The organism is Micromonospora sp. NPDC002717 (assembly GCF_040295705.1).
Lineage (GTDB): Bacteria > Actinomycetota > Actinomycetes > Mycobacteriales > Micromonosporaceae > Micromonospora.
In genome coordinates, this window is the sequence record NZ_JBEOVW010000026.1 from 1 (window position 1) to 57,671 (window position 57,671).

The 57,671-nt window shown below is 71.4% G+C and carries 49 protein-coding genes and 4 pseudogenes (1 of these 53 running past the window's edge); 37 read left to right on the forward strand and 16 right to left on the reverse strand.

What is annotated here, in order from left to right; genetic code table 11:
* Positions 1–132 precede the first annotated feature (132 nt).
* Entirely contained in the window at positions 133–1,002 is an 870-nt protein-coding gene (locus ABT006_RS28075; protein WP_350711221.1) for a F510_1955 family glycosylhydrolase, read from the reverse strand.
* Positions 1,003–1,272: 270 nt separating this feature from the next.
* Between ABT006_RS28075 and ABT006_RS28080 the strand changes: the two genes are divergently transcribed.
* The 3 genes from ABT006_RS28080 to ABT006_RS28090 are packed head-to-tail and all read left to right on the forward strand — an operon-like array spanning position 1,273 to position 2,974.
* Positions 1,273–1,635, forward strand: coding sequence for a DUF2752 domain-containing protein (locus ABT006_RS28080; protein ID WP_350711223.1), 363 nt, complete (start codon positions 1,273–1,275; stop codon positions 1,633–1,635).
* A 56-nt stretch (positions 1,636–1,691) separates the two neighbouring features.
* A complete protein-coding gene (locus ABT006_RS28085) occupies positions 1,692–2,057 on the forward strand; it encodes a BlaI/MecI/CopY family transcriptional regulator (protein ID WP_350711225.1) in 366 nt (121 codons plus the stop codon).
* Positions 2,054–2,974: a M56 family metallopeptidase gene (locus tag ABT006_RS28090; RefSeq protein ID WP_350711227.1), complete on the forward strand. Its 921-nt coding sequence runs from the start codon at positions 2,054–2,056 to the stop codon at positions 2,972–2,974. Before ABT006_RS28085 ends, ABT006_RS28090 begins: the two co-directional genes overlap by 4 nt.
* 231 nt (positions 2,975–3,205) lie before the next feature.
* Here the strand turns inward: ABT006_RS28090 and ABT006_RS28095 are convergent, their stop codons facing one another.
* The gene (locus ABT006_RS28095; protein ID WP_350711229.1) at positions 3,206–3,487 is read right to left on the reverse strand and encodes a heavy-metal-associated domain-containing protein; all 282 of its coding nucleotides are present in this window, start codon (positions 3,485–3,487) and stop codon (positions 3,206–3,208) included.
* Between the two features lie 370 nt (positions 3,488–3,857).
* Here ABT006_RS28095 and ABT006_RS28100 point away from each other — a divergent pair, with 370 nt between their 5' ends.
* Positions 3,858–5,285 carry an MFS transporter gene (locus ABT006_RS28100; protein WP_350711231.1) on the forward strand — a complete coding sequence of 476 codons (1,428 nt, stop codon included), beginning with the start codon at positions 3,858–3,860 and terminating at the stop codon, positions 5,283–5,285.
* A gap of 55 nt (positions 5,286–5,340) precedes the next feature.
* Complete coding sequence (locus ABT006_RS28105; RefSeq protein WP_350711233.1) at positions 5,341–5,589, forward strand: hypothetical protein; 249 nt, start codon at positions 5,341–5,343, stop codon at positions 5,587–5,589.
* A 190-nt stretch (positions 5,590–5,779) separates the two neighbouring features.
* Here ABT006_RS28105 and ABT006_RS28110 read toward each other — a convergent pair whose 3' ends face one another.
* Genes ABT006_RS28110 through ABT006_RS28125 form a run of 4 tightly spaced genes read right to left on the reverse strand, consistent with a single transcriptional unit; the run spans position 5,780 to position 8,476 of the window.
* Positions 5,780–6,577: an ABC transporter permease gene (locus ABT006_RS28110; RefSeq protein WP_350711234.1), complete on the reverse strand. Its 798-nt coding sequence runs from the start codon at positions 6,575–6,577 to the stop codon at positions 5,780–5,782.
* A complete protein-coding gene (locus ABT006_RS28115) occupies positions 6,574–7,497 on the reverse strand; it encodes an ATP-binding cassette domain-containing protein (protein ID WP_350711236.1) in 924 nt (307 codons plus the stop codon). Before ABT006_RS28115 ends, ABT006_RS28110 begins: the two co-directional genes overlap by 4 nt.
* Positions 7,494–7,865, reverse strand: coding sequence for a hypothetical protein (locus tag ABT006_RS28120; protein WP_350711238.1), 372 nt, complete (start codon positions 7,863–7,865; stop codon positions 7,494–7,496). The genes ABT006_RS28115 and ABT006_RS28120 overlap by 4 nt, the downstream gene beginning before the upstream one ends.
* A complete protein-coding gene (locus ABT006_RS28125) occupies positions 7,865–8,476 on the reverse strand; it encodes a helix-turn-helix domain-containing protein (protein WP_350711240.1) in 612 nt (203 codons plus the stop codon). The genes ABT006_RS28120 and ABT006_RS28125 overlap by 1 nt, the downstream gene beginning before the upstream one ends.
* A gap of 151 nt (positions 8,477–8,627) precedes the next feature.
* On the opposite strand from ABT006_RS28125, the gene ABT006_RS28130 reads away from it, so the two are divergent.
* Entirely contained in the window at positions 8,628–9,119 is a 492-nt protein-coding gene (locus tag ABT006_RS28130; RefSeq protein WP_350711242.1) for a VOC family protein, read from the forward strand.
* Between the two features lie 108 nt (positions 9,120–9,227).
* Here the strand turns inward: ABT006_RS28130 and ABT006_RS28135 are convergent, their stop codons facing one another.
* Complete coding sequence (locus tag ABT006_RS28135; RefSeq protein ID WP_350711243.1) at positions 9,228–10,145, reverse strand: AEC family transporter; 918 nt, start codon at positions 10,143–10,145, stop codon at positions 9,228–9,230.
* A gap of 47 nt (positions 10,146–10,192) precedes the next feature.
* Between ABT006_RS28135 and ABT006_RS28140 the strand changes: the two genes are divergently transcribed.
* From ABT006_RS28140 to ABT006_RS28150, 3 genes are all read left to right on the forward strand, one after another.
* Positions 10,193–10,720 carry a CGNR zinc finger domain-containing protein gene (locus tag ABT006_RS28140; protein WP_350711245.1) on the forward strand — a complete coding sequence of 176 codons (528 nt, stop codon included), beginning with the start codon at positions 10,193–10,195 and terminating at the stop codon, positions 10,718–10,720.
* A gap of 205 nt (positions 10,721–10,925) precedes the next feature.
* Positions 10,926–12,173 carry a M14 family zinc carboxypeptidase gene (locus ABT006_RS28145; RefSeq protein WP_350711246.1) on the forward strand — a complete coding sequence of 416 codons (1,248 nt, stop codon included), beginning with the start codon at positions 10,926–10,928 and terminating at the stop codon, positions 12,171–12,173.
* A 260-nt stretch (positions 12,174–12,433) separates the two neighbouring features.
* The gene (locus tag ABT006_RS28150; RefSeq protein ID WP_350711318.1) at positions 12,434–13,786 is read left to right on the forward strand and encodes an RNA-guided endonuclease InsQ/TnpB family protein; all 1,353 of its coding nucleotides are present in this window, start codon (positions 12,434–12,436) and stop codon (positions 13,784–13,786) included.
* 11 nt (positions 13,787–13,797) lie between these two features.
* Here the strand turns inward: ABT006_RS28150 and ABT006_RS28155 are convergent, their stop codons facing one another.
* Entirely contained in the window at positions 13,798–14,799 is a 1,002-nt protein-coding gene (locus tag ABT006_RS28155) for a glycoside hydrolase family protein (RefSeq protein ID WP_350711248.1), read from the reverse strand.
* A gap of 446 nt (positions 14,800–15,245) precedes the next feature.
* Between ABT006_RS28155 and ABT006_RS28160 the strand changes: the two are divergent.
* The 10 genes and pseudogenes from ABT006_RS28160 to ABT006_RS28205 form a co-directional block, all read left to right on the forward strand.
* Positions 15,246–15,365 (forward strand): annotated as a pseudogene (locus ABT006_RS28160) (IS5/IS1182 family transposase); the annotation flags it as partial.
* A gap of 706 nt (positions 15,366–16,071) precedes the next feature.
* Positions 16,072–16,317, forward strand: a pseudogene (locus tag ABT006_RS28165) (nitric oxide synthase oxygenase); the annotation flags it as partial.
* 120 nt (positions 16,318–16,437) lie between these two features.
* Positions 16,438–17,673, forward strand: coding sequence for a globin domain-containing protein (locus tag ABT006_RS28170; RefSeq protein WP_350711250.1), 1,236 nt, complete (start codon positions 16,438–16,440; stop codon positions 17,671–17,673).
* Complete coding sequence (locus ABT006_RS28175) at positions 17,670–18,311, forward strand: hypothetical protein (RefSeq protein WP_350711252.1); 642 nt, start codon at positions 17,670–17,672, stop codon at positions 18,309–18,311. The genes ABT006_RS28170 and ABT006_RS28175 overlap by 4 nt, the downstream gene beginning before the upstream one ends.
* A gap of 4 nt (positions 18,312–18,315) precedes the next feature.
* Entirely contained in the window at positions 18,316–18,717 is a 402-nt protein-coding gene (locus ABT006_RS28180; protein ID WP_350711254.1) for a hypothetical protein, read from the forward strand.
* Between the two features lie 83 nt (positions 18,718–18,800).
* Positions 18,801–19,187, forward strand: a complete 387-nt coding sequence (locus ABT006_RS28185) for a hypothetical protein (RefSeq protein WP_350711256.1) — start codon at positions 18,801–18,803, stop codon at positions 19,185–19,187.
* Positions 19,188–19,198: 11 nt separating this feature from the next.
* Entirely contained in the window at positions 19,199–20,644 is a 1,446-nt protein-coding gene (locus ABT006_RS28190; RefSeq protein WP_350711320.1) for an APC family permease, read from the forward strand.
* A 166-nt stretch (positions 20,645–20,810) separates the two neighbouring features.
* The gene (locus ABT006_RS28195; RefSeq protein ID WP_350711258.1) at positions 20,811–21,635 is read left to right on the forward strand and encodes a hypothetical protein; all 825 of its coding nucleotides are present in this window, start codon (positions 20,811–20,813) and stop codon (positions 21,633–21,635) included.
* The gene (locus ABT006_RS28200) at positions 21,632–22,792 is read left to right on the forward strand and encodes a histidine decarboxylase (protein ID WP_350711259.1); all 1,161 of its coding nucleotides are present in this window, start codon (positions 21,632–21,634) and stop codon (positions 22,790–22,792) included. Before ABT006_RS28195 ends, ABT006_RS28200 begins: the two co-directional genes overlap by 4 nt.
* A gap of 719 nt (positions 22,793–23,511) precedes the next feature.
* Positions 23,512–23,643 carry a hypothetical protein gene (locus tag ABT006_RS28205; protein ID WP_350711261.1) on the forward strand — a complete coding sequence of 44 codons (132 nt, stop codon included), beginning with the start codon at positions 23,512–23,514 and terminating at the stop codon, positions 23,641–23,643.
* A 91-nt stretch (positions 23,644–23,734) separates the two neighbouring features.
* On the opposite strand, the gene ABT006_RS28210 is transcribed toward ABT006_RS28205, so the two are convergent.
* Together ABT006_RS28210 and ABT006_RS28215 are read right to left on the reverse strand one after the other, a co-directional pair.
* Positions 23,735–24,286: a sigma-70 family RNA polymerase sigma factor gene (locus ABT006_RS28210; RefSeq protein WP_350711263.1), complete on the reverse strand. Its 552-nt coding sequence runs from the start codon at positions 24,284–24,286 to the stop codon at positions 23,735–23,737.
* Between the two features lie 120 nt (positions 24,287–24,406).
* Positions 24,407–24,571, reverse strand: coding sequence for a hypothetical protein (locus ABT006_RS28215; protein WP_350711265.1), 165 nt, complete (start codon positions 24,569–24,571; stop codon positions 24,407–24,409).
* 380 nt (positions 24,572–24,951) lie between these two features.
* Between ABT006_RS28215 and ABT006_RS28220 the strand changes: the two genes are divergently transcribed.
* Positions 24,952–25,161: a zf-HC2 domain-containing protein gene (locus tag ABT006_RS28220; RefSeq protein ID WP_350711267.1), complete on the forward strand. Its 210-nt coding sequence runs from the start codon at positions 24,952–24,954 to the stop codon at positions 25,159–25,161.
* Positions 25,162–25,399: 238 nt separating this feature from the next.
* Here the strand turns inward: ABT006_RS28220 and ABT006_RS28225 are convergent, their stop codons facing one another.
* Together ABT006_RS28225 and ABT006_RS28230 are read right to left on the reverse strand one after the other, a co-directional pair.
* Positions 25,400–25,774 carry a hypothetical protein gene (locus ABT006_RS28225; protein WP_350711322.1) on the reverse strand — a complete coding sequence of 125 codons (375 nt, stop codon included), beginning with the start codon at positions 25,772–25,774 and terminating at the stop codon, positions 25,400–25,402.
* 37 nt (positions 25,775–25,811) lie between these two features.
* Positions 25,812–26,243 (reverse strand): annotated as a pseudogene (locus tag ABT006_RS28230) (class I SAM-dependent methyltransferase); the annotation flags it as partial.
* A gap of 413 nt (positions 26,244–26,656) precedes the next feature.
* Here ABT006_RS28230 and ABT006_RS28235 point away from each other — a divergent pair.
* The gene (locus tag ABT006_RS28235) at positions 26,657–29,485 is read left to right on the forward strand and encodes an AAA family ATPase (protein WP_350711269.1); all 2,829 of its coding nucleotides are present in this window, start codon (positions 26,657–26,659) and stop codon (positions 29,483–29,485) included.
* Positions 29,486–29,611: 126 nt separating this feature from the next.
* Here ABT006_RS28235 and ABT006_RS28240 read toward each other — a convergent pair whose 3' ends face one another.
* Together ABT006_RS28240 and ABT006_RS28245 are read right to left on the reverse strand one after the other, a co-directional pair.
* Positions 29,612–29,749: a hypothetical protein gene (locus ABT006_RS28240; RefSeq protein ID WP_350711271.1), complete on the reverse strand. Its 138-nt coding sequence runs from the start codon at positions 29,747–29,749 to the stop codon at positions 29,612–29,614.
* A 248-nt stretch (positions 29,750–29,997) separates the two neighbouring features.
* The gene (locus ABT006_RS28245; RefSeq protein ID WP_350711273.1) at positions 29,998–32,103 is read right to left on the reverse strand and encodes an Hsp70 family protein; all 2,106 of its coding nucleotides are present in this window, start codon (positions 32,101–32,103) and stop codon (positions 29,998–30,000) included.
* 155 nt (positions 32,104–32,258) lie between these two features.
* Between ABT006_RS28245 and ABT006_RS28250 the strand changes: the two genes are divergently transcribed.
* Together ABT006_RS28250 and ABT006_RS28255 are read left to right on the forward strand one after the other, a co-directional pair.
* Positions 32,259–32,924: a response regulator gene (locus ABT006_RS28250; protein WP_350711274.1), complete on the forward strand. Its 666-nt coding sequence runs from the start codon at positions 32,259–32,261 to the stop codon at positions 32,922–32,924.
* Between the two features lie 5 nt (positions 32,925–32,929).
* Positions 32,930–35,287: a hypothetical protein gene (locus tag ABT006_RS28255; RefSeq protein ID WP_350711276.1), complete on the forward strand. Its 2,358-nt coding sequence runs from the start codon at positions 32,930–32,932 to the stop codon at positions 35,285–35,287.
* A 39-nt stretch (positions 35,288–35,326) separates the two neighbouring features.
* Here the strand turns inward: ABT006_RS28255 and ABT006_RS28260 are convergent, their stop codons facing one another.
* A complete protein-coding gene (locus ABT006_RS28260) occupies positions 35,327–36,421 on the reverse strand; it encodes a sensor histidine kinase (protein ID WP_350711278.1) in 1,095 nt (364 codons plus the stop codon).
* Between the two features lie 86 nt (positions 36,422–36,507).
* Complete coding sequence (locus ABT006_RS28265; RefSeq protein WP_350711280.1) at positions 36,508–37,056, reverse strand: sigma-70 family RNA polymerase sigma factor; 549 nt, start codon at positions 37,054–37,056, stop codon at positions 36,508–36,510.
* 313 nt (positions 37,057–37,369) lie between these two features.
* Between ABT006_RS28265 and ABT006_RS28270 the strand changes: the two genes are divergently transcribed.
* The 14 genes and pseudogenes from ABT006_RS28270 to ABT006_RS28330 form a co-directional block, all read left to right on the forward strand.
* Complete coding sequence (locus ABT006_RS28270; RefSeq protein ID WP_350711282.1) at positions 37,370–38,785, forward strand: glycosyltransferase family 2 protein; 1,416 nt, start codon at positions 37,370–37,372, stop codon at positions 38,783–38,785.
* A gap of 87 nt (positions 38,786–38,872) precedes the next feature.
* Positions 38,873–40,141: a hypothetical protein gene (locus ABT006_RS28275; RefSeq protein ID WP_350711284.1), complete on the forward strand. Its 1,269-nt coding sequence runs from the start codon at positions 38,873–38,875 to the stop codon at positions 40,139–40,141.
* Positions 40,138–41,994, forward strand: coding sequence for a hypothetical protein (locus ABT006_RS28280; protein WP_350711286.1), 1,857 nt, complete (start codon positions 40,138–40,140; stop codon positions 41,992–41,994). The genes ABT006_RS28275 and ABT006_RS28280 overlap by 4 nt, the downstream gene beginning before the upstream one ends.
* 115 nt (positions 41,995–42,109) lie before the next feature.
* Entirely contained in the window at positions 42,110–45,574 is a 3,465-nt protein-coding gene (locus ABT006_RS28285; RefSeq protein WP_350711288.1) for a right-handed parallel beta-helix repeat-containing protein, read from the forward strand.
* 30 nt (positions 45,575–45,604) lie between these two features.
* Positions 45,605–46,114, forward strand: coding sequence for a hypothetical protein (locus ABT006_RS28290; RefSeq protein WP_350711290.1), 510 nt, complete (start codon positions 45,605–45,607; stop codon positions 46,112–46,114).
* Positions 46,115–46,231: 117 nt separating this feature from the next.
* Positions 46,232–50,200, forward strand: a complete 3,969-nt coding sequence (gene eccCa / locus ABT006_RS28295; RefSeq protein WP_350711292.1) for a type VII secretion protein EccCa — start codon at positions 46,232–46,234, stop codon at positions 50,198–50,200.
* Positions 50,200–52,272 (forward strand): hypothetical protein, encoded by a 2,073-nt coding sequence (locus ABT006_RS28300; RefSeq protein WP_350711294.1) that lies wholly within the window; start codon positions 50,200–50,202, stop codon positions 52,270–52,272. The genes eccCa and ABT006_RS28300 overlap by 1 nt, the downstream gene beginning before the upstream one ends.
* Before the next feature lie 18 nt (positions 52,273–52,290).
* Positions 52,291–52,668, forward strand: a complete 378-nt coding sequence (locus tag ABT006_RS28305) for a WXG100 family type VII secretion target (protein WP_350711296.1) — start codon at positions 52,291–52,293, stop codon at positions 52,666–52,668.
* 116 nt (positions 52,669–52,784) lie between these two features.
* The gene (locus ABT006_RS28310; protein WP_350711298.1) at positions 52,785–53,198 is read left to right on the forward strand and encodes a hypothetical protein; all 414 of its coding nucleotides are present in this window, start codon (positions 52,785–52,787) and stop codon (positions 53,196–53,198) included.
* A gap of 63 nt (positions 53,199–53,261) precedes the next feature.
* Positions 53,262–53,390 (forward strand): annotated as a pseudogene (locus tag ABT006_RS35175) (IS5 family transposase); the annotation flags it as partial.
* A gap of 203 nt (positions 53,391–53,593) precedes the next feature.
* Positions 53,594–54,364 (forward strand): SDR family NAD(P)-dependent oxidoreductase, encoded by a 771-nt coding sequence (locus ABT006_RS28315; RefSeq protein ID WP_350711300.1) that lies wholly within the window; start codon positions 53,594–53,596, stop codon positions 54,362–54,364.
* A 274-nt stretch (positions 54,365–54,638) separates the two neighbouring features.
* Positions 54,639–56,018 carry a type VII secretion integral membrane protein EccD gene (eccD, locus tag ABT006_RS28320; protein ID WP_350711302.1) on the forward strand — a complete coding sequence of 460 codons (1,380 nt, stop codon included), beginning with the start codon at positions 54,639–54,641 and terminating at the stop codon, positions 56,016–56,018.
* A 1-nt stretch (position 56,019) separates the two neighbouring features.
* On the forward strand, positions 56,020–57,351 hold the full coding sequence (gene eccB, locus ABT006_RS28325; RefSeq protein WP_350711303.1) for a type VII secretion protein EccB: 1,332 nt from the start codon (positions 56,020–56,022) through the stop codon (positions 57,349–57,351).
* A gap of 118 nt (positions 57,352–57,469) precedes the next feature.
* On the forward strand, positions 57,470–57,671 hold the 5' portion of the coding sequence (locus ABT006_RS28330; RefSeq protein WP_350711305.1) for a WXG100 family type VII secretion target. The gene runs 116 nt beyond the window's last position; 202 of the gene's 318 nt are visible here — the first part of the coding sequence; the start codon lies at positions 57,470–57,472; its stop codon lies beyond the right edge, outside the window.

The window sequence follows — 57,671 nt, forward strand, 5'->3', positions numbered from 1 at the left end:
CGCCCAGCTGCTGCGCCGGGTCAAGCTCACCCCCGGACAGCACTGACACACGCACGAACGGCGGCCCGGTCGGGATGATCCGACCGGGCCGCCGCCCGCCTGGACAGGCGCAGGCGATTCGGGTACGTCGGTTCAGGGCGTCATCGGCTGCCACGTCGCGCCCGAGTCGGCGCTGCGCAACACCCGGCCGTCCTCGGTGGCCAGGTAGATGAGGTTCTCGTGCACGGTGAGCGCGACCGGGGCGCCCGCTGCGCGCCCGGCGGTGGGCGACCAGGTCGCCGCACCGTCGACGGAACGCACCAGTGCGCCATCCGCCGTGACCGCCACCAGCTCCCGCGCGGACCAGTGCAGCAGCACCGCTGGTGGACCGCCGGCCGGCGCCCAGGTGCGGCCACCGTCAGTGGAGCGGCGCGTGCCCTGTTCCGTGGTTGCCAGGAGGGTGTTCGGACGGTGCGGGTCGACGGCCAGGTCGTAGGCCTCGATCGTGGAACGGGTCTGCCACGCGACCCGGTCGGTGCTGGCCATCAGGGCGCCGCTGGTCGAATCGAGGCCGTACACGACGCCGCCGGAAGAGCGCAGCAGGTGGAAGTCGGCCTGCCCGGCCAGGGACAGGGTCCGCCAGGAAAGGCCGGCATCGGTGCTGTGGATCAGCCCCAGGTGCCTCGGCCCGTCCTCGCCGGGGGCCGGGTGCCCGGAGGCGAGGAACTCGTCGGGGCCGGTCACCGTGAAGCCCATCGTGTCCTGTCGGCCGTTCCCCACCCGGGTCGCCTCGGCACCGGAGAACCGGACCACTCCGTGGTGGGTGGCCACATACAGCTGTCCGTCGGCGGGGTTCACGCCCAGGCCGTGCACGTGGCCCAGCCCGCCGCTGCCCAACGCCGACGAGCCGGTGGAGGTGGCGTCGCCACGCCGGCCGACGGCGGTGGCCGCGGCGGTGACCAGCAGGAGGACGCCGACCGCGACGCCGATCCATGCCAACCGATTCTGCCCCTTGTGGGCCACACCAAGCTCCCTTGCCTCGCCCTGCGACCTGCGCTGGCGGCCCGGGATCATCCCGCGCCGTCCCCCGGATCGTATGCCATCTACTATGGCTGGATAGTAGTAGTGTCGTCAGGCGTCACGGTGCGGACATGACGCGCCAGCGAGTGTGCGCCCAGCGTCGGCGCAGCGAGGAGGTTGTCGGTGCGTCAGGTCATGGCGGCGCCCAACCGGGCGTTGCGACGCGCGGTATCGGTTGCCGGAGCCGCGGTACTGGCTGCAGCGGTGGGATTCGTGCTGCGATTCGATCCCACCGACCGGGTCGCCGACCCGACCGGCCCCTGCCTGTGGCACTCCCTCACCGGCGTCAACGGGCCGGGCTGCGGTGGCACCCGCATGTTCTACTACTTGCTGCACGGCGACCTCGTCGAGGCCGCTCGCCACCACCTGGCCGCGCTGATCGCGGTGCCATTCGTGGCGTACCTCGGCGTGCGATTCCTCGCCTCGGCCTGGCTCGACCGCGAACTACCCGCGCTGCGCCTGCCCGCCTGGGCCTACGGGGCGTACGCCGCCGTCTTCCTGCTCCACAGCACGGTGCTGCGTAACCTGCCGTGGGCGCCGTTCTCCTGGTTCGACATCCCCAACCTGACGCCGTAGCACCGAGGAACGGCGCTGCGAGGTCAGCGTAGGCTGACGTGGATGTGGGAGGCGGTGTGCCGTTGAACGGCCTGGGTGAGTTGGAAGCCGCCGTCATGGACGTGCTGTGGCAGGCGGGTGAGCCCCTGCGGGTGCGTGAGGTGCTCAACAGACTGACCGGACGCACCCTGGCCTACACCACCGTCATGACTGTGCTGGACAACCTGCACCGCAAGCAGTGGGTGCTGCGCGACAAGAGCGGCAAGGCGTACCACTATCGGCCCGCCGGCAGCCGGGAGGAACTCGTGGCTCGAACCTTGCGGCGCATGCTGGAGACAAGTCTCCAACCCGACGTGGTGCTTCTGCACTTCGCCCGTTCGGCCTCTGACCGGGAACTGGCGGTGCTGCGGCAGGTGCTCGGCGAGCAGTCGGATCGCCGGTGAGCCCGGGCATCGCCCTCATCGTCGGTGCGTTCGTCGTAGCCTGGCTGGCCCCGGCCCCGCTGGAGCGCGCCGTGGGCGGGGTTCGTGACCCGGTCGCCGTGTTGCTCGCCTGGTGGGGCAGTCTGGCCGCAGTGCTGCTGACCTTCACCGCCGGGGTGGTACTGCTGCTCACGCCCGCCGATAGCGTCGAGGACTGGGCAGAGTATCTCGCGCACCACTGTTGGCTTGCGGTGCGCCACGGCCGGCTGCCGGCGCAGGACGAGGTCCTTGGCGTGACCGGCGTGGTGGCGGTCGCCGCGCTGGCCGCGCGAGGCGTGGTCGTTGCTGCCCGACAGCGGCGTTCGCACCGCGACTCCCGACAAGCACACCAGGACCTGGTGACCCTGGTCGGCGAAACCCTCACGCCGGAGCGTGAACCGGTGCTGCGGGTTCCGCATCGCGCGCCACTGGCCTACAGCGTTGGTGGCGGCCGGGGCCTGCTGGTCGTCAGCGCTGGCGTCCTGGGCCTGCCCGCTGCGCAACGCGCAGCGGTGCTGTGTCACGAGCGGGCCCACCTGCGCGGCCGCCACCATCTGATCGTCGCCCTCGCGGAGGTCCTGGCGGCGGCCGCACCGTGGGTGCCGCTGACCCGCCGCGCCCCGCGCGCCATGCGCCTTCTGGTCGAGCTGTCCGCCGACGCGGCCGCCGTGCGCGCCTGCGGCGCGCCCGCAGTTCGCGCGGCGCTGATCGCCCTCAACGGTGCTCCACACCCCGCGCACGCCCTGCCGATGGCCGGAGCGGACGTGCCTATGCGGCTGCACCGCCTGCAGGCCGGGGAACCGGGCTCCCGGGCGTCGACCCGTGTCGCACTTCCGCTGGCCGCGGTGCTCGCGCCGGCACTGGTCAGTGTCGCCACCACCATCCTCTTCTGCGCCTGAGCATCCTGCGGCCCCCGTGGCGAACCAGGTTCGCTGAAGAGGCGCGATTCCGTCACGCCACGAACCGAACGTCAGCGTTCCTTCAGGCAAGCCAAGCGGTGCACCTCGGAGGGGCCATGACGCCGGACGGCAGCCGTTCAAGCCCAGATGTCGACTCCTGTGACCGTGTTGATGCGGCAGGGGCGCGGCCGGTCGTGCCCGTGTCCGGGACGGACACGACCGGCCAGGTGGTCAGCCGACGAGCTGGTAGCCGGCCTGTTCGACTGCGGTGCGTACGTCGGCGGTCTCCAGGGCGGCGTCGCTGGTGACGGTGACCAGGCCGTCGGTCACATCGACCTCGACGCCCGTGACGCCAGCGACGGTGCTGAGGTGCTTGCGTACGGAGTTGGCGCAGCCCCCGCAGGTCATTCCGGACACGGTGTAGGTGGTCCGGACGCCGTCCTGGGTGGCGGTGGCCGGCGGGGCGGTGTCAACGGCAGTGGCGCAGCCGCAACTGGATTCGCTGTTGCACATGGACATCTCCTCTGGTGGGTGTGGGTAGGCACGGCGGATCAGGACTGGACGGCTCTCCACCACCGACCGCTTCGCAGCGACGGTGCGTGGGATGCCGGTGCAACAAGGACCCTCGTCTGACCCTCTGGTCACCCGGAGCCCCTCCCTCAGCCCGGAGGAGCTGCGGTGTGGGCGTCCTCTGCCTGGGTGCCGGTGTCCCCGTCACGATCCGCCTTTCTGGATAAGTGGACGCTACCCCAGGGGGGTATATGGCGCAAGGGGTTCGTGTGTTCGGGTGTCGTTGGCGTGGATCACTTGACGTCAGATACCCCTAGGGGGTAAACATTCTCCACTTACCCGTACCCCCTAGGGGCATAAAGGAGTGGTTGTGATGTCACCCAGGACCAAGCGGTGGTGGGCGCTCGGCCTCATCGCGCTCGCCCAGTTCATGGTCATCATGGACACCTCGATCATCGGCGTCGCTCTACCTCGGATGCAGACGGACCTCGGCTTCTCGCCAGAGAACCTGTCCTGGGTGTTCAACGCCTACGTCGTCGCCTTCGGCGGCCTGCTGCTGCTCGGCGGCCGGTTGTCCGACCTGTTCGGCGCCCGCCGCATGTTCACCGCCGGCTGGCTGATCCTCCTGGCCGGGTCGGCCGCCGCCGGCCTGGCCGACAGCGTCGCCGTCGAGCTGGCCGCCCGCGCCGTCCAGGGCGCCGGCGCCGCCCTGATCGCGCCCTCGGCGTTGACCCTGCTGATGATGCTCTTCGGCGCCGAGCCGCGGGAACTCACCAGAGCCCTTGCTCTCTACGGAGCCGCGGCACCCGCCGGCGGCACCGCCGGCGTCTTCCTCGGCGGCGTCATCACCGAGTACGTCAGCTGGCCCTGGGTCTTCTACATCAACATCCCGATCGCGCTGGTCGCCGTCCTCGCCGCCCCGGCGCTGATGCCGGCCGGCGGCGCCCGCCGAGGCTCCCTCGACGTCGCCGGAGCGCTCACCGTGACCCTCGGTCTCGGGGCCGCCGTCTACGCCATCGTCCGCGCCCCCGAGGTCGGCTGGTCCTCCGGGCAGACCTGGTTGGTCCTGGCCGGCGCCGTCGCCGCCCTGGCGGCGTTCCTCGCCATCCAGGCCGCCCGCCGGGAGCCGCTGATGCGCCTGTCCATCTTCCGCGCCACGAACCTCGCCGCCGCGAACATCGCCCAACTGCTGCTCGGCGCGGCCTGGATCCCGATGTGGTTCTACCTCAACCTGTACCTGCAGCAGGTCCTCGGCTACAGCGCCTTCCCCAGCGGTGCCGCGCTGCTGCCCATGACCGTCCTCATCATGGTCGGGATGATCGCCCTCGCACCGCGGGCCATCAACCGATTCGGCCCCAAGCCCATGGTCGTGACCGGCCTCGCGGTCCTCGCCGCCGGCCTCGGATGGCTCGCTCTGATCCGCCCGGACGGCACCTTCGTCACCGACGTCCTGCCCGCCTCACTCGTCGCGGCGCTGGGCATGTCGCTCGCCTTCATCCCGTCGCTGGGCACCGCGATCTCCAGCGCCCGCCCCGAGGAAGGCGGGCTGGCATCCGGCATCGTCAACACCAGCTACCAGGTCGGCTCCGCCCTCGGCCTGGCCGCCATGACCGCCGTCGCCGCGTCCTACGGCGCCGACCAACTCGGCGACCTGCCGGCCCTGACCGACGGCTACTCCGCCGCCTTCATCGGCGCCGGGATCATCGCCGCCGCGGGAGCTGCCATCGCGGCGATCACCCTGCGCAGCACCGCACCCCACCCGGAACAGACCACCGACGCCCAGCCCGCCCAGGTCAGCTGACCCGAATCCCCACCACACTCACCTCGATCACCAGCAGTGTGTGAAGGAGAGCACCATGACCACCATCGACCCGACCCCGACCGCCCACGACGACCCGTCGAACGCCACCGCCCGGCACCCCGCTACGGACGACGCCCGAGGTGCCGATGCCGCCACTCGCGACGCCTTCGAACGGCTCGCCGCGGAAGGCGTTGCCGTCGCAGACAACACCGGCCCCACCGCCGAGCGCCGAGTCACCTCCACAACGACCCGGCCGGAGGCAAAGGCGACGGTGCGGGCCAGGTCTGAACCGCCACTTGCGTGATCCGCCACCTGATGACGTCTTCGGGGCGGTCGGCCGTAACGGCCGACCGCCCCGAAGCTCGGCGGTCGCAGCCAGCGCCTGACAGCTCACCGACTTCACCGAAGCCGTCGCGGAGCACGACCTGACCGGGCCGCTCGAGTACGCATGAATGACGGCTCTGCGCTTCGGCCTCGATGTTGGGGACGTCGGGTCAGGTGATGTCGCGGCGCATGGGGATGATGACGGCGATCAGCGAGGCGGCGAGTGCGTACGTGGTGAGCAGCAGTGCGCCGGTGGCTGGTGGCAGTAGCTGGATGGCCGTGCTGCCGACCTGTTCGGACATGGCGTCAGCAAGGTAGGTGAAGTCGGTGAGGGAGGCGGTGGCGCCACCGGGCAGGACTGGATAGAGCGCGTTGATGCCGGGGATCATCATGAGCAGCGTCTCGCCCAGGTACAGGTAGCCGATCACGACGCACAGGGCTATGACCTGGTGGCGGATCAGGGCGCCCATGCCCACGCCGATCAGCAGGTACACGACCATGGCCAGGCCGATGCGGGCCAGCAACGCCAGCACCGTGCTGGCTGGCAGGCCGAGCGCGACGCCGCGGGCGGCGGCGACCGCGAAGAGGGCTGCGGCGGCGGTGCCGGCGAGGACCAGCCCGTACGCCAGTCCACCGACGCCGTACGCGGCGAGCTTGGCCGCCAACACCTGCCACCGGCGCGGCGCGAACAGGAACGTGACGGCGGCGGTACGGTGCCGGTACTCGGACGTGACGGCGAGTGTGCCGACGGCGGCCGGCACGAACGCGGTGTAACCGAGGATGCCGAGGATCGAGCGGATGCCGGTTTCGGTGTCCAGTCCGGGCATGGGTGGGTCGAAGTTCTCCGGACCGACCAGCGCCATCGCACCCATCATGCCGCCGCCGATCAGCACGGCGGCGAGCCGCAGCCCACTCCACAGACGGGTGGCCAACAACCGGCGGAACTCGGCCTTGATCAGGTGGTTCATGCGGTGGTCGCCGCCCTGTCGGTGGTCAGGTGGAGGAAAAGTTGTTCGAGGCTGGGGTTCTCGGTGACCAGCTCGTGTATCCGCAGCCGGCACGTGGCGGCCAGGTCGGCGACGTGCGGCGCGTCCAGCCCGTACACCCGTAGCCGGCCCGCCCCGACGGCTTCGACCCGCGGTGCGTCGCCGTCTGGCCGGCTGACTCGCAGGGCGGCGGCCAGCCGGTCGGCATCCGGCGAGCTCACCAGCACCGCTGGCGGTCCGGCGAGCCGTGACCACGGTCCAGCGGCGACGAGCTCGCCGTGGCGGACCACCACCACGTCGTCGACGAGCTGCTGGATCTCGCTGAGCACGTGGCTGGAGATCAGGATCGTGCGCCCCTCATCGGCCAGCCGGCGCAGGAAGCCACGCAACCACAGCATGCCCTCGGGGTCGAGGCCGTTGCTCGGCTCGTCTAGCAGAAGCACCGAGGGGTCGCCGAGCAGGGCGGTGGCGAGGCTGAGTCGTTGCCGCATGCCGGTGGAGAACCCGCGGGTGCGGCGGTCGGCGGCCTCGGTGAGGCCGAGCAGGTCGAGCAGGTCGGTGACCCGGCTGTCCCGGTAGCCGCCCATCGCGGCGTAGACGCGCAGGTGGTCGCGGGCGGTGTGGCCGGGGTGGAACGCGCTTGCGTCGAACACCGCCCCGACGGTGCGTGACGGCCGTGGCAGCCGCCCGTACGGCTGGCCGCCGATCGTCGCAGTGCCGGAGGTGGGTGACACGAGGCCGGTCAGCATGCGCATCGTGGTGGTCTTGCCCGCGCCGTTCGGGCCCAGGAAGCCAGTGACCACTCCCGGTTCGACCGTGAAGGTCAGATCACGTACGGCGGTGACCTCGCCGTACCGCTTGGTCAGGTGCGAGACCTCGATCGTCAGGCGGTCGCCGTTCACGCGCCGGCCGCCGACGCGCGTCCGATCGCGTCCGCGATCTCCGGCGCAGCCGGATTGGAGAGCACGACCTCGTCGAACTGACCACCGGCGGCCGCTCGGTCCAGGCCGAGATGCAGCCCCAGCTCGCCCCGGCGTGCCGCCACGAGCTGACGGGGACCGGCGAACAACCCCCAAACACCGATCTTGACGAAGCCGGACACCACCATTCCGCGCCGGGCGCCCCGCGCCAGGCGCAGCGGGTCGGCCACAACGGCCACACTCCGCACCGCAGTGACGGGGACAGCCAGCCGCTCACGCCCGATCCAGAGCCGCTCCCACCCGGTGAACCGAATGTCGACCAGGTCGATGGCAACCGTGACTGAGGCCATCAGTCATTCCCTTCCCTCGGGTCGGAGCCTTCGCCCCGCTCTGGCGTCTGTTGTGGACTGTCGGTGGCTGCCGGCTGATCGGCCGGCAGCAGGATGGTGGCCAGCAGTCGAGGCACCCTGCCCTCGCCAGGCTCGTTGCCCAGCAGCGGGCCGATGACCTGGCTGAGGTCGGCGGCGAACTTTGCCAGCTCCGCGTCGGTCAGGTGGAGCACGAGCTGCTGGTACCCGACCCCGTCGGCGGCGAAGTCGATCCGCTCGCGGGCGAGGTAGCGGGAGAACTCCGACAGCAGGCTCGACACGAAGGCGGTGAAGTAGCGGGCGTGATCCTCGGGCGTCGCGGTGGCCAGGGCTGCGGCGTCCAGCGTCGCGCCGTGGGCCGGCAGGGCGTAGACCCGCTCGACGGCCCCGCGGATCCTGCGTTCCTCCACCACCTCGATCAGGCCGGCCTTGACCAGCGTGGCCAGGTGCCGGTACAGCGTGGCCTGCGGGATGTCCGGCAACAGCGCCGCCAGGTCGTGCGTAGTCAGCCGCGCACCCGCCACCGCCCGCAGGACCCGGATGCGCACCGGGTGCAGCGCCAACTCTGCCCAACGCTCCCTCGACAACTCCACGAGCCAACGGTATCACTATTGAGAATGAGAATGGTAAGGGTGGTGGTCTCCTGTCGGGTGATCTCGTGTCCGGCGATGGCGCGCTCGACGGCACGGTCACCGCGCTGCGCCCTGGGCTCCCCGAAGGCGGACAGGTGTGCCCGTCGCCCGCGTGGGTACCCGTCCGGCCGACCTGGAGGAGACCACGGTGACGGACGAGGCACCCGACTATTTCCAGCCCGAGCACGGGCTGGTGCTCACCCACCTGTTGATCGTGCGGGACGTGGACCGTTCGCGGGAGTTCTACCGCAACGTGCTGGGAGCGACGGTGGTGCGCGAGCGGCAACCGGCCATTCTCCGACTGCACAACGGCTACATCGTGATCAACGACGAGGGCGGCCCGACCGACGACAAGCCGACCGTCCGGGCGCAGGCACCGGCGGACCCGAACGTGCTCAGCGGCGCGCTCAACATCCGGGTCACCGACGTGCGCGCCGTCTACGAGCTGTGGCGCTCCCGCGGCGGACAGTTCCTGACCGAACCGAAGGATCACGGGGTGGAGATCCGCTGCTACCTGCGTGATCCGGACGGCTACCTCATTGAACTCGGTCAGGGCACCGGAATCCTCGCTGAGATGGGACGACCGGCCCTCACCCAGCGGTGACCCCTCACGCGTCGACTTCCTAGCGGACGGCCTGGGTCGAAACGCCGCTCGGTCGAGACTGCCCCGCGGACCTGGCCGCGGGGGGTGTGCCGCCGGGCGCAGGGATGGTCATCCGGTGGTCAGGCCGACGATGAACGGAAGCGTGGCGATCGAGAGCAGCGTCTGCGCGCCGGTGATGGACGCGATGAGGTGCGTGTCGCCGCCCATCCGCCTGGCGAGGACGTAGGCGGACGGTGCGGTCGGGACAGCGCAGATGATCGCGATGCTGGTGAGCGTCGCGCCGCTGACGCCGAGTGCTGTGGCGATGGCGACCGCCGTAAGGGGCAGGGCGACGAGCTTGAGCGCGGATGTCGAGAGGACGTCGACGACATCGCGCCGTCGCAGGCGGAAGGTGATTGCCGCACCTGCCGCCAGCGTTCCGCTCACCAGCGCGGGCGCGGCGAGCATGTCGAGGGTGGTGGCCAGGAACGCGGGCAGTTCGATGTGGAGCAGGCTCAGGGCGAGGCCGGCCACGCAGCCCTGGATGAGGGGGTTGCCGAGGAGTTCGCGCCAGAGCCTGGGCGGGTGGCGGTCGTCCCGGTCGCCGTGTTTCGACAGGACGCTCACCGATATGACGTTGACGAGCGGGACCATGACCGCGGCGGCCAGGGCGAAGGTGGCGACGCCTTCCGGGCCGAAAGTGGCGGACGCGAACACGAGCCCGATGTAGGTGTTGATGCGGATGCTGCCCTGGACCAGCGAGGTCAGTTGCGGGCCGTTCGCGCGGAGCGGACGACGCAGGGCGATGACGAGCACGGAGACGACGGCGACCGGGACGGCCAGACTGGGCAGCAATGCCGCTGGCGAGGCGGCGGCCAGGTCGGTCGCGGCGATCGAGGTGACGAACAGCGCGGGCGTGAAGACGCGGTAGCTCATCCACTCGATGCCGCGCCAGAATCCCGGGTCGGTCACCAGCCGCCGGCGCAGCACCGTGCCGAGTCCGAGCAGCAGCACGATCGGGACGACCGCCATGACGACGAGATGCATGTCAACGACTGTGTTGCAATGGTTCAGTGCAGTTCAACCATGACAACATGACCGGGGTCCGTCTCGCCGCCGATCTCGCCAACCTCGTGGTCGAGGGCCGGTCCGGCGTGGGCGGGACCGGGGCGGGGGAGATCGAGGCGGTCCTGCGTACGCACGAGATCCGCCGACCGGCGCTCACGGCCCGGCAGGCAGAGATCCTGCGGGTGTGGGGTGTGCGACTGCGAGCCGTGTTCGAGGCGTCCGGGACCGACGAGCGCTGCGCGGCGATCAACGCGCTGCTGGTCGAGGGAACTGCCGGGGCGTTTCTGACCACCCACGACGGGCTGCGTCCGCACCTGCACTTCACGCCCGAGGACGATGATGCCGTCGGCCGGGTCCGAGCGGTCACGGCCGGCGGCCTGGCGATCTTCGCGGTCGAGGCGGAAGGGCGGCGGCTGGGCGTCTGCGCCCGGTCGACGTGCGTGACGGTGTTCGTCGACACCAGCCGCAACGGGCGGCGCGAATACTGCTCGACCCGGTGCGGCAACCACGACGCCGTGCATCGCCATCGGACCCAGCGCCGAGCAGGCAGGTGATCGACGATCAGACCACGCGCCGGGTGGCAGGGCCCCCGCGTCGGCCGGAACCTGCCCGCACATCGAGAAAAGCGCAGCTCTCTATTGCGTCCGCCGTCCGCGCAGGTCAAGATCCTCCAAAGCAAGAGGTGGTCCGCTCCCCGGGCGTCACCAGCGCTCTTCCGCGCCCCGCTCGGTGGTCGGTGGATCCACGAGAGGAGTACGCGTGCAGGTACACACGAAGTCGACGATCCTTCGCTCCCGCGGGGCCCTGGCCGCCGCCGTGACGGCCGCGCTGGCCGGCTCCATCCTCACCGCTCCGGCCGTCTCCGCCGCCGCTCCCGAGGGACCGGGGCAGGGCAGCTGCAAGATCGCCGAGGACCCGTCCTGGTCGGGCTGGAGCAACCACGAGCAGGTCGGTGACCAGCTGGCGCAGATCGAGCGCACCAGCGGCGGCCGGGTGGACGTCGAGGTGGTCGGGCGCTCGCCGGAGGGCCGGGAGCTGTACACGGCCCGGGTCGGCACCGGCGACAAGGTGCTGCTGGTCACCAGCGCGATCCACGGCAACGAGCGGACCGGCACCGAGGCGCTGCTCGGGATCCTCAAGCGCCTGGGCAGCGCCGGTGACGCGCAGACGCGACAGATCCTCACCGAGGTCACCTTCGTCGCCATGCCGATGGTCAACCCCGACGGCGGCGAGCTCAACCGGCGCATGAACGTACGGTCCTGGGACGCGACGGTCGCGGAGTTCCCGCAGCTGGCCGGCGCCCCGCGCGCCTGGTACCACCGGCTCAACGGGGACGGCATCAACCTGCCCGGCTACGACCTGAACCGCGACTTCAACCCCGACCTCGACTACGTTCCGCGCGCCGCCGACCTTCCGGGCCGCGACACCGACGCCGGGTTCTTCCTCTCCCCGGAGTCGCGGGCCATCCGCGACGTCTACGTGGGTCTGCGGGAGGAGAAGGGCGCCGTCGACGCGTACATCGACCTGCACCACATGGGGCCGTGCGACCGGATCACCGGCGGTGAGCAGGACGGCAACCTCATCTCCGTCTCGCTCGACTACCCGCCGCTGGGCGTGCAGGACGGCGCCGCGTACAAGGCGACGTGGCCGGCGCTGGACCAGGACAAGTCCCGCCGCTACGCCCTCACCGTCGCCAACGGCATGACCGCGAAGTACGGCGACCAGTCGAAGCTCGCCGCCATCGGCCGGTACTACCACCCGGACAACCGGGAGTACGCGGGCCAGGGCCGCTCGGCGTTCGCCCTGAACGGCACCGGCACGGTGCTGTTCGAGGTGCGCGGCCAGCAGGACGACCTGGGCCAGAAGCAGCACGGCATGCTCGTGCAGAGCGTGCAGACCGGCGTGGAGTCGCTGCTCAACGGCCTGGCCGACGGCACCGTCGACCGGGTCGACGGTGACGACTTCTTCGACCTGCCCGACTACGGCTGGGACACCACCAACGACTGACGATCGTTAGCGGCTGGCGGCCCCGGGGCAGGAGCTCCGGGGCCGCTGGCGTCGGCTGGATGGTGCCCCGTTCCAGGCCGAGATGCTCGTCTGGCCGGTGACGGGAAGGTATTGCTAGTGCCCCGTCTTTGAACGTTGGCCGGGTAATCGGTTGGTTCTGAAAATTGTCGTACGGGTGGTGTTGGCTTCGGTTTGTGCCTCGTCGTCGGGATCCTGCGGCGCCTGCGGTGGTGCACCGCACCGCCCGTGTCGCTGTGCGGGTGACGGCGGGCCAGCGGCGGCGGTGTTTCGGTCTGCTGCGCTCGGCCGGCGACGTATGGGCGTGCGTACTGGAGGTCAACGCCTGGCGACGCCGCCGCCGAGCCACTCCGCTGGTGAGCTATCAGGATTTGTGTCGGGAGTTGTCGGCCTCCGGTCCGGGCACGTTCGCGGAGTTGGACTCGACCGGGGCGCGGTCGGTGTTCCGGCGGTTCTCGGATGCGTGGTTCGCGGCGGCGAAACACCGCAAGGCAGGTGATCCGTCGGCACGGTTTCCGCGTCGGCGGCGGGGGTTGGTGCCGGTGCGCTGGTACCACGGCACGTTCACCCTCGACGGCCACCGCGTGCGCATCCCGACCGCGAAAGACACGGCATCTCTGTGGGTGCGCTTGGCGCGGGAGGTGCCGTATCCGGTGGAGCAGGTCCGCTCGATCACTCTGCTGTGCGAGGGCGGCCGGTTGTTCCTCGATGTGACCGCCGAGGTCCCGGTTGCGGTGTATCCGGCTGGTGAGGGGCCGGATCCCGGCCGGGTGGCGGGCGTCGACGTCGGTGTGATTCACCCGTACGCGGTCGCTGGTCCTGGTGGGGAGGCGTTGTTGGTGTCGGGGCGGGCGATCCGCGCCGAGCACCGCATGCACCTGGCCGACACCAAGACTCGCCGTCGTGCCGTCGCCCGCCGGGCGCCGAAGCCGGGCCAGCGGGGGTCACGGCGGTGGCGTCAGTACCGGGCTCGCGCCCGTCGGGTGGAGGCCCGTCATCGGCGGCGGGTGCGGCAGGCCCAACACGAAGCCGCCCGCACCGTCGTCGACTGGGCCGTCCGGCAGCGGGTGGGGGTGTTGCACGTCGGCGACGCCCGCGGCGTCCTGGACCTGTCGGCGGGGCGGCGGCACAACCTGCGGCTACGGCAATGGCAGATCGGGCGACTCCTGCAGATCCTGACCGACAAAGCCACCCTCGCCGGCATCACCCTCCGGCTCGTCGACGAACGCGGCACCTCGTCGACCTGCCCGGCCTGCCGGCGTCGTGTGCCGAAGCCGCGGGGCCGGACCCTGACCTGCCCACACTGCCAGTTCTCAGGCCACCGCGACCTCGTCGCGGCGGCCAGCATCGCCACCCGCACCCCGGGCGGCGGACCCACCACCCCCACACCTGTGGTGTTGCCTGGGGTGGTCACGCACCGTCGAGCCGGCCGGCACCTCCCCGGCACCGGCCGGTCCCGACGTGACCCCCGCCGCCCACCCGGGCGGCGCAAGGGTCCAGATGGCCCGCTGTGGCCCGCCCCACCACATGGTGGGGAGTCGCTCGCCAATTCGGCGAGGATCCACAACACCCACCGGAAACCCGGTGAACGTTAGTGGAAACAGCACTAGACCGCGCGGGCCACGCAGATCCTGGCGTCGAGGCGGGGCCCGGCCTCGTAGAGCATGTAGCTCACGCCGCCGTCGGTGCCGAACGTCGGTGCCGCGACCCGGCCGTTGTCCGACGCGATCGGCCGGTGGAACACTCCGAGGTGGACCTCGCGGTCGAAGTTGTTGCCGATCTCGGTCAGATACATGTTGCCGCTGTTGCCGTGATACGCGAGATACGCGGTGTCGTTGCGCTTCAACAGGTGCGCCGCGGAGATGTCGGTGAGTCCGTCGCCCGACGGTGACACCAGCGGGTTCGGGTCGAACTGCCAGCCGCTCCAGCCGTTCGGTGACCAGCCCCAGAAGATCTTCCGGGTGCCCGGTCCGATTGTGTGGTAGCCCATGAACACCATCACGTAGCGGTTGCCCTTGCCGGCCACGGTGTGCTCGAAGACCCGTGCGTACGAGGTCTCGGTCGTGTTGGGTACCAGTCTCGTCGACAGGATCGGGGTCTCGTCGGTGAAGTGGATGCCGTCGGTCGAGCGGGCGACCCGGGTCGTGTAGTTCTCGCCGTGGAAGTAGAGGTAGAACTGTTTGGTTGGTGCGTCCCATACGACGTGCGGGGACGACACGTGGCTTACCGTGGTGGTCGGCAGCGCTCGGTCGATGATGGGGTTGTTGGCGTATTCGGTGTAGGGGCCCTCGAGTCGGTCGGCGTAGGCGAGGCAGATGCCGCCGGGTGCGTCGTGCGGCGCGTAGTAGAGGTAGTAGCGGCCGAGATAGCCGCTGATCTTGTCGTAGACTCCGCGCACGCACGGGAAGATGAACTCGCCGGTCGGTCTGTAGCGCAACGGGCTGGCGAACGCGTCGCGCACGTACCGATAGTTGGGGAAGCCGGCCGGTGCGGCGAGCGCCGGCGTGGGCGTCGCGGCAAGGCCGGCGCCGGTGGTCGCGACACCGACGGCCGCCGCACCATGCAGCAGCGTGCGTCGGGAGAATGAGCCTTCAGGGGTACGCGCCATCGCGTTTTCTCCGTTCACGAGGCGGGCCGATGGGGGCAGGGGGAGCGGGCCGGCCGTGACGAGTCAGCGGGTGTCGTTCACCTTCGCTGAGCGACCGTACGGTGTGGACGACCGTCGCGGACGGGTTCGTTGGTTGACGAGTCTGTGCGGGCCATCTCGGCGGCGTCAAGATGCTAATGCGAATTAGCAAGGCGGGTTCGGCGGGCTTCAACGGTGTCGCCGTCGATCCGCAGATTGGTTGGTGCTTGACCTCTCCGGCCAACTTTAGCGGTCATCCCGCGATGAGTCTGCCGGCTGGCTTCGCGCCGAATCCCCTGGAGGCCCGGAGCTGCCGGTTGGTCTGCAGGTCATCGGTCGCATGAAGCGGGATGACGAGGTTATTACCGCTACCGCTGCCTACGAACAGCGCAACCCGTGGTACCACCACTACCCGCGGTAGCTACGGGCGCGGCATCGCACCCGTCATCGCCCGACGCGGAGTCGGCCACGGCTCCGGCCTCGGCACCCGACGCTGGGTCGTGGAGCAGACCGTCGCCCTGTCGCACTGGTTCCGCCGCCTCCGGATCCCTGCACCGCCCGCGTGCGGTCCGGTCCTCCGTCGGTCCACCATTCGGTCTCCCAGTCGGCGCATGCGGCGTACCGCCACCAACCGGCCCGGTCCAGCGTCGCTTGCTGACTCACGTCCGATCACCGTCTCTCACAGGAACCGACCCGCGCGGGTCGGCACAACTCGTGGGTCCGCGGCCGCAGCCCCATTGGCGTGCGGCAACCTCACTGTTAATACGGATCGACGGTGGCCTGGTTCATTCGCTGTGGAAGATGGCGCGAAGTGCGGCCGCGACGGTCCCCGTCCGGGGCTTGACTCGGCGACCGACGACGTCGAACCAGCTGGGCAGCGAGGTGGCTCTGCTCGGGCGGCCAGTCACCCGATCGACAGGCAGCAGGCCGTCGGACAAGTGCCCTGCCAAGCCGGCCCTGTCCCGGTCTTTCGCCGTCACTCGGTATTACGAGCGGCGATCCGTCCTGAGTCAACGATGTGAACTCCCGTCCGGTGCGGGCCGTATGGCAGAGACCAGAGGCGAAACATCAACGGGATGGGAGAGACGTGGCACTGCGACGATGCCCGCCCGGCTGGACGATCACGCGGAGGACACGCGGGGAACGCGGCGGCACCTGCCCAACGATCGGGAGCGAGCCAACATTGACGACCGGCAGCGTTGCCACGGGTGACAGTCGGGTGGGTGCCCCGTGAGCTACCCCATCCCACCCTCAGCTAGCCGGCGTATTGGCCGAGTCCGCTGGGCCGGCCTGAAGGTCCGTGACCGGCGCACCGTCACCACCACTGACAGCATCGCCAGCGATCTGGCCGAGCACCGCCGCGTGGCCGACAACGGCGGGCGGATCCAATCCGTCATCACGGTGTTCGCCCCCGGTCACCCGCTGCCAGGACCACGAGCCCACGTCTGGAACGACCAGCTGATCCGGTACCGCGGGTGGCAACCCAACGATCAGGTGCTCCGCTACTACGACACCCGGGTGCCTGACCCGAATTTCTGGCCAGGTGCCCGCACGCCGTACTCTCCCGAGCCGACTCTGCGTGAGCGCCACTACCTCGCCTCCCGGCAGGAGGGCTGACACATGGACGTTATTGCGCTGCGCCGGAGCTGGAACCAACTCGCCGTCGCCGGCCCCGAAGCAGCGAAATACTTCTACGCCACTCTGTTCCTTACCGCCCCTGAGACCCGGGCCATGTTCCCAGCCGACATGCGGTATCAGGAGGACAAGGTACTCGCCGCGCTCGGGCACATCATCACGAACATCGACGACCCGGATGCGCTCACGGCATTCGCGCAGCGTCTCGGCGCCGATCACAGGCGGTTCCACGGATCAGACCACGAGGGTCGACCGGTGCAGTTGGCGGAGCGGCACTACATCTGGGTTGGCCAGGCACTCCTGGCAACGCTGGAGCACTTCGTCGGGCCAGGGTGGACGCCGACCCTGAGGGCTGACTGGGCCACGGCGTACCAGGCGGTAGCGAAGTTGATGCTCGCCGGCGCCGCCAGATCCGAACGGGTCGCGCCCCCGTTCTGGCAGGCAGAGGTGATCAGCACGGAGCGCCGCCGCGCCGACATCTGCGTGTTCACCGTCCGACCGAACTACCTGTGCAACTACCTGCCGGGGCAGTCTCTGCCGATACAGGTGCCGACAATGCGCACCTGGCGGTACCTGTCACCCGCCAACGCTCCCCGCCCCGACGGAACGCTTGAGTTCCACGTCCGGGCGACGGGCCGGTTCTCCACCCATTTGGTGCGCCGGACGGCAGCCGGCGACACACTCCTGCTGGGGCACCCCGTGGGCACCGCGTTGTCGTCGTACGACCGCGCACCCCACCGACGGCTTCTGCTGATCGCTGGCGGCACCGGCGTGGCGCCGCTGCGAGCCATCCTCGAACAGCTCCAGCGAGGCTCCGGCCGTCCCACCACTCTGGTGGTGGGGGGCAAGACACCCGACGACCTGTACGACCACCAGGCGCTCCTGAAGCTGGCCGCGACGGCGCCGGAAGAAGCATGGTCTGCCGCCCAGGACGAGCAGTGGCTCCGCTACGTCCCCACTGTGGAAATCGGGTGGGGGTGGGACGGCGAGGTGGGCCGCGCCGTCCACACCGCATTGCGGCTCGGCTCGTGGGCAGACGCAGACATCCTCGTCTGCGGGTCTCCTGCGATGACCCGGTCCACGATCACCGCCCTGACCGCCTCCGGTGTGGACCCTGCCCGGATCTTGACGGAGAGCTACGACCACTCGCTCTACCCACCTCTGTCGGCGCCGGCCGGGCCGACGCCGCGTGACCCCACCACCTGGACAGGAGTCCGATGACTGACCACGGTGCCCGACACCCTGCACCGGACGCGGAGCAACCGCAGTCCGGCGAGGTCACCCAGCGCCTCAGCCTGGTAGCCACCCGCCGCTCCCGTCGCAAGGATTGGTACCCGGCGGCCGAAGTGGCCGCGGTGGCGCGCTTCGCAGACGATCGGATCGCGCTGCTGCGCGGCGAGATCGACCGTCGGGGACGAGAGGTGGCCGGCCTGCTCAACCAGGTCGAGATGCTCCGCTACGGAACCCTGCCGAGCGCCGCACCGCAAGCAGCTGACCCAATGGCTCTCGAGCTGACCATGCGCGTTCAGGAGGAAGCCAACCGCACAATCGGCGACGCCAGCGTGGAGGGCGCGGAGATCCTCGCCGAAGCGCGGCGGCAGGCCGAGGACATCATCGTCTATGCCCACCAGCAGGCCACCCAGAGCACCAGATACGCCGGCCCGCAGGTCGCCGAACTCCAGCGGCAGCTACAGGACCTGCAAGAGAGGTATGACGCGCTGGTAACGGCCAGTCAGGCCGCGCACGAGAACCTGTCCCAGTGGCAGTCGTACCTGGCCGATCAGTCTGAGCAGATGCTGGCCAGCGCAGAGGCCGCTGGTGAGGCCAGCGAACGGCTGAAGCTAGCGATCAAGGAGTAGCAGGATGCGCTTCGCGGTTTCCTGGCTCGGCCGGAAGGCGATGATCGGGGACCCCACGCCCGTCGCGCCAAACCGGCACTTCGACATCACCGCGGCGTTCGCCGAGGGCGCTGCGCAGCTCGGTCCGGCGGACCTGCCCGAATCGGTCATCGACAGGTACAGGCCCCCGTACGCGCCGCTGAGGGTCGAACGCCTCGGGGCCGACCGCCAGGGCTTCGTCGCCAACCTCCTGGCCGAACTCCTCACACCCCGCACGGTCACCTCCCCACATATGGCGGATCACGCCGTGCCGCCAGAGCTCCCCGCTGCCCTCACCAGGGAGCCGGACACGCCGCGGTGCCCTGCTGGGGTGGCATCGGCGATACCAGCCAGCCGGAGTCTCCTCTCGGCGGCCCGGCGCCACTGATCACGCACAAGCGCCGACTCGTCCGAACTGCTTGACCGGAGTCCCGACCCTGTGCGCCCCGATTTTCAAGGAGGCACCCCCTCATGCTGACCCTGGCCACCCATTCCCTTACCGCTTCCCCACCCCGAACGCTCAATGCCGGACGGCGGTTGCCGACACGGCCGCCCGCCGCCCGCACCGGTGCCGCCGTCACAGACGTGGGAGACGCGACGTCGGCGGAGTACGCGTGGGGGTACGCGATCCGGCGGGCGTGGCCGGACGGGCACCACGACCCGTTCAGGTTCACGCCCGACGTGGACACCACGCAGCGGCGGCTCGACGATGACCAGGGCTATCGGCACGGCGGCCCGGTACGGCCGGCGGCGGTGTACCTGATGGCGGCAATCGCCGACGACGCGCACCGGCATCCAGCGGATGGCTGCCAGCGCTCGTCGTGCCCGGATTCTCCGGAGCGGGGGGAGTGGCGGTGAAGTCAACGCATGTGCAGGTAGCTCTCGCGCGGCGGACGCTGACTCCGTTCGGGTTGTGGGTGATCGGGGCGGCGGCATCGGCGCCCATGGTGGTGCTCGCTGGAGGCATCGTCGCGACGTACGCGACCACAAAGGTGACGGCTCTGCCCCTCACCTTCGTGCTCGTCGCGGGTACGGTGGCGGTGCTCGCGGTCGGGTACACGGCGATGGCGTGCCAGGTCCGGCACCCGGCGGCCTACTACGGCATCCTCGCGAACGGGCTGGGCCGTGGCTGGGGCGTCGCCGCCGGCCTGGTCGCCTTGGTGGCCTACAACGCCATCCAGACCAGCCTGTACGGGCTGTTCGGGGCGACGATCGCCGCGCAGCTCGGCGGCACGTGGTGGGTGTGGGCGGGCATCGCCCTGGCCGTCGTCGGGGTGTTGGGTCTGCGGGCGATCGTGTTGTCCACCCGGGTCCTGGCCGCCGTGCTGGCCGTCTCGCTGCTGGTCGTCACGGCGTTCGTGCTGGCCGGTGTGGGACAACCGGCGGGCGGTGGGCTGTCCTGGGCGGGCTTCGACGCCTCGGGGTTGGCGGTCAGCGGCCTTGGCGGCGCGGTTGCCTTCTGCGTGGCCGCGTTCATGGGCATCGACGCGCCGGGATCGTTCGTCGAGGAGGCCATCGACCGCAGGTCGGTCAGCCGGGCCACCAGCGCGGGAGTGGTGGTGCTCGGTGGGGTGTATGCGGTGGCCGCGTGGGCGATGGGGGTGGCGGTCGGCCCCGGAGCCGTCGCCGAGGTCGCCGCTGATCCTGCCGGCCGGCTGCCATTCTCAGTCCTGGAGCGTCTTGGAGACGGGTGGGTTGTCCTCGCGGACCTGATGCTGGTCTTCGCGATCGTCACGTCGATGCTGGCGTTCCACGCCGTGCTCGCACGGTATGTGTTCGCGATGGCCCGGGAGGGCGTCCTGCCTGCTGGGCTCGCGCAGGGCGGCAGCGCGACTCGGGTCAGCGCGCCGCGCGGCGGGTCACTGACGCAGACCGGTATCGCCACGGTGGTGGTGGGCGCGTTCGCGTTCAGCGGCGCTGACCCCATCGCGGCGATGTTCACCTGGCTGTCGACGCTGGGTGCGATGGGGCTGCTGTGCCTGCTGTTGGCCGCGTCGGTGGCCGCGTTCAGGGCACCGGACAGCGTGCGCGGGCCGCAGCCGGGGGTGTGGGAGTGGCGGCTCGCGCCCGCCCTGGGCGTGCTCGGCGGGTTGGTGGTGCTGGCTCTGATGCTCGGCAATGTCGGCTCGCTGCTCGGGGCCGCGCCCGGGTCGCTGTACCCGTTCCTGCTGCCCGCGATCCTCGGCGCCACCGCCGTTGCGGGCGGGGTGTGGGCCGGGATCCTGCGGCGAGCCCGTCCGGAGGTCTACGCCGGCATTGGCCGCGGTACCCCGACGGCGCACGCCGTTCCCGACGCCATCAAAGTCTCGATCTGAGGAGGGGAATGCGACGATGAGAAACCATGCTGCCGCACCCGGCGCGCATTACGGTGTCGATCCCTTTCACCCCGGCTGGCGACCGGAGCGCCCACCGGCGGCACCGCCCGCTGCCTCCCGGAGGCCAGCCGACTACGCACCACCACCCGGCTACGGCGCGGTCCCAGTGCCCGGCGACTACCACCGACCGGCTGGCACCACGTTTCCCCCCACACCACCCCCGCCTGCGCCCTCGCAGAGGCAGGACGGTGACGGTGTCCCGGCTAGGGACCGCCGCTGGGCGGACCTGCGCAAGCAAGTCGCGTATCGGTCCAAGCGGGCCAACACCGGCCACCTGGTCGAGGCCGACGAGCGGTTCGGGCAGCGCGATGCACTCGGTCCGCACGGGGTGATGCTGTTCTTCAGATCCGAGGCCCCGGCCGAGCCGCACGGCTACCGGCTGCACATGGCCCACCGGCTGTGGCTGGCCTCACCGGAATCCGATGACCTACCTCGGCTGCTCGGCGACCTGGCGGTCGTCGCCACCGACAACATCTCACGTGCCGCCTCCGCTGCGCGCCGGTGGCATCCTCTCGGGCCGGAAGGCTCGATGGTCAACGGCGGAGACATGACCCTGCCCAACGACGCGACCTACGTTGGCATCGGCGTCACCACCCTCGACTCGGATCAGGGCCGCTGGTACCAGGTCGCCCGGACCCTGCGCGAAGGATCGGCCAACGGCCGCTACCGGTCGGCGTTCGACCTCAAAGGCCAGTGCTACGCGCTGTTGACCGACGGCACCGCCCTGCACATCGACCGTGACCCCCACGCCCGCATCGGCGTGGACGGAATCCGCTGCAACAAAACCCTCGACCCGGACCGGATCACCTACTACAACCCCCACCAGCACCTCACCGAGGAAGACGATGACGCCACCCGGGAGGTGTGGCGGCAGCTCGCCGCGCTGCACGACATCCTCACCGCCCACCTGACCGCCAGGCGGCCGGCATGACCCACAACTCCACCCTCAGTCTCCTCGGTGCCGCGGACCTCAGCCTCGCGCCGATCGATGTCACGGCCGTCCTCGACCGCCTGGTGCAGCAGGCCGACGCCGACGCGGCGACGAGTATCGGGTTTCCCGGGGCTGTGGACCTCGACCACAGCAAGGTCATGGCCCGCCTGGGCAGCCGGTTGTGGAACAACATCGGCGATCCGGCGGACCCGGGCGGGACAGCCCACACGCGGGTGCTGGAGCGGGCCGTTATCACCTGGGTCGCCGACATCCTGTCCATGCCGGCCGATGACCGGTGGGGATACGTGACCACGGGCGGCACCGAAGGCAACCTGTCCGCGCTGCACGCCGCCTACCGCCGTTATCCCACCGCCCGGATCTACTACTCGACCGCCGCGCACTACTCGATCTCCAAGACGGCGGCGATACTGGGCGCGCGGAGCGTGGTCATCGACGCACGGCCAGACGGGGAGATGGACTATGCGCATCTCGCCGCGCAGGTCCGCAGGCGGCGACGCTGGCCCGCCATCGTGGTGGCCACGGCCGGCACCACCATGACCGAGGCGGTGGACGACACCACCCGCATCCGCGCCGTCCTCGACGAGTACGGCGCGGACGGGCACCTGCACGTCGACGCGGCACTGTCCGGCATCCCGCTCGCCCTCGACGGCCGGCTACGCCTCGACGACGCCAGCGGCATCGGCAGCATCGCCATGTCCGGTCACAAGTTTCTCGGTGTGCCGACCCCATGCGGAGTCGTCCTCATCCGCGACGGCGTCCGCAGCCACAGCAGCCACGTCGCCTACACCGACACCGTCGACACCACCATCACCGGCTCCCGCTGCGGCCTGGCTGCCGCACTGCTGTGGCACGCCATCGCCACCCACGGCCGCGAAGGACACCGCTGGCGGGTCAGCGAAGCCCGAACCCTCGCCGCCTACGCAGTCGACCAGCTCACCGCCGCCGGCTGGCCCACGTGGCGGCATCCCTACGCGTTCACGGTCGTCCTTGCCACCCCACCGGAACAGGTACGCAAGAAGTGGCTGCTGGCCACCGACGGTGACATCAGCCACATCATCTGCATGCCTGGCATCAGCAAGGGCCAAGTCGACGCGTTCGTAGCCGACATCGCCGCCGCCAGCACCACCAAGCCATGACCAAGACACCGGCTGGCGGCGCCCACACGACCAAACCTCGCACTGCCCGACATCGACACCGCGTTGGAGGCTGTTGTGGCTGCTTTCCGCGCCGCCCGTCGGGCTGACCGAGACTCCGTCGCCGCACTGGTCGCCGATCCCGGCCGGACGCCGACGTCCACAGCCGACGTGCCTGGCGTGCCGCTCGCCGTCGCGCTCACGGGCGGGCCCGCCTCCTCCTTGCGACTACCCGGCAGCCGCCGTCGTTGAACACCCCCGATCTGTGCGAATCTTGCTCCAGGCAGTTCCTCATCGCATCCGGCACCGCTACTTCCTGCTGTCGGCGTACCAGGACGCGCCCCGGACCACGCCGACGTCACGAGAGTGGATGGCGTTCGCGAGGCATTGATCGCGTAGGGAACGGACGATGCAGCAGTGCACGGCCTTCTGCCCCATCAGGCGTGACTCGAACCACCACGATGGGTCCAGCCCCCTGCATTCGGCTTGCTCCCACCACGACCGGTGAGGCTTCGTGATTTGAAGTGCCGTCATTCTCCCCGGGCTGGCCCGGCCCGTGGGTCAGTTCAATCTCAATCCCGGAAGCGCCGGCGTTCGTGGCGCAATGCACGCGAGCGAGAGGAGACGCCGATGTGCGAGCACCAGAGCGCGACAACCATCGGCCGCACACGTGAGGAAACTGCGGCGCCTCTTCCCGCCGGACCAACCCGCGAGAACGGTTCTTGATCGACAACGTGGTCCGTCTGCGGCAGCGGTGCGTGGAGCTTGGTGTTCCGGTGTTCTACACCGCCCAACCGGGCCGCATGAACGATCAGCAGCGCGGTCTGCTCAAGGATGTCTGGGGCGCGGGATGACCAGCGCACATCTCGTAACTCGGTGATCCGTCCGGCCGGTATGAGGCGACCGGCGAGCCGCCCCGGTCCGCACAACTGCCCGATCCTCGGGCTATTCGGGCCGGCGCTTCGCGGCGGTGCCCATGACCGCTCGCAGCGAGCGGAGCGCGTAGTAGGTGCGCGACTTGACCGTCCCTTCCGGAATGCCGAGCACCGCGGCTGCCTCCGCGGCCGTCCGTTCGCGATAGTAGACTTCGATGATCACGTTTCGGTGCTCTGGAGTCAGCCGAGCCAGCGCCCGCTTGATGGTCTGAACGGCGAGCATCCGTTCGATGGCGTCATCGCCGCATGGCAGGACCGTCATGTCGACCAGTCCGACTTCCGCCGGCCGGGCCCGCTTTGCTCGACCAGCGTCGATGGCCACTCGTCGCGCGACGGTAAGCAACCAGGGGCGGAGCGTTGCGATGTCCTCGTTCAAGGCCTCGATTTTGCGCCAGGCCCGCACCATCGTCTCCTGCAGCAGGTCCTCGGCCGCTTGGCGCTCGCCGAAGGTGAGCCGCAGGAGGAACGAGTAGACCGGCTTGGCGTGGGCGTCATACAGGGCCTGCATCCGCTCCTCGGTGGTTAGGTCGCCGACCGCGACGGTTCCGGTCGCAAGCGCCATGGCTGCCCTCCTCCATACCCGGTTCTCTTGAGGCAAGGCTCGTTCGTCGGGCACTGAGAGACATCGGGTAGCTCACGGATGTTTGAGGACACGCCCGTGCCGCATCCGGCTACTACGCAGTCATCGAGCCAGCCGCGTCGACCCGGCCGCGGACACCAGCCGCGGACGAGCGGCAACGATCTGTGCCGCGGTCACGTCGGGGCAGGAGCCGATGATCGCATCGGGGATCTCGTTGGCTTGCTCCGTTACCGAGATCACCTCGAAGAGGTCGTTGTCGGCGTTCATCTCCGGCCGGCTATCAGCGACTGGTGCGGCGGGAGCTTCCGCCGCCTGCGGGTGACAACGGTGACAGCGTACGACGAAGTTGGCCGACGATCGGTCGCCGGGCGGTCGAGGACATCTTCGTAAACGCGCGCGTCATCCCGACCTGCCGGTGATGCGTCGCGCGGTCTCGCGGGCGAACACGCCCATCGTTGTGCTCGTCGGGAAAACCCGGGACGCGATCGCTGGTCCATAGAACATCCCGGCGGGCGCCGATAGTCAGCCGATGCTGGATCAGCCAGCGGACGACCGGCAGAACCAGCCATGGGCTGAACCGTCCATGCCGACGGTACGTAATCTGAGCGAGGAAAGTCAGCACGCGTCAACGGCCAGGAAGAGAGCGAATGAGCCAGCCCGAGAGCTCGAATGATCCGTTCAAGCTGGCGCTCGGTGTCTTCGCGTTGGACGCTCTGTCGGACGACGAGCGTCGGGTGATGGAGGCTCATATCGCGCGATGCCGGCGGTGTCGCGCGGAGTACGACGGGTTCCGGGACGTTGTCGCTGGCTTGGCCTTGCTCTCCGAGGACGACATGCGCCAACTTGGGTGCGAATAGCCCGGCGCCGTGCTGGGTAAGGGGCCGCTACTCCGGCGCATTACCGATGAATCCCCGGATCAGCAGTGCCGCTCGCAGCGCCCATAGTGGGTGCCAGGTCCGGGACTTGATGGTCCCCTCGGGAACTCCCAAGATCTCGGGGGCCGCTGCCCCCGTCCTGGACTTCGCCTTGGCCAGACAGGCCCGGTGTCAATCGTCAATCAGGGCGCTGGTCGTCGATTGCGCGGTCCGGCGTGGATCAGGCCGTCCGCACCGCTTCGAGCTGCCAGATCGGCATCATCACGTGCCCGTCGTCGTTAGCGGGGAGGCTTGCGAACCCGGAGGTGTCGACCCCTTCGCCCTGGATCATCCGCACGCTCGCACCCAGCTGGGCGGGGGTGCAGCACGTAGTGAAGTGCGCCGGTTCCAGCCGTTCGATCGTCCAGCGGCGCCCGATGATCTCCCGCAGGTTGTCCTCGCTGACCAGGTACTGGTCGGGGAGGACGCCTTGCATCCCGGTCGAGAAGCACAGCAGGTGCAGCCGTGCCCCGGGCCGCGTAGCCCGCACCAGGGCGGCGACGTACCGATGCCGCTCCTGCTCCGTGAGACAGTGGTAGAGAGCGCTGTCCAGCACCGTGTCGAAGCAGCCTTCGTACCCGTCGAGCTCGGCGACGTCGAACGTGACGTCGACGCCCTTTCTCCGCAGCCCTGGACCTGGCCGCTTGCACCGCCGGCAAGGCTAAGTCGACGCCGGCGACCCGCAGCCCGCGCGACGCGAGGAACGTGGCGTTGTCGCCGGGTCCGCAGCCGACATCAAGCACGTCGCCGGTGAACTTGCCGGCGTCGGCCATTGCGACGACGATCGGCTGCGGCGCGCCGAGAACCCACGGAATTTTCGGGGCGGCGACGGTGTCGCTCCGGTAGAAGTCCTCGAATGCGGTGCTGTCGAGGGCGCCACTAAGGTTTGACATGACGTTCGCGCCTGCGTCTACATGCGACCAAACGCCACGCAGCATACGGCGACAACGTGATGCTGTCGACCGCCGGAGCACCGGCCGATTCCGGCTCGTCGAAGTCAAGTAGGGGCTGTACCGTCTCCGCATTGCAGCCTGGCGCAGGGCCGATGGGGCTGCCGCCTCACGCCGTCGCTGCCGGGCCGCTGGCAACCTTGGCTGTGCGGCGCCCCGGGGCGACGGCCGCCGCAGGGTCGCGTCGCCCGAGGCCGCAGCTGGTCACTTAGCCTGTCAAATCCGGCGAATCATTCATTCGGCCTCTTGACACCAGCCCTCACAGATCTTGGTCGGGCTGCTGTCTTACCTGGAGCTCGCCCTCATCGATCTCCCGCCCTGCTCTACCGGCCGACCAGCATGATCACGGTGGAGGGCCTCTGAGTCGGGATGGGTGTCCGGGATCGTTTCCCACCATCGGTGGAGATGCGTGGGCGTTCAGGTGAAATCCTGCGCCCAGGACTGCTCCTCGGGGCGCGTTGCGCCGCTGGTCGCCCTATCGTGACGGCATGCGTTCACCTGCCTCGGCAATGGTCGGTCGGGATGTCGAGTTGGCGGTCTTGCGAGAGCTGATTGCGGGGGTGGCTGAGGGCCGAGGCGGGATGGTGTGGGTGGACGGCGAACCCGGGATCGGGAAGTCGACCCTGATCTCGGCGGCGATAGATGAGGCAGCGCGGTTGGGGTGTGTGGTGTACGCGGGGTCTGCGCCGGAGTTGCTGCCACCGTTTCCGTTGCAGGTGTTGCTGGACGCGCTGCTGGTGGGGCGGGATTCGGTGGATCCGTTGCGGGCGCCGTTGGTGGGGTTGTTGCGGGGGGAGGGAAGGACGGAGCTGGTGACGCCGCGAGACGTGGCGGCGTTGTTGGCCGAGCAGGTCCTGGCGTTGGTGGATCGGTTGTGTTCGGCGGCACCGGTGGTGTTGGTGCTGGATGACGTGCAGTGGGCGGACGAGGCGAGCCTGTCGGTGTGGTCGCGGTTGGGTCGGACCGCCGCCCAGGCGCCGTTGCTGCTGGTGGCGGCGTGCCGGCCGCTGCCACGCCGGCCGGAAGTGGCCGCAACGCGGCGGGACCTCGTGGAGCAGGGGGCGACGGTGCTGCCGCTGGGAGCGTTGTCGGCACCTCAGGTGATCGAGGTGGTGGGCGAATTGGTGGGCGCGGTGCCGAGTGGGGCGTTGGGTGCGCTGACGGGGCAGGCGGGGGGAAATCCGCTTTATGCCCGCGAGGCGGTCGATGCGTTGATCCGGGAGTCCCGAATCACCGTGGTGGCGGGAGTGGCCGAGTTGACGGGTGCGGGGGAGTGGCCGGGGTCGTTGCCGGAGGCGATCGGGCGGCGGTTGGGGTTCTTGCCGGAGCGGCCCCGGTCGGTGCTGGGGCTGGCGGCGGTGTTGGGTTCCGCGTTCACGGCCGACGACCTGGCGGTGGTCTCCGGGCAGCCGGCGACCGAGTTGATGGCTGTGGTGGATGAGGCGGTGACGGGCGGGGTATTGGCGCCGTCAGGGAATCGGCTGGTGTTCCGGCACGGACTGATCCGGCAGGCGCTGTACGAGGCGATGCCGGCGAGTCTGCGGGCGGCGTTGCATCGGCAGGCGGCTCAGGCGCTGGCCGGCGCGGGGGCGCCGGTGGAGCGGGTGGCCGAGCAGTTGCTCGCCGGACCGGTGACAGCCGACGAGTGGATGATCGATTGGGTGGCCCGGGAAGCCGCAGCCTTGACCTACCGGGCGCCGCGGGTGGCAGTCGACCTGTTGACCCGGGTCCGCGGGGCGGTTGACGACGATCCGCGCCGGGAACGGCTGGATGCCGACCTGTCGGTCGCACTGTCGCAGCTTGGCGACAACAAGCAGGTCGAGCAGCTCGCCCGTCCGGTGCTGGCCTTCAGCCGCGATCCCGTGGTGGCCGCTCGGGTGGCCTGGACGCTCGGGTACGCGCTGATGCGCATGGGGCGGTACGAGCAGGCCGTTGAGGTCGCCGAGCACACGCTGAAGCGGCCGGAACTGCTAGCGGTCTGGACCGCCCGGCTGTACGCCCTGCGCGCCCTTGCGCTCATCGGCGTCGGGCGTTTCGACGAGGCTCGGGCGGCCGCCGCACGAGCCGAGGTCGAGGGGCACCAGGCCGGTGACCGGCTGGCGGTCGGATACGCCCTGCACGCCCTGGCCCTCATCGAGCACAACCAGCGGCGGGACGTGGCGGCGCAGGTGGCGCTCATCGATCGGGCGTTGGCGGTGTTGGGGGACGAACTGCCGGTCGCCGACCTGCGGCTGCTGTTGATGATCAACCGCGCGGGTGGCTTGGACAACCTGGGACGGCCCGCCGAGGCCGACGACGCCTTCGGCCAGGCCATGGTGTTCGCCGAACGTGCCGGCACTCCGCCCCGGCTGGCGCATCTGCGGGCGAAGATCGCAGACTACAGCTTCTACCGGGGGCGGTGGGACGAGGCGCTGGCGGAGCTGCAGGCTGCTACCGACCTGCCGATGGACATGACGTATCGGCTGGCCGGCCGCGGGGTGCGGGCGTTGATCGCGGTTCACCGCGACGACCTGCCGGCGGCCGAGCGGGAATTCCTCGGCGTCGAGGAGCTGACAAAACCCGGGAACGGCTTGCGTCTGTACGCCGACCTCCTGCTGGTTGCCTGGGCGTTGGCGGCCGAGCGCGAGGGCCGGCCCGCCGAGGCGCTGGTTCGCCTGCTGGCCGTGTTCGATCCCGAGGGGGACCGCGAGTTTCCGCAACTGACCCCGGACACGCCGATGTGGTTGGCCGAGGTGGTCCGCCTCGCGCTGATCTGCGGCGACCGTACCATCGCCACCGCCGCGGCCCGGGCAACCGGCGCCGCCCAGGGGCGGGCGCATCCCGCCACCACCGCTGCGGCCGGCTACTGCGCCGGCCTGCTGGCGGCCGACCCCGCAGGGATTCTTGCCGCCGCCGACACCTTCCACCGCATCGGCTACCCCCTGTTCGGCGCGCAGGCACTGGAGAACGCCGCCGTGCTGTACGCCGAACGCGGCGACGCGCTTGCGGCGCGGGCCGCGTACGCGCGGGCGGTCGAGGTCTACACGTCGCTCGAGGCGGCCTGGGACATCATGCGCACCGACGCCCGCCTACGGCCGTACGGCATCCGCCGCGGCCGCCGCGGACCGCGCCGCCGGCCCACCATCGGCCGGGAGGCCCTCACCGCCACGGAACGGAAGATCGCCGACCTCGTCACCGCGGGGCAGTCCAACCCTGACATCGCCGCCCAACTGTTCCTGTCCCGCCGTACCGTGGAAACCCACGTCTCCCATATCCTGGCGAAGCTCGGGGCCCATTCGCGGGTCGACATCGCCCGTGAGCTGGCGAGTTCGCAGTAGGACATGTACCACTGGTGTCCTGTGGGTGGCTGAGGCGCGCAGCGACGGGCAGTTGGCTGGGGTGTACTGCTCGTCGGTGAATGGGTGGCGGCGACCCGGGTCCTGTCTCATACGGCCGATCGTGGGTCACGATGCGGGACGAGGGCTCACCAGCAGGCGCGGGATCGTCCACGAGCTGCCCGCGGTCTCGCGGAGTACCTTCCCGTCGTGGTCGAGTTGAAAGTCGTCCGGCAGTCGGGTCAGCGCCACCATCACATCCTCCACGAACTACTCGGCGACCACCTCTCCTTGACAGCGATGCGGCCCTTGGCCAAACGCGAGGTGCGTAGGCCCGCAGCAGTGGGGACGGAGGGGGCGATGCCGTCCGACTGGGCTCAGCTTTCCGCGGTCATCTGCTTCTGAGTCCTTCCCCAAGAGCGTCCACATGGTTCGTCCAGATCCGATATGACCTGACAGCCCCGCGAAGCAGCCCGGTCCGGTGAGGGGCGTTCAGTAACTTTGTGACGGAATCATCATCCCTGAGCGGTTAGGAGCGTGATGTAGCCGGTGGAGTACACGGTTGTCGCTGCATTTGGTCCGAGCGTGACGCGTCCCGCCGGCACTTTTTTGGCGAACACGACGAAGTGGCGCTGGTCCTTGTCGTTGGTTGGGATGATCATGTCAGTGCGTTTGAAGCCCTGCTGGTTCAGCCACGCCGGCCACCAGTTGGCCACCTCCGGTGCTCCGCGTCTGTCGAAGGCGACGTACACGGTGGCGTCGCGTGCGACATCGAAGACCAGGTAGTCCGCCGGGGAGGTCAGTCGCTTGTCGTCGCTGGCGCCGGGGATCAGCACTGCTCCGGTGAGCGGGTCGGGAAGGCTGGTGAAGACGGGCGGCCGGTCGACGAAATGCTTGGCACCTACCACCGCGGGGCGAACCGAATTCAGCTTCGACGGTTTGTGTACCTGGACGTCCTTCAGTTTGAGCGTTGGCCGTTTGCTCGGGGTGTTGGTTTTGGGCGTTGCGCTGGGCGCCTGCGGCCGTTTGCTCGGGGTGTTGGTTTCGGGCGTTGCGCTGGGCGCCTGCGTCTGGTCGCTCGGGGCGTTGGTTTCGGGCGTTGCGCTGGACACCTGTGGCCGGTGGCTCGGGGCGTTGTTCCCGTACACGAGCGCTACGCCCAGCAGGCCGAAGACCGCGACCAGCGCGACGCCGACGCGCGCGTTCGCGAGCCGTGACCATCGCGGTCGCGCCGGGGGCGGCACGTCCGCCGGGCCGGTGTCTCCGGTAGGGCCGCTGACCGGCTGCGTCGGCTTGGCCGGCGGTAGCGCCCGGTGCTTCGCGCCGCGCTCTGCCTTGCGGGCCGGCGCGCCCGCGGCTGCGGGCGCGGGCGTGACCGAACCGGCTACGTGTCGACTGACAACGCGGTGCTCGCCGCTGTCGCGCTTGGTCGCCGTGGGTGGAGCGCTGGTTTGGGCCGCTGTGGTGGTCGGTGTGGTGGGCGCGGGTCGTCGGGGTGCTGGGATGCCGCGCGGTGTGTGGGTGTCGGAGCTGAGCATGGCGGCGCCGAGCGCGACCGCGTGTTTCGGGTGGGTGTTGATCATGATTGGTCGGCGTAGTGTGTCTCGCAGCAGCTGGGTGACCAGGGGGATCTGGGACGATCCGCCGACCAGCAGCACGGCGGTGAGGTCCTGCAGGGTGACACCGGCGGCGGTCAGGCTCCGCCGGAACGTCTCCATGGTGGTCTCCACGGACGGCGTGATCATCTGCTCGAACGTTTTCCGGGTCACGGTCACGTGCCGGACGGAGCCGGGTAGCGCCACCGTGATGTCCGCCTGCTCGCGGGTGGACAGTCCCTCTTTCGCGAGCATGCAGTCGCGTTGCACGGTGGCCAGGATCGCGGCGGTGCCGGGATCGGTCGGGTCCAGCGCGGTGATCGCACCGTCCAGCTCGCGGTCGACGTGGTCCACGATCGCCTGGTCGAAGTCGGCGCCGCCGAGCCATTCGATGCCTTCGGGGGTTCCGATGATCTCCAGCCCGTCGCGGCCGTTGCGGACCACCGCGCTGTCGAATGTGCCCCCGCCCAGGTCGTAGACCGCCAGCAGGCCGTCGGGGGGCAGTGGCTGGGTGGAGCAGTAGTACGTGGCCGCGGCCACCGGCTCCGTGGTGGTGATGACGGTCGGGCCGTCCGACCCGGCCACGGACCCCGGCTCGGCCTGCGGGCGGGGCAGGCCGGCCAGGTGCGGGATGGCGGCGAACTGCTCTCGCCGGTACGGGCCCCACACCGCCGGGTGGGTCAGCACGATCCGGTCGGGCGGTCCGCCCTGGGCCTGGCTGACGGTGTCCACCACCGAACGGAGCAGGGCGGCCATCAGGGCGGTGGGGGAGTACGGCGCTCCGTCCAGGATCACCGGGGTGGGATCACCGAGGCGGCGCTTGAACTCCCGCGCCGCCCGGCTGGGATCCTGCAGACCGAGGCGGTCGGCCGCCTCACCCGTCAGCAGCGCGCCCTTCTCGTCAACGCAGGCCACCGACGGGGTGACGACCGCCTGCCCAGCCAGCGGCACCATGTCCAGGGCCCAGGCGGAGGCGGTCGCCGCGGCGGTGAAGCTGGTACCCAGGTCGATACCCACCCCGTACATACTCGAAGTCCCCTCGCCGAACCCACCGCCGCTACGATGCTTGATGTCATAGTTGACATACGTAGGCGACCTCGAAGCAGTTCACATCGCGCCGTCACGATACGCCGCCGATTTCGGCGTAACAATTCGTCGGTGTTGACATCGGGAGGCGAGCTGTGGACGTTGCGGTGGCCGACGACGGCGCGCTGTTCCGGGAGGGGCTGCAGCTGCTGCTGTCCGCCGCGGGGCACCAGGTGGTCGGCTGCGTGGAGGACGGCGACCGACTGCTGGAGCTGCTGGCCCGTACCCCCGCCGACGTGGCCATCCTGGACATTCGGATGCCACCAGGCGCGGACGGCGGACTGCAGACCGCCCAGCGTATACGGGCGAGACACCCGGATGTCGGGCTGCTGCTGCTGTCCCAACACGCCGAGGCGCACTACCTGTTCCGGCTGCTGGAGATCGGCACCGAACGGATCGGGTACCGGCTCAAGGACCAGGTAGCCGGGGTGGGCGTGCTCGCCGATACGCTGGTGCGCATCGCCGCTGGTGAGATCGTGATCGAGCCGGCGCTGGCCGCCAACCTGGTGGACCGGCCGAGTCCCCCGGTACGGAGTGTGCTGGCCGATCTCACCGAGCAGGAACGCGCCGTGCTGCGACTCATGGCGGAAGGACGGTCGAACTCCGGGATTGCGACGGGGTTGTTCCTGTCGGTCAAGACGGTCGAGAAGCGTATCGCGAGCATATTCACCAAGCTGGACCTGCCGGCTGAGCCGACCGCGCACCACCGGCGGGTCCTGGCGGTGCTCGCGTACCTGCGCTCGAACCAGATGGCGGGCTAGGGGCCGTGTTCCGGACCGCAGGCGGCGAGCTGAGGCACCCACCCCGCCCAGCCGGGCCCTTCGCCGCCCTGGTCCGGCTGGCGACCTCGGTTGCGCTGCCCGCGTCGGCCGGGCCGCAGGACCCGCTGGGTGAGTACCGACCGATCCTGCGTACGCTGCTGCGCGAGCTCGCCCAGGCCCACGCGGTGCGCTACGCGGCGCTGTGGTTGCCGGCAGAGACAGCACACGGCACCAGCACTCCACGGTGGACACCCGAGGTCACGTGGCGGCTCGGGCGCTGGGTGCGGGGCGCGCTGCCGTACCCGGTAGCCGACCCGGACCTGCTGCTGGGCGCGGCCGGTGTGGTCGCGACCGCGGATGTGACCGACGGCGGGGTCCGGTACGGGGTGCTGGTGCTGGCACACCCGGAGGATCCTCGGTATCCGCTGGCCACGGCGGTGCCGCTGGGCGAGACAGCGGTCTGCGTCGGCCTGCTGCTGCGCCAGGCGGGCCACCACGCGGCCAGCACCGCCGTGCGGGCCCGGGCCGACCGGGTGGTACAGCGCGTCAGCGCGACCCAGCTGGAGCTGCTCACCGTACAGGCGGTGGAGCGCGACCGGCTCGCCAGCGCGGTCACCGCGACGCCCGGCCGGCAGCTGCGGGCGATCCTGGACCGCACCGCGGACCTGGAGCGGGCGCTGCGCGCCGGCTCACCACAGGCCACGGTGATCGCCGGCGACATCCGGGCCGGGCTGGGCGAGATGATCGAGCAGTTCCGGTCCGTTGTCCGCGGGGTGTACCCGCAGGTGCTGCGCAGTACCGGCGTGCGCGCGGCGCTGGAGGAGGTCACCGCGGCGCTGCCGGTACCGGTGGTCTTTTGTGGCGAACTGGGCCGGCGCCCGGGCTGGGAGGTCGAGTCCGGGCTGTACCAGGCCGGTGCGTCCGCGGCGGCTGCGCTGGGCGCCAGCGGCGGCGAGCAGCCGGTGCACCTGGAACTGGGCCGGTCCCACGGCGTGCTGACGATCCGCGTGCAGCGGACCGACGCCGAGCCGGCCCGGGTCGCCGCGGCGCTACGGGACGACTCCCGGCGGCTGGCCGCGCTGGGCGGCCGGCTGCGGGTGGATCGGGCCGGTCGGGGCGCGCCGACCGTGGTCGACATCCTGCTGCCGGAGCGGCTCGGCGGCGACTGGCCGGAGCCCGCCCGTACCGCCCCGCCGGAGCCGGCCGGGCCGCAGCCGGGCGAGGCCGACGCCGCCGCACCCGAGCTGCCGGCCGGTGTTTCCGCGCGCCGCCTGCTGACTCTGCTCGTGACCAGCCGGGAGGCGCCCACGGACAGCCCGCCGTTACGGGTCGCGGTCGACCGGCAGGACGGCCGGGCCCGGGTGGTGGTGGTCGGGGCCTCGGCACCTGAGCTGCTATCGGTGCTGTACGGGCCGGCCGGTACCGCCCGACGGGAGCCGCCGGTCGGGGTGGTCCCGCCGACCGGTTACCAGTACCAGCCGTACCCGCGGATCACGCTGGACCCGGCTCGCGGGGCAGCGCCGTGGCGGCCGGTCCGGCTGCCCGACTGGTCCGGCGCCGCGTGGCCGGGCGTAGCGGCCGGGGTGGACCGGATCCTGGTCGAGGGACCCGTGGACGCGCTGCGCGGGCTGCGGCTGCTGCACCACCGCGACCGGGTCGACGCCGACCTCGCGGCCCGGCTGCGCCGCTGGTCGGGTACTGCCGACGGGCCCCCCGATGCGGTCGTGCTGGTGCTGTCCAGGCCGGCCAGCGCGGCGGAGTCGGAGTTCCTGACCGCCCTGCGGGCGCCGGGCGGGGACCGGTTCTCCCCGGTGGCGATCTGCGCGCTTAAGGAGGGTACAGCCGCGATGGCGGGATCACCGCAGCTGGGGTCGATGTGCGACACGATCGTGGACTGGCGTGCGGCCCCGGGCGGCGGTACCGCGGTCGAGGCGGCGCTGCGCACCCGGGTACGCGCCTGGGCGGGGGTACTGGCCGCCCGGTGGGCGCTGCGCGCACTGGTGGCCTGCCTGGCCGCCGGGCAGCTGGACGACCAGTTCGCCCGGGCGGTGGAGGCGGCCGTCGCGGGCGCGCACGAGGTGGCCGAGCTGGACCTGCTGCAGGCGTTGCAGGACCGGCGGATCCGGCTGCCGCGTGGGCACGACGAGGCGCTGCGACTGCTCGGCGCGCACGGTCCGGACTCGCGCTCCCGGCTAGGCCTGACCGGCGACGCCGGCTCGGGGCAGGTGACCCAGGCCGCGACCCGGGCGCTGGTGTTCTGGCGTACCCAGGCAATGGCGCCGGACTCGGGACCGGCCGGACGCAGTGCGTGCGCGCTGCTGGTACGGGCGTGCGAGCGGCTGCTCACCGACGGCGCCGAGTGACCGGCGCGAGGCACGGGGTGGGCGGCTCGGCGGGACGGCTTAGATCGCCACGAACCCGCTGACCCGGGTACCAGTGGTCGGGCTCGACCGTACCGTCAGCGTGCCGTCGACCGAGGCCAAACGGGCGGCGAGCTGGCGCAGCGGCATCCGTCCGTCGGTGTCGAAGCCCGGCCCGGTGTCGGCCACCTCGAAGCTCAGGCCCCGGGGGGAGGTACGTAGCGTCAGCGTGACCGCGGCGCCCGGGGCGTGCTTGTGCGCGTTGCTGACCGCCTCCAGGCAGGCCAGGTAGACGGCGGTTTCCACCGCGGGCGGGTACCGATGGCCGGCCAGTTGCGGGTCGATGTCCAGGGTGACCGTGTCGAGCGTGCCCAGCCGGGCCGCCAACGCGGTCACCAGACCGTGGTCGGCCAGCGGTGCCAGCAGGCCGGTCGCGGTGGTGTGCAACACCTCCTCGGTGCTGGCCAGCAGCTCCCGCAGCCGGTCGAGGTGCCGGCCCGCCTCGGCGGCGTTGCCGGCGCCCAGTTGGTGTTCCACCATGGCCAGCGACATCTGCAACGCGACCATGTGGTGCTGGGCGCCGTCGTGCAGGTCGCGCTCCAGTTGGTGCCGCTGGTGCTCCATCTCGCCCGCGGCCCGCAGCCGGGCGTCGGCCAGCAGCAGGTCGCTCTGGCCGATCAGCCTCTCGGCGCTGCCGGTGATCAGCTGGGCCTGGATGTCGCTGACCAGCAGGCGGGTCACCGCGTGTAGCTCGGGCCACCGGCGCAGCCGCTCGGCTGCCGCCGGCGGCTCGATCACGAGGTCGGCCAGGACGTGCTCGCCGTCGGACAGCCGAATTGGCGTCGCCCCGGTCACGGGTATCGCCGCCTCGGCGCCGGTAGCGGTCCACCGGTAATCCTGAACGGTGTGTTCAGTCGCCGTGTCCGTGTCGTGGCCCGCCGGCAGGGGCAGCCACAGCGCAATGGTGACCGTGGCGGCCTCCAGGCATCCACCCAGCGCCCGGGCCAGGGCATCGGCCTGCACTCCCGGCAGCGGCCGACCCGGCAGGCCGTGCACCGCGTCGACCACCCGTGCCACCTTGTCCGACGGGCCCGGCACGGGGGTTGGCCCGTCGGCTCGCTGCGTCGAGCGGCGCATGCCCGTCACTGTAGACGGCTTCGGTCGCGTCGGCTGACCCGGCTCGTGGGCCGCGGCGGCCCGCCGCCACGGTAGCCTCCAGGGGCTCAAGCGGCGCAGAGCAGGTGGTTGGCCGTTGCCTTGCGGGCCGCCCGCAGCGCGTAGTGCACCCGGCTCTTGACCGTGCCGACCGGTACCCCGAGCGTTGCGCTGATCTCGGCCGCGGTCCGGCCGTTCAGGTAGGTCTCCACCAGCGCGGCCTGGTGCTCCGGCCACAGCCCGCGCAGCACCTGCTCGACCAGCAGGGAGTCCACCACGACGGCCATCGGGTCCGCCGTGGCCACCTCGGCGGCGTTCTCGATGTCCACCTCGGTCGGCCGGGCCTTTTTCATGCGGTACCCGTCCATCACCAGGTTGTGCACCACCCGGCGCAGCCAGCCCAGCACCGACCCGCGGTCGGCGGTGAGCTGGTCCAGGTGCGTCCACGCCCGCAGGAACGCCTCCTGCACCACGTCCTCGGCGCGCCCGGTGTCGCCGTCGGTCAGCCGCTGCGCGTACCTCAGCAGCGGCTGCTGGTAGGTGTCCATCAGTTCACGCAGGCGGGAACCGCTTTCCAGCGCGCTGCTGTGTCGCTTGCTCTGCACCCGTTCGGCCATGCCATGACAGTGCCGTCGCGGGCCGGTCGCTCGACATGGTGCGGCCCCTGCTCCTGCGGGTGACACCCCTCGGGTCGGAGAGGGTTATCCCTACGCCCGCGCCGGTATCGGCGGCCCACGCCGTGCCGCCGCCGGTTTGCCTGTTGACCGGTGAACCCGACGGTGCCGCGGTGCCGTACCCCATGTGGACGACCTCGCGCCCCGCGGCGGTAGGCGAGCGGCGACGGTCGTCGGCACTGCCGCGACGGCCGGTACCGGGGCCGGGCGGCGGCCCGGGTGACGGCGCCGTGGCGCCCCGACCGAAGAGGTGGGCATGCAGGAGACGGGCTTTCCGGCGGTGGGCATCGGGATCACGACGCACAACCGGGGCGCCGTGTTCCGTACCGCGTTGGAGGCGATCCGCAAGTATGCGCCCAGCGGCGCCGCGATCGTCGTGGTCGACGACGCCAGCGACGAGCCGGTGGAGGAGGCGACGTTCCGCTTCGACAGCAACGTCGGCATCGCACGGGCCAAGAACAAGTGCCTGGAACTGCTGGTCGAGCGGGGCTGTACGCACCTGTTCCTGTTCGACGACGACTGCTGGCCGGTCGCGGACGGCTGGGAGCGGCCATATGTCGACAGTCCCGAGCCGCATCTGATGTACATCTTCACCGACACCCCGCGTGGGCGGCTGACCGACTCGATGGAGATCTACCGGGACGCGCAGCTTCGGGCGTACACCCATCCCCGCGGCTGCATGCTCTACCTCGAGCGGCGGGTGCTGGACCGGGTGGGCGGGTACGACACCCGGTACGGCCGGTGGGGGTACGAGCATGTGGACCTGTCCAACCGGATCTACAACGCCGGCCTGACCTCGTTCCGGTTCGCCGACGTGGTCGGCAGCGGAGACCTCATCTTCAGTTGCGACGAGCGCACCAAGGTCGGCTCCAGCGTGTCGGACATCGAGCGCTTCCACCTGGTGCGCAACCTCAAGACCCGGTCGGAGGCCAGCTACACCTCGGCCGAGTACCGCGAGTTCCGCACCGTCCCGGTCGGTGCGGCGGCGGCGCAGAACGTGGTGCTGACCACGTACCTCACCGCGCAGCCCGACCCGCAGCGCGGCACCACCTGGACCCGGAACTACGACGATCTGGCCGAGTTGCGCCGCTCTGTCGAGCGGCACGGGCGGCGGCTGGTGGTGCTGCACGACTGCCTCGACGAGCCGGACACCGACCTGGTCACGCACGTCCGGGTGGCGCCGGGCGGGGAGGTCAGCTCGCCGTACTTCCACCGCTGGCTGTGCTGGTGGCGGTACCTGCGCGAGCACCCCGAGATCGACCAGGTGTGGTGCGTCGACGGTACCGACGTGGAGATGCTGCGCGATCCGTTCCCGGAGATGGACGACCGGCTGTACGTGGGCGACGAGCCGGCGCCGCTGTGCATTCCGTGGATGGTGTATCAGCACGGCGGCAGCGCCAAGCTGTTGCAGTTCCTGTCCGACAACCGGGGTATCCCGCTGCTCAACTGCGGGCTCACCGGTGGCCGGCGGGAAACGGTGCTGGAATTCTGCCGGGACATGTTCGACTTCTGCGTCACCAACGCGCGGGAGGCCGGCCCGCTCGACATGGGGCCGTTCAACTATGTGGCCCGCACCTGGTACGCGGGAATGATCGTGCACGGCCGCCAGGTCAGCACGGAGTTCCGTAAGGACGACCGGGCCAGCACCGAGTCGTGGTGGCGGCACAAGTAGTCGTATCCGGGCTCGTGGCAGGAGTGAACCCTACTGGCGTACGAGGCGTGCCACAGATGAACCCCCGGACGCGGGTGAAGGAGGGCGGTGACCGTGGACGTGGACACGGACCTGGATGTGGCACCGGAGACGACACGGGACGCCGACCGTGACGAAAGCATGCACGCGTTGCTGCTGCGGTTGGCCGGCTCGCTGCCGGACCGGGTACTGACCGACGCGCGGGACGCGCTGGCCGCCGGTCGGCGGCTGGACGTCGTACAGGCGGTCGCCTTCGAGGCGGTCTCCCAGCCGCTGCAACTGGACGCCGACGAGATCGCGGCGCTGCGCGAGGAACTGGCACTCAGCGGCGGGGACATCGACCTCGGCCTGGCGCTGGAGGAGCTGCGCGGGGAGCGTCCGCCGGCACCGTGGCAGTTCCTGTCCGACCTGCCGACCAAACAGGAAGACCTGGCGTTGATGGTGCTCCCGCAGGACCGCACCGCCGACCCGGCCGACGCCTTCGACCCGGCGGACCGGGCGCTGGTGGCCGCGGCCTCGGCGATCCCGACGGTACGCGCGGTGTGGCGGGCGTGGCGGATGCCGTCCACCGCCCGGCCCTGGCAGGACCCGGTACGGGTGGCCGTGGTCAGCGTCGACGACACCATGGACACCCTCCCCGCACTCAGCGTCCAACTACGGCAGGTCATGGCCGAGGCCGGGGACGACGAGGCCCAGGTCGAGGTCTGCTGGGCCGGGCTGCACGCGCCGTACTACCAGACCCTGGCCCGCTCGTCCGGCGCCCTGCTGTGGGCGGCACGGCCAGCCGCGCCGGTGGCCACCGCCCGGCTCTTCGACGGCGTCGATCCCGTACGCGGCCCGTGGTTCGCCACCAACCGGCCGGTGGTCTCCGATGCCACGGAACGCGACGACCTGCTCGCGGCGCTGCGCGGGGGGGTGGTCATCGCGTGGAGCAGCGCCGAGATGCCCGACATCCTGGCCCCGGACCGGGGCGACGTGGTGCCGATGCACCTGCGTACCGACGGGACCTGGCTGTGGAGCGAGGCGGTCGGTTACTACCTGGAACACTACGGCCTGGCGCCGGATCCGCAGCTGGCCACGCACCTGACCGGGGACGAGCCCGTCGAGCCCCTGGACGAGATCTCCGTGCACCGTGCCCTGGTGCACCTGTGCCGGCCCGACGCCGAGGCGGTCGTCTGGTCGCCGTCCGGTGCCGACGACGACCCGGTGGCACCGGCCGACGCCCCCTCGTCCGACATCCCGTCGCCCGACGGCCTGGCGCCGGCCCACCCGGATCTGCCGGCCGTGACACCCGAGGCAAGGCCGGACGCCGGTACGCGCCGGCCGGTGTCGCCATGACCGAAATGCTCGCCCTGCGGCAGCGGGCACCCCTGCCGTCGTCCCGGAAGGTGTCGCAGCCGGCCCAGGGTGAACCGGTCGGGAAGCACGTGGCGCGGTACCTGCGACAGGCGTCGCAGGCGGTGGGCGCCGCCGTGGCGCGCATCCTGCCGGACGCCGGTGCGCGGGTGCCGGTGCTCGATCCGGGGCCGTGGGAGGCACCGGGATCGGTCACCCCCGGCCCGGCGGGTTGGTTCGCGCTCGCGGTCGAGGCCGGCCGGTCCGGCTTCCGGCTGGACGGCCGGCCGGTGGCCGCCGCCGACCTGGCCCGGGCGATCTGGCACTGCCCCCGCTGGCGGGGCCGGCCGGTGCTGCTGGTCACCCAGCGGTCCGCGTCGGCCGACGGGGTCGGACCGGTGCTGCACCAGCTCGCGGTCGACCTGGGAGCACCGGTCTACGCCTCGGACTCCGGGATCCGCTTCACCTTCGGGCGCGCCTCCGCGAACGGGCTGTTCTGGTGCTGGCGTCCGGGCGGCGGGGACGATCCGGAGCCGGCGGGCAACGTGCTGCCCCCGCTGGGACCGGTACGCGTCCGTCCCACCCCGACCGGCCGGGTGCCGGGCCGCAACCACCAGCCGCCGTCCCCGGTGCCGTCCCTTGCGACCCCCGATCCGGGGACCGCCCCGTCGCCCGTCGACCCGGCGGAGGCCACGTCACCCGCTGCGGCACCGGAATCCGGGCCCGAGCTGCCTTCGCCGGTGGAAGCGGCGTTCGAGGTGCACAGCCTGGCGCTTCCGGTGATCGAGCTGCCCCGGCCCGACCTCAGCGTCCAGCGCATGGTGCTGACGGAATTCGACGTGCCCCGGCTGGAGCTGGACACCTGCCGGCCGCTGACCGCCGACCCGGACGCCGCCAGCCCCACCGTGTCCGTGCCGGCTGCGGCCACCCTGACGGCATCCGTGCCGGCTGCGGCCACCCTGACGGGATCCGTGCCGGCTGCGGCCATGCCGGAAGCCACGGACGCTCCGACGACCGGCCCGGAGAGCACCGATGCCCCGGCGAACGGCGCGGGCGGCGGTCCTCCGCCGGCGTCACCCGCCAACCGGGGCGCGGCGTGGTTCGGGGTACGGGCCCGCACCGACGAGGCGGACCGGGAGCGGCTGCGTACCGTGCTGGGCTGGAAGTTCCAGGCCCACTCCCGGACGGTGGCCCGGGCGCTGTCGCTGCACCCGGGGCTGCGCAGCGCGGTCGGCGCGCACGACGTGATGGCCGGGCTGGTCACGGTGCTGGCTCTGCTCGACGGGGTGGGCGAGCGGGTCAACGACGCGTTGCGCGGTGGAGGCACGCCCGACGAGGACGTCCAGTTGCTGGCCCGGTGCGCCCGCGCCGGTCTGGAGCAACTGCCGGCCGTCGGGGGACCCGTCTTCGCCGCGGTACCCGCCGGACTGGACGTCGACCGGTACCGGGCCGGGGACCTGGTGGTGGAGCCGGCGTTCACCACGGTGTCGTGCCACGGTGGCACCGAGGGCGACGCGGGCCGGTACGCGATCTGGTCGGCCACCGCGCGGCGGCTGGACCAACTGGGAATCGCGGACGGGCCTGGTGTCCGAGCCGGGCGGGCCATGTTCGCCGCCGGTTCCCGCTTCGCGGTGCTCGGCGTCGACGAGGGGCCGGACGGCGCGCCGTACGTGCTGCTGCGGGAGGTCGTCTCCGAGCACCGCGACGGCGCACTCGACGAGCGGGCGGCCGGTAAGCTGCGCGACGCGCTCGCCGCCCAGCCGCAACGCGCGGCGCCCGCGCCGCTGCCGTGGCCGCTCGGCTTCGCGGCCGGCGACCGCCCGTTCGCGCTCGAACCCGGACCGGGCGGCGCGTGATGTACGAGGAGACGATCTCCGGCTTCCTCCGGTCCGACCCCGGCGGCCCGGCCCGGCCCGGCCCGCCCCGCGCCGGCACCACTCCCGGCGGCAACAGTCAGCAAGGAGCGAACTCGTGACCACCAGCGTGCTGTCGGTGTCGGCCAGGGACACCGGATGCCTCACCGACATCTCCCGGGCACTGGAGTCGGCGGCGCCCGGCGACACCGTCGCGGTACGCCCTGGTGTGTACCGCGAGGCACCGCTGTTCCGCCGGAACGTCGTCCTGGTCGCCGAGGACGGACCGGGCACCGTCACCATCGAGGTGCCCCCAGGCGGGGCCATCCTGGCCGCCGGGGGCGAGATCCTGATCCAGGACATCGCCATCCGTGGCAGCGACGAGCGGATGCCGCTGCTCCAGGTGGCGGCCGGCCGGGTCCGTCTGGAGGCGTGCACCGTCGACGCCACGGCGGCGGCCGCGATCCACGTGCGCGGGGGCACCGTGGAGATGCGCGGCGGCGCGATCAGCAACTCCGGCGGGGCCGGCGTGGTCCACGAGGCCGGCACGGGCGAGTACACCCGCGTACGGATGAGCGGCATCGCCAAGTGCGCGATCATGACGGCCGGGTCGAGCGCCCCGGTGTTCCGGGACTGCACGTTCACCGGGATCGGGGAGGCGGCCCTCCTGGCCGTGGGCGCCAGCGCCCCGCGCCTGGAGGACTGCCGCATCGACGAGGTCGGCCAGTACGCCGTCGTCGCGCAGCAGACCGCCCGGCCGTACCTGACCGGGACCACGGTGTCCGGCGGCGAGGTCGGGCTGCTCGTCAGCGACCGGGCGACCCCGGTGCTGGAGCGCTGCGAGATCCAAGACGCCCGGGTGCACGCCGTGGTGACCATGGGGCAGGCGGCGCCCGCGCTCTCCGACACGCGCGTCACCCGGGCCCGGGGCCACGGCCTCGACTGCCGGGACACCTCCGCGCCGACGCTGACCAACTGCGAGGTGCGTGACTGCGGCGCGGCCGGGGTGGTGGTCAACGGCACGGCGACGCCGCACCTCACCGGCGGTGCCGTGGCGGACTGCGCCGACGCGGGCGTGTTCCTGACCGGCCGGTCGAAGGCGCGGCTGGACGGGGTCGGGGTACGCGACGTCCCCATCGGCGTGGCGATCGAGCAGGAAGCCGACCCGCAACTACATGGCCTGACCATCGAGGGCGTCCGGTACGGCCTGCACGCGACCGGCGGAGCTGGCCGGTTCTCCAACGGCCAGGTCACCGGGGCGCGGACCGCCGGGGCGAAGCTCGCCGACAGCGCGACCACCGTGCTGTCCAACTCCCGGATCACCGGCTGCCGGGTCGGCGTGGAGGTGGCCGGGAACGCCCGGCCCACCCTGTCCTCGATGGCCGTGGAGGAGTCGGGCGGGGCGGGCGTGCGGACCGGCGGCCCCAGCGCGGCCACCCTGTCCCGCAGCCGGATCAGCGGCAGTCGCGGCCCGGGGATCCGGGCCGGCGCCGGCAGCACCGTCACCGCCACGGACTGCGAGATCGTCGGCAACCAGGGGCCGGGTGTCGTGGTGGAGACCGACGCGCCGGTGCGGCTCCACGGCGGGGTGGTGCGCGGCAACGGCGGCGTCGCCGTGGACGCGCCGAGCCCGACCGCCGCAGTCGAGCTGTCAGGAGTGGACACCGGCCACAACGGACGCCCGATCTCCCTTCCGCCGCCCGGGGCCGGGCGACCGGACGCACCGGTGGCCGACGCCCCGAAGTCCGCTCCCGCCCCGACCGGAGCTACCGGGTCGGACGTCGCCCCGCCCGGGAAACCGTCCGGTGCCCGCCCGTCGGGCCCTGCGCCGTCCGACGTCGGGTCACCCGCTCCGGCGGTGCCCGCCGGCGGCGGCCCCGGCTCCGGTGGCCCCGGTGCTGGCGCACCGGGTGGCGACGGGGAGGCGGACGGGCCGGTGGCCGCGCTGCTGCGCGAACTGGACGGGCTGGTCGGCCTCGCCGGGGTCAAGCACGAGGTGGCCACCCTGGTCGGGCTCAACCAGATCGCCAAGCGTCGCCGGGAAGCGGGGCTGCACGTACCGCCCATGTCTCGGCATCTGGTCTTCGCCGGGCCACCCGGCACCGGCAAGACCACTGTGGCCCGCATCTTCGCCCGGATCCTGGCCACCCTCGGGGTGCTCTCCAGCGGGCAACTGGTGGAGGTGTCCCGTAGCGATCTGGTCGCCGAGCACGTCGGCGGCACCGCCGTGAAGACCACGGCCCGGTTCGAGGAAGCCCTGGGCGGGGTGCTGTTCATCGACGAGGCGTACACGCTCTCGACCGGCGGGGGCGGCGGCGGCCACGACTTCGGCCGGGAGGCCATCGACACCCTGGTCAAGCTGATGGAGGACCACCGTGACGAGGTGGTCGTGGTGGTCGCCGGGTACACCCCGAACATGCGTACCTTCCTGGCCGCCAACCCGGGCCTGGAGTCCCGCTTCGCCCGTACCATCCAGTTCGACAGCTACTCCGACGACGAACTGGCCGAGATCGTCGAGCGGCTCTGCCGCGCCCACCACTACGCGCTGGAGTACGAGACGCGGCAGGCCCTGGTCCGCCACTTCAGCGAGCTGGCCCGCAACGAGACGTTCGGCAACGCCCGCGTGGCCCGGCAGGTCTTCGAGGACATGCTGGGGCGCCAGGCGTACCGGCTGTCGAGCACCCCGCAGGCCTCGGACCTCGAACTGGCCCGGCTGCTGCCGGAGGACCTGGGCGAACAGGCGGCCGGGCCGTCGGCGCCGGCCGGCGTGGCGCAGGCCGTCCAGGACCTGCTCGGGCGGCTGAACTCGATGGTCGGCCTGGACGCGGTCAAGCGCGAGGTGACCGACGTCATCGACCTGATCGCCTCCACCGAGGCCCGGACCCGGGCCGGCCTGCCCACCCCGACGATCTCCCGGCACCTGGTCTTCGCCGGGCCGCCCGGCACCGGCAAGACCAGCGTGGCCCGGCTGTACGGCCAACTGCTCAACGCGATGGGCGTGCTGCGCACCGGCCAGCTCGTCGAGGTCTCCCGGGCCGACCTGGTCGGCGAGTACGTCGGGCACACCGCCGTCAAGACCACCGACGTGTTCAACCGGGCGCGCGGCGGTGTGCTGTTCATCGACGAGGCGTACGCGCTGACCGGCCAGGGCAACGACTTCGGTCGGGAAGCCATCGACACGCTGGTGAAGCTGATGGAGGACCACCGGGACGACATCGTGGTGATCGCCGCGGGGTACACCGGGGACATGCGCCGGTTCCTGGCCAACAACGCGGGGCTGGCCTCCCGGTTCAGCCGGCAGATCCCGTTCGAGTCGTACACCTCCTCGGAGCTGGTGTCCATTCTGCAGACGCTGGCCCGCGACGGCGGCTTCGACTTCAGCAACGACTGCCTCCCGCTGCTGTCGGAGCATTTCGACAGCCTGACCCGGGACGAGACCTTCGGCAACGGCCGGTACGCCCGCCAGCTGCTCGAACGCACCATCACCAAGCAGGCCAACCGGCTGCGCCGCGCGGCCGCACCGACGGTCGACGACATGCGCCAGCTGTACGCGGCCGACGTGCGGGCAGCCCTGGCCGCCTGACCCAGTAGCGACGAGAGAAGGTGCCCGGAGATGCCGGCAGTGAGTATGAGCGGTACGTGGCGGATCACGGTCGTGGGCAAGGAGTCCCTCTACGCGCAGCGGCTGGTGTTCTCCGGCGACGTCCAGAAGACGCTCGAACTGGAGGTCGGGACGTCGGGGTCCGCGAGTGGGCGGCGCTGGAGGCTGCGGTTCGAACACAACCGTGGGGACGGCGTCTGGCGGCCGAACGTCTCGGTGGAGGCGGGTGCCATCGTCCGGTGCGGCAACGAATTCCAGCGGTTGATCGCGACGAAGGACGTGTACTGGACCGGTGACCGTGGACACGACGACCTGAAGCTGCTGCTCACCCGGCCGGCATCGGCGGGTGACCCGGAGGAGCAAGCGGCCGGGGTGCCCTTCGCCGTCGACGTCAACCTGCACGGGCTGCCGGACATGCCGGTGCTCCCGTCGATGGAGGGCGCGGAGGTGACGCCGGAGCGGCTGCGGTCGTACAGCCGGCCGGGGTCGGCGGGAACTCCCCTGCGGAGACGGTCCTTCTGATCGCCGTGGGCCCCGGCCCGCCCCGCCCGGCCGACGGCGTCTCCGCAATCTCGCGGTGTGAACAGTATCGATCCGGGTGCCGGTCAACCCTTTCCGGCCCGCAGCCGTGTAAGGGATGTGAGCACCAGACCTTTCCGGCGGCCGGCCCGCCGCAACGGACCCGAGCTACCGCACGGCGAGATCACCCTGCAGGAGCCGCCGGTCGTCCCGGAGGTCCAGCCCGCCGGGTTCCGCTCGCTCGGGATGATCCTGCCGAGCCTGCTGATGACCGGCGGGTTCATGTTCATGATGATGAGCAACTCGCTCAGAGGCCCGATGGGCCTGGTCATGCTGGTCATGATGGGCGGCGGCATGCTGGGCATGGCCGTGTTCCAGATGACGATGACCGGCGGCAACCGCAAGCAGCAGATCAACGGCGACCGGCGCGACTACTTCCGCTACCTGTCCCAGACCAGGGCGCAGGTCCGCCAGTACGCGGCGGAACAGCGGGACGCGCTGGCCTGGCGGCACCCCGACCCGGAGTCGCTGTGGTCGCTGGCGATGACCAGCCGGCTGTGGGAGCGCCGACCGACGCATCCGGACTTCGGCGAGATCCGGGTCGGCACCGGTGCCCAGCGGCTCGCGGTGCGGATGACCCCGCTGGACACCAAGCCGGTGGAGGACCTGGAACCGGTGTGCGCCAAGGCGTTGCGCCGGTTCATCAAGGCCTACACGACCGTGCCCGACCAGCCCGTCGCGCTGTGCCTGCCCGGCTTCGCGCACGTGCGGATCAGTGGCGACCGGGACGTGGCGCGGGGCATGGTGCGCGCCATGCTCGCCCAGTTGGCCACCTTCCACGCCCCGGACGAGCTGCGGCTGGCCCTCTGCGTCGGCACCGAGCAGGCCGAGCAGTGGGAGTGGGCCAAGTGGCTGCCGCACGCCAAGCACGCCACCGACGTCGACGTGGCCGGGCCGGTACGGCTGTTCGGCGCCACCCTGGAGGAGGTGGAGCGGCTGCTGGGCGCGGAGTTCGCGGGCCGTTCCCGGTACGACGACGACGCCCAGCCCTCCCGCGAGGAACCGTTCGTCGTGGTGGTCTGCGACGGTGGCGTCATCCCGCCGGGCGCCCGGCTGACCGTCTCCGGGTACCGCAACGCCGTCCTCGTCGACTTCGACGGTCGTGGCCTCGCCGACGGGGACAACGTGCTCAACCTGGAGGTGTCCGCGACCGACGTGGACATGATCGAGAAGGACCACGTGGGCCGGGAGGTGCGTACCCGGCTCGCCGCACCCGACCACTTGGACCTGCCCCGGCTGCGGACGCTGGCCCGGATCATGGCCCGGCACGCCACCAAGGTCACCGGCGAGCAGCCGGCCAGCGGGCTCAGCGCCGTCCTCGACCTGCCGGACCTGCTGGACATCCCCGACCTGGACACCTTCGACCCGCGTGCCCGGTGGGAGGCACGCTCGCCCGCCGACCGGCTGCGGGTGCCCATCGGGGTGGCCGCCGACGGCTCCCCGATCGAGCTGGACATCAAGGAGTCCGCCGAGGGCGGGATGGGGCCGCACGGCATGCTCATCGGCGCCACCGGGTCGGGCAAGAGCGAACTGCTGCGCACCCTGGTCCTGGCCCTGGCGGCCACGCACTCCTCGGAGACCCTCAACTTCGTGCTGGTGGACTTCAAGGGCGGCGCCACCTTCGTCGGGCTGGACCGGCTGCCGCACGTCTCCGCGCTCATCACCAACCTGGCCGACGAGGCCGCGCTGGTCGACCGGATGCAGACCACCCTCCAGGGGGAACTGGTACGCCGGCAGGAACTGCTGCGCAGCGCCGGCAACTTCACCTCGGCACGCGACTACGAGAAGGCCCGTGCCCAGGGCGCCGAACTCGACCCGCTGCCCACCCTCTTCGTGGTGGTGGACGAGTTCAGCGAGCTGATCGCGGCCAACCCCGAGTTCATCCAGCTGTTCGTGATGATCGGTCGGCTCGGCCGCTCGCTCGCGGTGCACCTGCTGCTGGCCTCGCAGCGCCTGGAGGACGGGCGCATCCACCAGCTTGAGGGCCATCTGTCGTACCGCATCGGGCTGCGTACCTTCTCCGCGATGGAGTCGCGGGCCGTCATCGGCGTACCCGACGCGTACGAGCTGCCGGGCGATCCGGGCAACGGATACCTGCGCTCCAGTGTCACCAGCATCACCCGGTTCCGGGCCGCGTACGTGTCCGGCCCGCACCGGGTACGCAGCACCGGGCTGCACCGCGAGGTGATCGCCAGCCAGGTGGTCCCGTTCACCGCCGGGGCCGCCGCGCCCGCCGTCCCGGCGCCGCGCCCGCCCTCGGACCCGGCGCCGGACGAGTCGACCGACACCGGCACCACCGTGCTGCACGCGCTGGTGGACCGACTGGTCGACCAGGGGCCGCCGGCACACCAGGTGTGGATGTCGCCACTGGAGGACGCGCCGACCCTGGACGACGTGCTGCCGCCGCTGCTGCCCGACCCGGAGCACGGGCTGCGTCCGATCGACGCCGGCCAGCAGGGGTACCTGCAGGTGCCGGTCGGTCTCATCGACAAGCCGTTCGAGCAGATGCGCGACCTGCTCGTGGTGGACCTGGCCGGGGTCGGCGGGCACGTGGGCGTGGCCGGCGGGCCGCAGAGCGGCAAGAGCACCCTGCTGCGGTCGCTGGTGTGCGGGCTGGCCCTGACCCACTCGCCGCGACAGGTGCAGTTCTACTGCCTCGACTTCGGCGGCGGTTCGCTGGCCGGGCTGACCGGCCTGCCGCACATCGGCGGGGTCGCCGGCCGGCACGAACCGGAGCGGGTGGGCCGCACGGTGGCCGAGGTCCGCTCGATCCTCGTCGAGCGGGAACGGCGCTGCGCTGATCTGGGCATCCACGGCCGGGACGCCTACCGGCAGGCGCAGGCCGACGGTCGCATCCCGGAGGACCGGTTCGGCGACGTGTTCCTGGTCGTGGACGGGTGGTTCGTGCTGCGCCAGGAGTTCGAGCCGGCCGAGGAGATGGCCCGGGACATCGCGGCCCGTGGCCTGAACTACGGGATCCACGTGATGATCACCATGGGCCGCTGGTCGGAGCTACACATGTCGATGCGGGACAAGATCGGGACCCGTCTCGAACTGCGCCTGGGCGACCCGGTGGAGTCCGGGATCGACCTGCGTGCGGCGGCCCAGGTGCCCCGCCGGCCGGGGCATGGGCTGACCGACGCGAAGCTGCACTTCCTCGGCGCGCTGCCGCGCATCGACGGCGTCCAGTCGGCCGACGGGCTCGCCGCGGCCACCGCGCACCTGGTGTCCGCGGTGGCGGACAACTGGGCCGGGGAACGTGCCCCCGCGGTACGCACCCTGCCGGCCTCGCTGCCGATGGCCGAGCTGCCGGCACCGCAGGACACCCGCATCGCGCTCGGCGTGGACGAGGACCAGCTCGCGCCGGTGTGGCACGACTTCCGGGCGATGCCGCACCTGACCGTGCTGGGGGACACCGAGAGCGGCAAGACGAACCTGCTGCGTCTCATCGCCCACGCGATCGTCGCCAGCCACACCCCGGCCCAGGCGCGCATCATGGCCGTCGACTACCGGCGGCAGCTCTTCGACGACGTACCGGCCGAGTACCGGCTCGGCTACTCGGTCTCGCCGGACAGCACCCGGGACACCGCCGCCGAGGCGCTGGCCGGCCTCCGGCCGCGGGTTCCCGGCCCCGACATCACGCCGGAGCAGCTACGCGCCCGCGACTGGTGGTCCGGCCCCGAACTGTACGTCCTGGTCGACGACTACGAACTGCTCGCCGGGCCCGACAACCCGTTGGCGCACCTGACCCCGTTGCTGCCCCAGGGCGGCGACATCGGCCTGCACGTGGTCGTCGCGCGGGCTGCGGCCGGGGCGATGCGGCTGTCGATGGACCCGCTGCTGCGGCGCATCCAGGAACTGAACACTCCGGACGTGGCGCTGTCCTGCCCGCCGACGGAAGGCCCGCTGCTGGGTAACACCAGGCCGCGTCCGCTACCCCCGGGCCGGGCGCTGCTGTGCACCCGGCGCGGCAGCCGGCTGATCCAGACGGCACTGGTACCCGCGCCCGTGCCCACCGGGGCCGGCTGATGACCCGCACCGCCACCCGCCCGCGCCGTACGCTTACCCCACCGGCCCAGCCCGCCGAGCCCGCTACGGCGGCCGAACCCGCTGCGGCGTACGCGGCGGCCGAGGAACTGGCCCGGCGGCTGCGGGCCCTGGCCTGCCTGCCCGGACCGTCCGCCGCGCCGACCGCATGGCCCTGCGACACGGGGCTGCTGGACTGGCTGCGCCGGATGACCTACCCCGCCCTGTACACCTGGGCGGCCGAGGAGAACCTGGCGCGCCGCTGGATCGGCGGCGACATCTTCGGCTCCCGCCGGCTGTCGCGGGCACCGGAGTTCCTCGCCGGCACCGACCTACGCCGTCTGCCCCCGCACCTGGTCGCGCCGCTGTTGCGGCGGGTGAGCATGACGCGTCCGGCGCCGAGCGCCGTCGAGCTGACGCCTGCGGCCCTGGCCGCCGACGCCGGCCGGGTCAGCACGTTCCGGCGCGACGGGGTCGCCCGGCTCTGGGGCCAACCGGAGCACACGCCGCCGCTGCCCGACACCACCACCATTCCGCACGTCGTGCACGGCATCTGGCTCGGCCGGCCGCTGCCCGAGTCGAACGGCTTCTGGGCCAACTACGGCGCGGCGGCCGACAGCTACGCCGGCCAGGTCGACTTCGTGCTGTGGACGGACATCCCGCGGGCCCGCTTCGACGCGGCCCGCGCCGCCCCGCCCGCCCCGGCCGGCCGGCCCGATCCGCTGGCCCCGGTACGCGCCCTGCTGACCTGGGCCGACACCCACGGCATCCACCTGGTGAGCGTGGCCGAACTGTTCCCCGCGAACGCGCCGATGACCCTGCACAGTCCGTACGCCCTGGAGCTGAACCGGGGGCTGCCGCAGGGTTTCGCGGCGGGCAGCGACCACCTGCGGGTCGAGGTGGTGCACCGGTTCGGTGGCCTGTACGCCGACGGTGACCTGCACTTCCTTCCGGCCGCCGCGCTTCCGCCGGACGAGCGGGCCGACAGCTCGGCGAGCCAGGGTGCCGAGGGCCCGCCGGGCGGTGGGTACCGGCTGTTCCGTGGCCGGTGGCACGGGCCGCCGGAGGCCGACGGGCCGGCCCGGTTGCCGGAGCTGTTCGACCGGGTCGCCGCGTCGACGCACGGGTTCACGCTGCACGCGCTCACCGACGAGATCGTCCTCAACGACGTCATCCTGGCCCCGGCGGGGCATCCCGCGCTGGCGTTGTGGCTGGAGGGCGCGCGGTACAACTACCTGCGCGACCCGCGCGACCTGTACGCCGCCGACACCCCCCAGCCGGACGGGTCGGACGTGCCGGCCGGCTCGGATCCGCCGCCCCCGTCGGATCCGACGCCTACGTCGCCCCCGCCGCCCCCGTCGGACCCGGGGGCCGGGTCCGAGCCGCCGGTCGCGGGGGCGTCCGGGTGGCGGGGGGAGCCGGCCTCCTGGACCTGGGCGGTCACCGCGATGCGTACCGGGCGGGTGCACCACTGGCTGTTGGCCCGGCTGGGCATCGGCGCGGCCGATCTGGTCAAGCCGGCGCCGGCGGTACGCGGGCACAGCGAGCTGAGCTGGCTGCCGCCGGTCGACGGCCAGCCGCCGGTCGCCTGTCCCGACCTGGACCCGCTGCCGACTCTGGTCGCCTGCGTGGACCTGCTGCGCTGGCAGCACCTGTCGCGCTCCGGGGACCTGTGCCTCACCGCGGTCGCTCCGCTGGTCCGCGGGCTGCCCGATCCGGACACCGCGTGGACCGCGCTGCTGCTCGCGTTCGGGTATCTGTCCGTCGACCTCGGCCCGGTCACGTCGGTCACCGATCGGCGACGCAACCAGGACCGGACCCTCGACGTGGTGGTGCTGCCGCCCGAGGCGGAGGCGCTGCTGGATCGTGCCGCGACACCGGCCACCTGGTTCGGTTCCGGTACCCGCTCCGGCGATGCTGGCGGAGCCGGACCGGAGGTCACCGCCGGCCGGGAGTACTGGTTCCTCGGCGAGCGCACGGTCCCGGCCCGGCTGCTGCCGCCGCGGCCCGACCCACTGGACGGACGCGGCGGGCGCGACCACGTCACGGACCTTCTGGCGGCAGCAGCCGGATGACAGACAAGGAGAGTCATTATGGCAACCCCCAACAGAGGGGTCGTGGGCGGCGAGTTCGGCCTGATGGCCGACGAGGCGACCATCACCGGCATGGTCATGGCGTTCGCTCAGGCCCAGACCGAGGCCAGGAACAGCCACTCGAACGTCGTGGCCGCGAGCCAGGCGCTGACCGCCTCGTGGTCGAGCGACCTGGCCGCGCCGAAGTTCCTGGAGGCCATCGGCAACTGGGTGGCCGGCTTCCAGAAGGTCCAGCAGGGCCTGAACATGCTCAACCAGAGCATGCAGCAGTACTCGCGACTGACCACGACGACCGAAGACGACAACGCCATGCAGGCCGGCAGTTGGGCCTGGCAACAGCCTATCCCCGGTCTGTCGCGGGTGCTTTACAAAGAGTGACCGTCAGATGGACGTCTTCCGCTGGGCCGGCGCCGGGCCAGCGGAAGACATTCGGCCTGAGCGCTCACATCACCCACCTTCCGGCGACGCGCGCCGGATGACGAACAAGGAGAGTCATGGCAGAGAATCAGTACGGGTACGACGCGCGAGGCATCACACTCCCGATCGTCGCCGATGAGGCGACCATCACCGGCATGGTCATGGCGTTCGCCCAGGCCCAGACCGAGGCCAAGAACAGCAGCGCGAATGTCCAAGCCGCAGGCATAGCGCTGCAAAACTCGTGGCAGAGCGACGTGGCCGTGCCTCGGTTCCTTGAGGCCGTCCAGCAGTGGCTGGCCGGCTTCCAGAAGGTCCAGCACGGCCTGAACATGCTCAACCTGAACATGGAGCAATACGCGCAACTGACCGCCACGACCGAAGACGACAACGCCGTGCAGGCCGGCAGTTGGGCTGCAGGGGACGGCCTGCTGTACGGCAGGGCCCAGAGGGTCCAAATGCCGATGGCCCCACTCGGACGGATCGAGCGGTAACTCCGGCCAGTGCCATTGTGACCTACGAGAAGCGGGTCCCTTCTCCAGTCGGGGCGGCACGACCTGACCGACGCTTGGTGGGCGCCGTCCGCGCCCCTGCTGTCGAGGAACAAGCAGCGAGGTCGGCCGCCGAAGTGCAGTAAACGGCAGCTCATCTACGAGATCCGGTGGCGGGTTCGGGTGGGTTCGCCCTTGATGGCAGAGCGGCCACACAGACAGCGTGGCGAAGAGCGCGAACACGGCTGCCATCACCGTCGCCACGCAGATGATGACCCCGGCCGTGCGGCTGATCCCCTCGGTGACCGCCGGCCGGGCCGGTGGCCCTCGGTCGTGGCCCTCCCGGATCCGGCTCCGGGGTCCTGAATTGCATCGCCGTTTATTCGAGAGGACCCCTCATGAACCGGTTCGACGGACGTACCGCCATCGTCACCGGCGGTGGATCCGGCATCGGCCAAGCCACCGTCCTGCGCCTGCTCGGCGAAGGCGCCACCGTGCTCGCCGCCGACATCTCCACCGACGGACTCACCGACACCCAGGCCCGCGCCGACAACGCCGGCACGGCGCCGCGGCTGAGCACCACGGTGCTCGACATCGCCGACGAGACCGCCGTGCAGGACGTCGTCGGCCGCGCCATCACCGACCTGGGCCGCCTCGACGTCCTCGTCAACGCCGCCGGGATACTGCGCGGCGCGCACACCCACGACTGCAGCCTCGAACTGTGGAACCACATCATCGCCGTCAACCTGACCGGCACCTTCCTGGTCACCCGAACCGCCCTACCCGCACTGCTGGACACCGGCCGCGGCGTGATCGTCAACTTCAGTTCGACCTCCGCCTCGTTCTCGCATCCGTTCATGGCCGCATACTCGGCCAGCAAAGGCGGCATCGAGGCGTTCACCCACGCCATCGCCGGCGAATACGCCAAGCAGGGCCTACGCGCCGTCAACATCGCACCCGGCAGCATCAGCAGCGGCATCACCAACAACTTCACCAGGCTCGTGCCCTCCGACATCGACTACACCCTGCTCCGCAAACTCACACCCGCACTCGGACAGAATCACGCCGCACCGGAGACCGTCGCAGGAGTCGTCGCGATGCTCGCCTCCGACGACGGAGCCTTCATCACCGGCACAGAGATCCGCATCGACGGCGGCACCCACCAGTAACTACGCCGGGATGCGCGCGCAGCCCTTGCGCGAGTGGTCCGGCCTCCCGGCCCCTGGCGATGCCGACGACCGGCGGGCAGCGTGGCGACAGTCGCGGTTCGCCCGGGTCCCGGCCCGTATCCGGGTTCCCCGGTCCGCCGGTGGCCGACCCCGCACCCGACCCGGCCGGGTCTTGGCGGACAGGGTCTACAGCTCGCGCGGCCACCGCGCGAACCCACCCGCGGGAGGATTAAAAAGTCGTGAACCCCAGCGACAGTGCAGGCGTGTTCGGGATATGAGCGCCGAGCGCGGGGAACTCTGCCGACTGCTGGTCGTCGGACCGACCAGTCAGGTCGACGTGAGTCTGCCCACCCACATCCCGTTGGCCGACATGATGCCGGCCCTGCTGAGCGCGCTGGGACCGGACCTCGCCGATCGTGGGCTGGAGCACAGCGGCTGGATTGTGCAGCGGCTGGGTGGACCGGCCTTCGACGAGTCGCGCACCGTAGGCGATCTCGACCTGCTCGACGGCGAGGTCGTGCACGTACGCCCGCGTACCGACCAGATCCCGCCGCTGGCCTACGACGACCTGGTCGACGGCGTCTCGGCCGGCATCCGCAAGCGGTCCGGGCTGTGGCGTCCGCAGACCACGCGGGTCACCGCCCTGCTGCTGTTGGCCGCCTGGCTGGCCGCCTGGCTGGCCGCCGCGCGGATGTGGCCGGCCGAGTCCCGGAATCCGCTGCTGCTCGCGGCGATGGCGGGGATGTGCTTCGTCGCGGGCTTCGCGGTGGTACGCAAGCTGGCCGACCGGGCCACGGCCGGAGTCCTGGGGGCCGCCTGTGTGGTCGGTACGGTGGTCGCCGCGCTGGAGGCGGTCGCCGGTGCCTCCGTACCCCGGTTGATCTTCTTGGGTGCCACCGCCGGCACCGTCGCCGCGTTGCTGGTGGCCACGTTCGTCTTCCCGCGCACCGGCTGGCGGCAGGTCACCGTCGGCCTGCTGGTGGCCTGGCTGCTGGTCGTCGCCGCGTTCGCACTGCACACCAGGGCCACGTTGGACTGGACCACGATCGCCGCGATCACGGTCGTCGTCACCACGGCGCTGCGCCCAGCGGTACCGTCGGCGGCCTTCAAGCTCGCCGGGTTCGCCCTGCCGGAGATGCCCGTCGAACCGGCGGACCTGCAGAAGGACATCGACCCGGAACCGGCCGCCGGGGTGCTCACCCGGGCCGCCGCCGCCGACCAGTTCATGACCGCCCTGTACGCGGCCCTCGGACTGGTCTCCGGAGCCGCGATGGTGTGGCTGGCGACGGCGCCCGGCTGGGCCGCACCGCTGGCCGCCTGGCTGGCCGCCGTCGCCCAGATCCTGGTCACCCGCCCGATGACGAGCATCTGGCACCGGGTGGCGCTGGCCGGTCCGGCGTTGGTCGCCATGGCGACCTGGTGCCTGACCGCGCCCACGGACCGGAGTCCGCTCGCCGCCCAACTGGCCATCGGCTGCTGCCTGCTCCTGGCGGTGGCGTGCGGGGTGGCCGCGAGGATCCCGGTCGGCCGGCGGTTCAACCCGATCTGGGGCCGGATGGGCGACCTGGCGCACACCGCGATGGTGGCCGCCCTCGGGCCGACCGTCGTGGTCATCACCGGCCTGATCGACGTGATCCGGGCGCGGGTGGGTTGACATGTCGTCGCGTCGTGACCAGGTGGACGCCCAGCGGTACATGATGACCCGGGTGACCGGTGCGCTGGTGCGGGCCGAGCCGGAGACCGCCGAGTCTCCGACCCGCCGGGACCGCACCGGCACGCTCGCCGGTCTCGTGCTCGGGATCCTGGTGCTGGCCGGGGTCGCGATCTGGGCGCTGATGCCGGGATCGGGCTCGACCAGTTGGCAGCAGCCGCGGATGCTGGTGGTGGACGCCTCGACCGGGGCGCGCTACGTGCTGGTCGACGGCCAACTGCGCCTGGTCAACGACGTGGCGACGGCCACCCTGCTGGCCGGCGGTCGACTCACCCCGGTCACCGTCTCCTCGTCCAAGCTCGCCAAGGTGCCCCAGGGCCCGCCGGTGGGTACCCCGACCGGGCCGCAGGTGCTGCCGGCGGCCAACCGGGTCAACCAGGGCGTGTGGCGAGCCTGTAGCCAGGACACCGGCCGGATCGTCCTGGACGTCGACGTGCCGGCGGCCCCCGATCCGCTCGGCGACGGGCATGCGCTGCCGGTCACCGCAGGCGGCAAAACCTACCTGCTGTGGGGCGGGCGACGGCTGCTCCTTCCCCAGCCGTGGATGGCCGACGTGCTGGGGCTGGGGCTGCTCGCTCCCGTGCCGGTGGCGACCGCCTGGCTGGAGTCGATCCCGCTGGGCGGCACGGTCGGCCCGCCGAAGGTGGCTCGGGCCGGCGGCGCCGGGCCGAGGGTGGCCGGCCGGCCGACGTCGATCGGCCAGATGTTCGGCGTGGACATGGGCAACGGCACGGTCAACCACTACCTGATGACCACCGACGGGCTGGCCCCGCTGACCGAGACCGAGTACCGGTTGCAGCGGGCCACGCCGGGCGGGGCCAGGGAGACCGCCATCACCGCGGCCGATCTGGTCGCCGCCGGTCAGCGCAGTCCGGTGCGCCCGCTGACCACGCTGCCGGCCACCCCACCAGTGCCACCGTCCATGCCCGAGGACGCCGTGGTCTGCGTGGAGTACGCGGGGCAGGCCGACGAGAAACCCACGGTCGTCCTGGCCAGCGGAACCGGCATGCCGACCGGCGGCAGCGGCGGGAAGACCACCGTGACGGTGCGGGTGCCGTCGGGCGGGGGAGCGTTGCTGATGCCCCCGGCGACCGCCGACACCGACCGGTGGCGGCAGCAGGGCCTGCTGGTCAACGAGCGGGGGATCGCCTACCCGATCATGGGCGGCGACGTCGCCACCCTGGGCTACTCCCTCAACCAGGCGGTGGTCATGCCCCCCGCGCTGGTCGCCATGCTGCCTCCCGGGCCGGCACTGGTCCGGCCGGAAGGGAGGTGAGGCCGCGGGGTATCCGACCGATCCGCTGCCGCGGCCCGGCCCACCGGGCGGACGCGGCAGACGCGCCCCACATCACACACCTTCCGGCGACAGCGCCGGATGACAAACAAGGAGAGTCATGACAACCCCCAACAACGGGATCGTCGCCGATCAGGCGACCATCTCCGGCATGGTCATGGCGTTCGCTCAGGCCCAGAGCGAGGCCAGGAACAGCCACTCGAACGTCGTGGCCGCAAGCCAGGCGCTGGCCGCCTCGTGGTCGAGCGACATGGCTGGGCCGAAGTTCCAGCAGGCCGTCAACAACTGGCTGGCCGGCTTCC

Bases quoted from the DNA above. Each gene is read 5' to 3' on its own strand.
- ABT006_RS28095 (WP_350711229.1), bottom strand. From the start codon at position 3,487: ATGTGCAACAGCGAATCCAGTTGCGGCTGCGCCACTGCCGTTGACACC.
- ABT006_RS28100 (WP_350711231.1), top strand. From the start codon at position 3,858: ATGTCACCCAGGACCAAGCGGTGGTGGGCGCTCGGCCTCATCGCGCTC.
- ABT006_RS28105 (WP_350711233.1), top strand. From the start codon at position 5,341: ATGACCACCATCGACCCGACCCCGACCGCCCACGACGACCCGTCGAAC.
- ABT006_RS28110 (WP_350711234.1), bottom strand. From the start codon at position 6,577: ATGAACCACCTGATCAAGGCCGAGTTCCGCCGGTTGTTGGCCACCCGT.
- ABT006_RS28120 (WP_350711238.1), bottom strand. From the start codon at position 7,865: ATGGCCTCAGTCACGGTTGCCATCGACCTGGTCGACATTCGGTTCACC.
- ABT006_RS28135 (WP_350711243.1), bottom strand. From the start codon at position 10,145: ATGCATCTCGTCGTCATGGCGGTCGTCCCGATCGTGCTGCTGCTCGGA.
- ABT006_RS28140 (WP_350711245.1), top strand. From the start codon at position 10,193: ATGACCGGGGTCCGTCTCGCCGCCGATCTCGCCAACCTCGTGGTCGAG.
- ABT006_RS28155 (WP_350711248.1), bottom strand. From the start codon at position 14,799: ATGGCGCGTACCCCTGAAGGCTCATTCTCCCGACGCACGCTGCTGCAT.
- ABT006_RS28170 (WP_350711250.1), top strand. From the start codon at position 16,438: ATGGACGTTATTGCGCTGCGCCGGAGCTGGAACCAACTCGCCGTCGCC.
- ABT006_RS28175 (WP_350711252.1), top strand. From the start codon at position 17,670: ATGACTGACCACGGTGCCCGACACCCTGCACCGGACGCGGAGCAACCG.
- ABT006_RS28180 (WP_350711254.1), top strand. From the start codon at position 18,316: ATGCGCTTCGCGGTTTCCTGGCTCGGCCGGAAGGCGATGATCGGGGAC.
- ABT006_RS28185 (WP_350711256.1), top strand. From the start codon at position 18,801: ATGCTGACCCTGGCCACCCATTCCCTTACCGCTTCCCCACCCCGAACG.
- ABT006_RS28200 (WP_350711259.1), top strand. From the start codon at position 21,632: ATGACCCACAACTCCACCCTCAGTCTCCTCGGTGCCGCGGACCTCAGC.
- ABT006_RS28210 (WP_350711263.1), bottom strand. From the start codon at position 24,286: ATGGCGCTTGCGACCGGAACCGTCGCGGTCGGCGACCTAACCACCGAG.
- ABT006_RS28215 (WP_350711265.1), bottom strand. From the start codon at position 24,571: ATGAACGCCGACAACGACCTCTTCGAGGTGATCTCGGTAACGGAGCAA.
- ABT006_RS28220 (WP_350711267.1), top strand. From the start codon at position 24,952: ATGAGCCAGCCCGAGAGCTCGAATGATCCGTTCAAGCTGGCGCTCGGT.
- ABT006_RS28235 (WP_350711269.1), top strand. From the start codon at position 26,657: ATGCGTTCACCTGCCTCGGCAATGGTCGGTCGGGATGTCGAGTTGGCG.
- ABT006_RS28245 (WP_350711273.1), bottom strand. From the start codon at position 32,103: ATGTACGGGGTGGGTATCGACCTGGGTACCAGCTTCACCGCCGCGGCG.
- ABT006_RS28260 (WP_350711278.1), bottom strand. From the start codon at position 36,421: ATGCGCCGCTCGACGCAGCGAGCCGACGGGCCAACCCCCGTGCCGGGC.
- ABT006_RS28265 (WP_350711280.1), bottom strand. From the start codon at position 37,056: ATGGCCGAACGGGTGCAGAGCAAGCGACACAGCAGCGCGCTGGAAAGC.
- ABT006_RS28270 (WP_350711282.1), top strand. From the start codon at position 37,370: ATGCAGGAGACGGGCTTTCCGGCGGTGGGCATCGGGATCACGACGCAC.
- ABT006_RS28280 (WP_350711286.1), top strand. From the start codon at position 40,138: ATGACCGAAATGCTCGCCCTGCGGCAGCGGGCACCCCTGCCGTCGTCC.
- ABT006_RS28290 (WP_350711290.1), top strand. From the start codon at position 45,605: ATGCCGGCAGTGAGTATGAGCGGTACGTGGCGGATCACGGTCGTGGGC.
- ABT006_RS28300 (WP_350711294.1), top strand. From the start codon at position 50,200: ATGACCCGCACCGCCACCCGCCCGCGCCGTACGCTTACCCCACCGGCC.
- ABT006_RS28305 (WP_350711296.1), top strand. From the start codon at position 52,291: ATGGCAACCCCCAACAGAGGGGTCGTGGGCGGCGAGTTCGGCCTGATG.
- ABT006_RS28310 (WP_350711298.1), top strand. From the start codon at position 52,785: ATGGCAGAGAATCAGTACGGGTACGACGCGCGAGGCATCACACTCCCG.
- ABT006_RS28315 (WP_350711300.1), top strand. From the start codon at position 53,594: ATGAACCGGTTCGACGGACGTACCGCCATCGTCACCGGCGGTGGATCC.
- eccD (WP_350711302.1), top strand. From the start codon at position 54,639: ATGAGCGCCGAGCGCGGGGAACTCTGCCGACTGCTGGTCGTCGGACCG.
- eccB (WP_350711303.1), top strand. From the start codon at position 56,020: ATGTCGTCGCGTCGTGACCAGGTGGACGCCCAGCGGTACATGATGACC.